Raw genomic sequence first — 41,357 nt, 5'->3', positions numbered from 1 at the left:
CCGTCAAGCGTCCCCGCACTGGTCACCGTCCCCGCCGACGAGTTCAGCGTGTTGAAACCCAGAGTCGCGCCAGCGCCCACCTGGATCGCACTGCCCGAACTCGAACTGTTCGTCAGCGTTTCAATCCCGTTCAGCGTGCCGCCGTTGATTTCGAGCCGGCCTGTGCCGGTGTTGATCAGGCTGTCGCCGCCGATGGCCACCGTGTCGGCCGCGCCGCCGTTGGCCTGGATCAGGCCGGCGTTGCGGATCACCTCGCTGCTGAAATCGCCATCGGTGTTGGCGTCGAGCGTTGCCGAGCCGGAGAAGGCCAAGGTGCCGTTGTTCAGGATGTTGCCGACGGACTGGACGGTCGCGCCGTCGCCAATGTCGAGCGCACCGTCATTGGTCAGGTCGCCGTCGCTGAGCAAGCCGTTGAGCGTGTTTTCAAGTGTCGAGCCCGCGGACACGTTGACCGTGCCGCCGCTGCCGATGGCGACGGTGTCCGCAGACAGAGCGCGCCCGGTCACACCATCGCCCACCGTCAGGGAGCCCGCGTTGATTGTGACCGCGCCATCGACGGTCAGATCGCCGGCCACCACCTGCGTGTCCGCCGTGGCGGCGGTCTGCTGGGTGTAGCTGCCGCTGCCGTCGGTGCCGTCCCCGATGGTCCCCGAGAGCGACTGCTGAGCGGTGGATTCGTTGACCACGTCGCCGACGATCGTGCCGCCGCCCATGTCGACGACGCCCGCGCCGGTGGTGTTCAGTGCCGTCACGCCGGTGACATCCAGCGTCTGGCCGTTGAGGTTGATCGCGCCCTGGTTCTCGAAGGCTGTGTCCGCACCGCCCGCCGCGACGGTCAGCACGTCGTCGTTGCTGGCGTCGAGGTCGTTCATGTTGATCGTGCCGGTGGCCGAGTTGGTGACCGTCAGCGCGTCGTCGTCGTTGGCGTCCGCCGTCAGGAAGCCCGACCCGTTGAACTCGAGTATGCCGTTGTTCGTCACAGCGCCGTTGTCGACCACGCCCGCGTTGTCTCCGAACGTGTCGGTGGAGCCAACGCCGTTCACGTAGGTGTTGCCCATACCGAAGAAGGTCACGCCGTCGCCGAAGGTCGTGTTGCCGTTGGAGGTCAGCGAGGAGGCGGTCAGGTCGTCGTCGAGAACCAGCGCCGCGCCGCTGTCCACGGTCACGCCGAAGAAGGTGCCCGCGCCGTCTCCGACCACGGTTGCGGCGTCGATGGTTGCCGCGCCGCTGCTGACGGACACGTCGTAGTCCAGCAGCGTGCCCGCGAAGGTCGTCAGGTTCAGCGCGCCGCCTGTGTTCACGTCGAGCGCGTCGATGTCAAAGGTGAACCCGCCGCCTCCGGTGACCGCTACATCGTTTTCCACGAAGCCCGATCCCAGCACCAGCGTGGAAGCGGAGACCGCCACGTTCCCCGCGCCGGAACTGGTGATCGCCGCCGTGCCGGTGTCGGTGAAGCTGCCGCCGATGGTCAGGGTGCCTTCAGTCGTGCCGGTGGTCGCCGGGTTGTCCTGCACGACGATGGCGATGTCGGCGCCGTTGTCGAACTCTGCCGTGCCACCGGCAAGCGTCACGTCGCCGTTGAAGGTGGTGCCTGCCGAAACCACGGCCACACCACCGGTGTTCACGGTGGTGTTGCCGGTTATGTCGCCACTGTCGAAATTCATGACGCCCGCGCTGTTGACCGTCAGGTCGCCCACGAGATCGCCCACGAGGTTCATCGTGTCGGTGCCGACCCCGTCGCTCACGGTAACGCCGCGGGCTCCGCGGACGGTCAGGGTCGTGCCGCCCTGTATGTTGAGAACGCCGCCGTAGACATCGGCATATCCGTCGATCGTGCTGTCGCCCGTGACATTGACGACCCCGGCGGTTCCGGGACGCATTTCGAGCGCGCGCGTGTTGACGATGTCCCCGGCAAGGTTGATCGTGCCGCCCTCGCTCCAGAGGTTGGCGTTGAGTTCGCCGTTCAGGTCCACCTGGCTGATCGTCATGACGCGAAGGCGCGAAGTCGTCAGGGTGGGCGTGTCGCCGCCGCTGCTGCCGTTGATCGTAAAGATCCCCGAATTGACCTGGATTTCACCGCTGACCGAGAAATCGCCGGTCACGGTTGTGTTCGTGCCGCCCGAGTTCTGCCCGAAAGTGCCGAGGATCTGGCCTCCATCCGCAAGGGTGATGCCCGTGGTGCTGGCGGTGAACACCGATCCGTTGACGGTGCCGTTGATCGTCCCCGTCGATGTGCCGCTGTAGACGACCGGCCCGGTTCCGCCGCGCACGTTCAGCGTGTCGTTGATCGTCAGGTCGCCGCCGGTCACCAGGACCTCGTCCGCCGAAGCTTCGGAGTTGACCGTCGTGGACCCGCCGCTGACCGTCAGCCTGCCGGACACGTTGCCGCCCATCTCGCTCGTGGAGGAGGCGGTGGTGACGTCGCCATTCACAGTGCCCTCGATGGAGAGGGCCGACCCCGCACCTGCGTTGACGCTGACGTTCACTCCGCTCGTGCCGATTGTGCCGCCGTCCTGCAGGTCGAGCAGGGCGGACCCTTCCACATCGAGCGTGCCGGCCGCATCGTACTGCAGCGCGCCGCCGCTCACGATCTCCAGCTCGGTGCCGGCGGGACCGTCCAGCGTGACATCGTTGACCGTCACCGTGCTGGCGACCGTCATGGTGCCGCTGTTGACGACAAGGTTGGACGCGCTCGAGAAGTTGGCGCCGTCGATGAGCACGTTGCCGCCGTTCTGCACGACATCGTTGAAGAACGTGCCGCCTCTCAGGGACACAGTCTGGGTGACCGCACCATTCACGACGATGTCGCCCGTGGTCACGACGTCTCCGCTCCCGCCAGCGAGCATCAGGTTTCCTGCGCCTTCGATCGTCGCGCCGTCAACAAGCCTTGCGTAGATTATCGCACTGTCAAAGGCGTTGGTGACGGACAGCGTGCCCGTCACATCCAGCTGGTCATCCGAAGTCGCCGCGTCGATGACGTAACTGCTTGCATCGAAGGTAATGTCGCCGGTGGTGACAGGAGCGCCCTGGCTGATCGTGACGTTGCGGATGAATGCGGTCCCATCGAAGGTGACGTCGTCGCCGTCAACAAAGAAATCGGGTATGGAACCGGTCGTGGTGTTGATCCAGTTTTCGTCACCGACTTCGTCCCAGAAATTGGACTCGGCGCCTGTCCAGATCAAATCGTCGGCGTTCGCCTGTCCGCCGATCAACAGCGTTGCGCCCGAGGCCAGCACGAACACAAGTTCGGTCGCGCGTCCCAGGCGGCAGCGATGTCTCAGAGAACGCTGACGAATTCCGACCTGATGACGGGAGTGCAGGAGGTCCACGAGTGCGGTGGGGCGAAAGGCAAAGGACATTGCGTACTCCAAAGGGGCAAAAGGAATCTAAATATTGAGGCGGCAGCCTGATCGGCCACGACACTTTAGGGCGGGTCCCCCTGGGTCAAGGGAAAAGGACCCGGTTCTCCTGATGCGCCCGCGACCCTTGCGAAAAGGTCGCGGTCGTCGTTCCGGGAACTCGTTGGTCTTGGTCCGGGCTCCTGTTGGACGCGGTAGGGAATCGTCCGTCGCCTTGGAGTGCGGGTTGAGGAACGGTGCCGCGTCCGCGAAATCGATGAACCTTCTGCATGCCAGGGTAAGGACCGTGCCTCCGCGCTGGCTACACCCTTCGGTTGTTCATGGGGGTGTGTGGCCTGTGGTTTGCTGATGGGGATGTGTCCCTCGTCTGTCTCTTGCCGACGCTCTTGTCCGGAGGCGCCCGCGCGCTGCCTTCGGGTAGATCTTCACGGGGGCGGGTGAAGGATGGGACGCGGAGGCGGGATGGCAAAATGCAGCCGGGCCGGTGTTGAAGTTCATCAATATCTTGGGTTCAAAATGCCATTTCATCCAAATTGGATAAAAGCCGGCGGTTATTTTTGGCGCGCTCATTTCTCTTATTCCAAACGGCCGGCGCGACAGGTGAAAACAACCAGTGGGAGAAATTAACCTTTAAATTTATTTTTTTAGGTGCTGTGGATGTGAGTCTCGCATAGGTTGTTTGCCGATTTTCCTGATCTGAACTCCTGACAGGCTCAAAGGGTGTCTATTTGATGTCTGTTTTATTTCATGCAGGGCGGGCGCAGATTTGTTTCTGTGGGGCAATGCGGCGCAAAGTGTGCGATTCACCCTTGGCTCTCCTGTGACAGGGGAGTTGTATAATTTTCAGTTGGTTGAGTGAAGTCGTATCGACATGCGACACAATTTTGGTTGGGAGAATTTTTTTCAGATTTTCCCGCATAGATTACATTAACGGATATTTCACGGAAGGCTGGGCGTGCCAATCCGTGCCGATTTTGCGATCTTCGATTGCCAGTTTTCTTTATGAACGGTTTGGAAAGATATTCATAAAAATCATACACTTGTAGAATTACGCCCGTTACTTTTACGCTGGGGTGTTGTCGCGCCATTCTCGTTAACCTTGCGGCAGCCTTACCTCCTGAGAACAAAGGTTTTTTTGAAGTCGTTATCGATTTATTCGGATCGTTGTTGTCGTCGTGCTGTATTGGACCTTATGGAAAAAAACGTTGCTTCATAAATCTCATTGGTTAATCAATTGTTTCCAGCACGCGAATCCGCGTGCGCCGAAAAACGGGGGTTTCGGCCTTCCATTGAGTAAATCGAGTGCTCCGGTCAGCCGCCGGAGGGATCGCCATTTCTGGCGAGGTGTTTCGCTGTGTCAAAATTTGGCGAAATGAATTTTTGGGGAGTATGTATGAACTGCCTTCCCCTGCAAGTGACTTGTCGATGCGCCGCTGACCCTGCTTCTATGTATTCGGTCTTTCTTCGGGGCGGTTCGTTTTGCCCCTGACCAAGATGGGAAGTCGCGCGTCCTGTGTCTCGTTAAACCATCGGCACTTCAGGGGCCATACTCCCCATCAGACTGACAGAACGCCGATCGGTCGTTGGTCCATCTCCTCCTCGCTCGCAGATTCCTTTGCTCTCAGTTGTGTTACGGTCCGACTACAGGCCGCTCAGTGCATTGGGTTGATACCGCTCTCTCTTCGTCAATACAGCCCAGGCAATACGTGCCATCTTGTTGGCCATTGCGACCGCCGCGACGTTGACATGCGCTCGCTCCTTCAAGCGGTCGGCCCATGCCGCTATCGGCGACGTCCTGTCGCGCACGAGATGCAGCACGGTTCGGGCCCCGTGAATGAAGAGTTTCCTCAAGTATCGATTGCCGTGCTTCGAGATACCGATCAGCTTGGCCTTGCCACCTGTCGTGATCTGTCGCGGCACCAGGCCGAGCCATGCGGCGAGATCACGTCCTTTGCCGAAACTGCTGCCGGTACCGACCGCAGCCACGAGCGCCGTCGCAATCGTCGGGCCGACGCCGGGGATCTCCATCAGCCTCTGCATATCGGCATCCGTTTTGGCCAATACTCTGATCTCGGCATCGATGGCCGAGATCCGGCCATTGATCACGCTTAGCTCTGACGCCATGTCCGACAGAAGCGTAAGCATCCGACGTGAAAGATCGTCGGTGCCCACTGCGGTCAATCTGATCAGTTCCTTTTGGAAGACATGGCGTCCCGTTCCAATCCGAATGCCGCGTTCCATCAGGAAGCCGCGGCCCTGATTTATCAGCCGTGTCCTGTCGCTCACCAGTCGTTCCCGCGCCCGGTGCAGAGCCTGAAGGTCGAGCTGTTCCTCTGTTTTGATTGCTACGAATGCCATCGTCGGGCGCGTCGCAGCCTCTGCAATTGCTTCCGCATCACGGTCATCGTTCTTGTGAACCTTGACGTACGGCCGGACATAGAGCGGCGACATCAGCCGAGGCTCATGTCCGTTCTGAAGACAAAACCGCCCGATGTGATGCGCCCCGCCGCAGGCTTCCATGGCAACGATGCAGGGCGGAAGCTTATCAAGAAAGTCCAGCAGCCGATGCCGCTGGAGACGTTTACGAAACACGATTGCTCCTGCCTCATCCAGCCCGGCAAGACTGCAAACGGTCTTGCCCAGATCAATGCCCAGAACCTTGATGTCCATCAGATGCTCCTCTCTCCACCTATGCCCGCCACAATAACAGCGGGTTGGTGGGAAGGCAGTTCATCCCATTAAACCATGCCTGCGACCATTGAACTGATCAACGCCACCAGCGGCACCACGACCTACGCGACATTGCAGGAAGCCGTGGACGCGGCGGCGAGCGGGGATACCATTGAAATCACTGGCGGCGGCGTATTGACCGAGCAGGTGATCATCGAAGGCAAGGACCTGACCATCAACGGCAACGGCGTCACCATCGAAATGCCGTCCCCGCCAACACTTACACTGCTCGCGGACACCCACGGCGGATCCCGTGACCGGGCCGCGGTCATCACCGTGATCGACGGAGATGTGGACATCACGGGCGTGACGGTCGACGGCGCTGGTCTGGGCAACGACATGCCCGGAACCGCTTCCACCTCGGCCACCCGGGCGCCGGATTACGAGGGCATCCTCTACGTCAATGCCGAAGGCACCATGGACGGAGTCACCGTGACGGGCGTCCGCGATGCCTATGTCGGCGGCCAGGTCAGCGGCAACCAGCGCGGTGTCGCGGTGGTCGTGCTCAACACCGACGGCACGCCGCGGAGCGTGACCTTCCAGAACGGCACGGTCGAGGACTTCCAGAAGAACGGCTTCGTCGGCGACGGGGAAGGGCTGACCTTCTCGGTGCTGGACTCCACGGTCACGGGCGGCGGGTTCCTTGTCGGCAGTGGCGCGCAGGCGCAGAACGGCATTCAGGTCAGCGGCGGCGCGGTGGGCATCATCGACGGCAACACGGTCGAAGAGATCGGTTACACGCGCGGCGACTGGTCGACTTCGGGCGTGCTGGCCTACGCGGCCGGCGACGGCACTGTGATCACCAACAACACCTTCACCGGCGCGACGTCGGGTGGGTCGCAAATGGCGACGACGCATATCCCGATCTACGTCTACGGCGAGACCGACAACGCCGTGGTGACGGGAAACAACTTCGATCACACCGTGTTCGGCGTTGTCTTCTCGAACAACACCGACGATCCGACCGTTTCGGGCAACACCTGGACAAACCAGTACGAATCCGTGACCGAGACGACGAACAACGCCGTCTGGACCGCGTCGCAGTACGAGATCTACGCCGAGGCCAACGACTCGGCTCTGAACGTCACGCTGGCGGACGGCGACGACTACGTGGTCGGCACCGACTTCGCCGACACCGTCGACCTGGGCGGCGGCAACGACTATGCCGAGGGCGGCCTCGGCGCTGACACTTTGTCTGGCGGTCAGGGTCTGGACACGCTTCTCGGCGGTGACGGCGACGACGTTCTGGACGGGGAAGAGAACCCGGACAGCATCGAAGGCGGTGCGGGTGACGATCACCTGATCGGGGGTGGCAACACCGACGTGCTGAACGGCGGGGCGGACAACGACCTGATCGAGGGCGGCATCGGCGCCGACAGCATCGACGGCGGCACCGGCAACGACACGATCATCGCGCAGGGCTACGATTCCATCGACGGCGGTGCGGGCACCGACGTGCTGGAGATCAGCGAGTTCGCCGGCATGGACGCGGCGGCGCTGGCGCCCCTGATGGCGGCCCCGGACGTGTCCGGGCTGCAGGGAGTGATGGCGGCGCAGGGCATCACGCTGACCTCGGCCTCCGTCACCGGCGGCGTGCTCAGCTACGAGGCCTTCCTGACTTCCGATCCCACGGGCACCCAGTCGGTGACCGGCGTCGAGGTGCTGAAGGTCGCGGGCAGCGGCGGCGACACTTTCCTGGTCTTCGAGGGCATGTCGATCGCGGCGGCCATCGCGGCGGCGGACGAGGGCGACACCATCCTGCTGGGCGCGGGGACCTTCTCGCTGACCGGGGAGCTGACCATCTCCAAGGGCATCACGCTGGCGGGCGCCGGGGAAGGGGTGACCATCCTCGACCGCGACGGCTCGGGCTACGGCATCCATGTCACCACCGATGACGTCACGCTGTCGGACTTCACGCTGGACGCGTCCGGCCTGACGACGCCGGGCGGCTACGGGATCAAGGTCTCGCCGGGCGGGTCGGCGACCTCGCTCAGCGGCTTCACCGCGCAAGACGTGACCGTCTTCGGCGCCGCGCGCAGCGAGATCGACCTGAACGGCGTGGACGATTCCAGCCTGATCCGGGTCACTGCGGACGGCGGCTCCGGCGGGTCGGCGGGGGTCGGCATCGCGATGTCGGACAGCACCGGCATCCTGCTCGAGGACATCACCACGCTGAACAACAACTGGGGTTCGGTGGGGCTCTACTCCGCGGGCCGCAGCTACGAAGCGGGCACCAGCGGGATCACCTTCGCGGGGTCTTACAGCTCGAACGAGGTCATCGGGATCTACGCCGATGAGGAGGTCGACAGCGGCAGCGGGCAGCGCACCGTCGTCGAGGACATCGATTTTTCGGGGATCTACAGCGAGGTCTTCAAGGTCCAGAACCCCGACTGGCGCAACGGCGGGGATGGCCGGGGCGAGGACTTCACCTTCTTCTTCGGCAGCCTCGAGGACGCCGAGGCCTTCGCCTTCTCACTCACGGACAACAACGGCACCGACGTCTCGGGCTCTTCGGTGATCTCCATGGCCGGCACGGCGTCGGACGTGGACGCCGAGGGCGGCGACACTTGGTACGTCTATGACGGCATGTCGATCCAGGCGATCATCGATCTGGCCAGCGCGGGCGACACGATCGTCGTCAACGCCGGCACCTACGAGGAGAACCTGACGCTCGGCAAGCAGCTCACCCTCGTCGGTCCGCAGGCGGGCGTCGGCGGTACCGACGGGGCGCGCGGCGCCGAGGCCGTGATCGCGGGCAGCGTCTCGTTCAACGGCGGCTCGGACGGCTCGACGCTCGACGGCTTCCGGGTCGAGGACGGCGCGCTGACCGGGTCGAGCCTGGTCTACGTGGGCGTCGACGGCATCACCGTCACCAACTCGGTCCTGGACGGCGACTACCCGACCGACAGCGGCACGCGCGGCATCCTGACCGCGGGCACCGCCGACGACCTCACGGTCAGCGACAACCTCATCACCGAGGTGCGTTCGGGCATCTACTTCAATGTCGGCACCGGAGCCGTCGTCACCGGCAACAGCTTCGTGGCGAACGGCAACGGCATCAACGCCGACGGCCCGCAGATGACCGACATCTCCGGCAACATCTTCGACGGCTCGGCCGGGGCGCAGATCGCGCTCGGGGCGACCGAAGACCCCTCCGACTTCGGCGGGTTCATCGGCGCGAACACCTTCCTGCCGGAAGGCACGGGTGTCTCCATCTACCCGCTCTCCTCGCTGCCGGACGGCGCCGAGGTGCTCGGGACGGAGAACGCCGACAGTTTCCGCGGCGACATCGTCGCGAACTGGGTGAACCCGAACGAACAGTACTTCGACGGGCGGGGCGGCAACGACTCCATCCGCACCGGGGCGGGTGACGACACCGCGCTCGGCGGCGAGGGCAACGACTACATCGACGGCGGTGCGGGCAACGACAGCCTGTCCGGCGGCGAGGGCGACGACACCATCGTGGTGGGCGCGGGCACCGACGTCATGGACGGCGGCGCGGGCACCGACCTGGTGGATGCCTCCGCCCAGACCGGGGCGGTCAGCATCGACCTCGCGGCGAACCAGCTGTCCTTCATCGTGCCGGGCACCGGGCTTGCGGCGGGCACAGGCGCGGGCCTGAACGGCCTGACCGGGTTCGAGAACATGGCGGGCGGTTCTGCGGCGGACCAGCTTCTGGGCGACGGCGGCGACAACGTGATCTTCGTCAGCGCCGGCGACGACCAGATCGACGGCCGTGCCGGAACCGACACCTATGACCTCTCGGCCGACGACGGCGGCGTGACCGTGGATCTCGCGGCGGGCACCTCCGCCAAGAGCATCGGCGGCAACGACTCCATCGCGGGCATCGAGAACGTGATCACCGGGGACGGTGACGACGATGTCACCGGCGACGCCTCGGCCAACCTGCTGGAGACCGGTGACGGTGCCGATACCGTCGACGGCGGCGAAGGCAGCGACAGCATCGACGGCGGCATGGGCGACGACGAACTCACCGGCGGGGCCGGGGACGACAGCATCACCGGCGGCGCGGGCACCGATACGGCGGTGATCGGCGACGACTTCGCGGGGGCCACCTTTGCGCAGGACGGCACCAGCGTCACGGTGGTCAGCGCCGACGGCACCGATGTGCTGACCGGGGTCGAACTGCTGGAGTTCGACGACGTGACCGTGGGCGCCATCCTCGGCGACGACGGCAACGCGACGGACGAGGACACGGCGGTCACGGGCAACGTGCTGGCCAACGACTTCGACCTCGACTTCGAGGGGCTGACGGTGATCGAGGGCAACGGCCAGGCGCTTTCGGGCGGCACGCTGACCTTCACCACGGCAAACGGCGCTTCTGTGACGCTGAACGACGACGGCAGCTACAGCTATGACCCAAGCGGCGCCTTCGACGCGCTGAACGAAGGCGAGGCCGGGACCGACAGCTTCACCTACACGGTGGAGGAGGACGACGGCACCACGGCGACCGCCACTGTGACAATCGACCTGACGGGCGTGAACGATGCGCCGGTCATGGTCGACGGCAATGGTGCAGCGGACGAGGACGGCGCGGCCATCGTGGTCGATCTCTCGGCGCTCGGCTCCGACGCCGATGCCGAGAACGACGGCAGCGACCTGACCTACACCATCACCACGGCGCCGGGCGCGGGCGAAGGATCGGCGGAGATCACGGGCAGCAGCCTGACCTACGATCCGGGCAGCGACTTCCAGGGGCTCGCCGCGGGCGAGGAAGCCTTCGTCACCATCGGCGTGACCGCGACGGATGCGCAGACCGCCACCTCGAACGAGGGGACGATCACCATCACCGTCACTGGCACGAACGACGACCCGACGCTGACGGCGGGGGCCTTCTCGGTCTCCGAGGACAGCGGCGCGACCAGCTTCGACCTGAGCGGGCTGGCCGATGACATCGACAGCGACAACGACGGCGCCGATCTGACGTACTCCGTCGTCAGCGGGCCGGGCGTGATCGTCAACGGCACGGAACTGAGCTTCGACACCGCGGGCGGCTACGAGTACCTCGACGACGGCGAGACCGAAGAGGTCACGATCCGCGTGCAGGTCGAGGATGCCCATGGCGCCACGGCGGAGGCCGACATGGTGGTAACCGTCACCGGCGTCAACGATGCGCCGGAGAGCGGCCCGACCACCGCAGACGTGGTGGAGGCCAACGGTGCCACCGCGACGGTCGATGCGGCGACGCTGCTGTCGGAGGCAACGGATGTCGACGGCGACACGCTGAGCGTGGTCGCGGCCTCCGTGACGCAGGACACGGGTTCCAGCGACCGCGACCTGGGCGGGGCCTTCACCGTGGGGGCGGACGGGGCGATCAGCTTTGACCTCGACCTCTTCGACGACCTCGACGAGAACGACGTCGAGACCCTGACCTTCACCTACGACATCACCGACGGTGACGAGACGGTCTCCACCTCGGTCGTGGTCACGGTCACCGGCACCAACGACGACCCGGTGGTGACGGCGCAGACGGAGAACGACACGCCCGACATCGGCGAGGACGCGGGCCTCACCACGGTGGTCGACCTTGCGACGATCACCACGGACGTGGACGGCAACGACCTGCCGGCGGACCTGACCTACACGCTCGACCCGGGCTATACGGGCGGCGGGGTGTTCTCGCTCGACGGCACGGTGCTGGAGTTCGACCCGAACGGCGACTTCGACGCGCTCGACGTGGATGACGAGGGCTTCGTCACCATCGCGGTGACGGCGACCGACGCGCAGGGTGGCAGCCATACGGCCAACATCTCCTTGCGGGTGACGGGCGAGAACGACGCGCCCGAGTTCACCGGCATCGGCGACGCCAGCCCGCCGATCGTCCCCGAGGACGGCCCGGGCTTCCTGATCGTCGACCTTGCCGACATCACCACCGATGCGGACGGCGACGACCTGCCGGCGGACCTGACCTACTCCTTCGATGCGGGCTACGCCGGAGGCGGCACGTTCTCCCTCGTCGGGACCGAACTGTGGTTCGATCCGGACGGCGACTTCGAGTACCTCGATGACCCGTTCGACCGCGAGGAGGTGACCATCGGCGTGACCGTCGAGGACGCGCAGGGCGGCAGCAACTCGGTCGACATCACCTTCGAGGTGGCGGGCGCCGAGGACGATCCGGTGCTTGCCGGGATCGTGGGCATCGCGGCCTCGGTGTCGGAGGACGCCTCCGGTGCGACCACCGTGGCCGACCTTGCGGCACTGGCCACGGACGCGGATGCCGACGCGGTGCTCAGCTTCTCGCTGGGCAGCTACGCCGGACCGGGCAGCTTCGCCCTCGACGGGACCGACCTGACCTTCGATCCGGCGGGCGGGTTCGAGTACCTGGCCGACGGCGAGACCGCGCAGGCCAGCATCGAGGTCACCGTGACCGACGCGGAAGGCAACTCCGATACCGCCACCTATACGGTAGAGATCACCGGTGCCGACGATCCCGTCCTGGTCTCCGGCCCGGTGTCGGAGAGCGTCTCGGAGGACGACGGCACTGTCACCATCGACGCGGCGGCGCTGCTGGCCAACGCCTCCACCGCGGACACGTCGGACGAACTGTCGATCCAGAACCTGGTGCGGACCGACGGTGGCCGGGCGATCCCGGGCATCACCATCAGCGACACGGGCGGCATCAGCTTCGATGCCGGTGCGTTCAACGATCTGGCCGATGGCGAGAGCGAGGTGCTGACCTTCACCTACGACGTGTCCGACGGTGTCGGCGCGCCGGTGTCGAGCTCCGTGTCGGTCACGGTGAACGGGGCCAACGACGCGCCGGCGATCTTCGATCTCGGCTCGTTCATCAACTCCGACAACAACTGGACGACCACCGCCTCCGAGACCTCGATCACCGAGGACACGGCGACCGGCTACAGCGGCAACGCCATCGTGGTGTTCGAGGACGTGGACACCACCGACACCGCCTCCGTCTCGGTCAGCTTCTCGCTGAGCGGCGATGCGGCGGAACTGGCCACGCCGACGCAGCTCATGCTGCTGGAATCGGCGCTGCAGCCGACCGGCGCCACGAGCGGCCTGCACTCTGGGGGGCTGTTGAACGTGCCCTTCAGTTTCGGCCTGTCGAACGCGGTGCTGGGCTTCCTCAGCGCGGGTGACACGGCGGTCGGCACGTGGACGGTGACGGTGAGCGACGGGCTGGCCACGGACAGCTACGACTTCGTCGTCGACCTGATCGGTGCCAACGATCCGGTCACCGCGGTGGATGACGCCGTGACGGTGGACGAGGACGAGTCGATCGACCTGACGGCGCTGGTGCTCGGCAACGACACCGACCTCGATCCGGCCGACGTGCTCTCCGTCTCGGCGATCAACACCACCGGCACGGCGGGCACCGTCTCGCTGGTCGGCGGGGTTCTCACCTACGACGCGAATGGCGCCTTCGACTACCTCGAGGCCGGCGAGACCGCGACCGACACCTTCACCTACACGGTGTCGGACGGCAACGGCGGCACCGACACGGCAACGGTCACCGTCACCGTCGACGGCAAGACGTCGACCATCAACGGGACAGAGGGCGCCGACAGCCTCACCGGCACCGAGGGCAACGACATCATGAACGGCCTCGCCGGGGATGATACGCTGCTCGGCGGGTCCGGTGACGACACCATGGACGGCGGAGACGGCAAGGACCTGATGCGCGGTCAGAACGGCAACGACCAGATCAACGGGGGCGACCAGACCGACATCATCTACGGCGGCAACCAGGACGATGTGCTTTATGGCAACGGCGGCGACGACTTCGTCTTCGGCCAGGCGGGCAACGACTCCATGTGGGGCGGTGACGGCCACGATGTCCTGAACGGCATCAACGGCGACGACGAGATGTTCGGCGAGGCCGGGAACGACAGCCTGTACGGTGGCGGCGGCGACGACATGCTCAACGGCGGCGACGGCGACGACACCCTCGATGGCCAGTGGCGGAACGACGTGCTGACCGGTGGCGCAGGGGCGGATTGCTTCAAGTTCACCACCGCGGGTGACATGGACACCATCACCGACTTCGAGGATGGCATCGATGTTCTGGACTTCTCCGCCGACGGGTTGGGCTTCGCCGACTTCACCGTGGCGGAATACGGCGGCGGTGCAGGCACGGTGCTGACCGGGGGTGGCTACACCGTCTTCCTCGAAGGCGTAGACACCATCGATATCGATACCGGCGACTTCGTCTGACGGGGAACCCCGGTCTGAAAATGAAGCCGCCCCCTGCATTGTGCGGGGGGCGGTTTTTCCTGGTAGGAGGGGTTCGTGTCGCCGCGGAGGATGCGCGTGTAACGCGCCGACCCGAATGGGTTTTCCCGGGGTGCGCGCGGCGCGTGCGGCTCAGCCGAGGAAGCGCATGCCGCGGTCCAGGCCCTCGAGCGTCATCGGTACCATGCGATCCTCGAAGATCTCGCGGATCATGTGGATGCTTCGCGTGTATTGCCAATGGCTTGGCGGCACCGGGTTGATCCAGAGGTGGTTCGGCCACTGGTCGCGGGCGCGGCGCAGCCAGACGTGCCCGGCCTCCTGATTCCAGTGCTCGTTGGCGCCTCCGGCATGCGAGATCTCGTAGGGGGACATGCTGGCATCGCCCACGAAAATGCATTTGTAATCAGGGCCGTAGGTGTTCAGCACGTCCCAGGTGGCGGTCTGCGCGTCCCAGCGGCGGCGGTTGTCGCGCCAGACGCCGTCATAAAGGCAGTTGTGGAAGTAGTAGTGTTCGAGGTGCTTGAATTCTGCCCGGGCGGCGGAGAACAGCTCTTCCACGACCTTGATGTGGGGGTCCATGCTGCCGCCAACGTCCAGAAACAAAAGGACTTTCACCGCGTTGTGCCGTTCCGGCCGGGTCTTCACGTCGAGGTAGCCATTGTGGGCCGTGGCGCGGATGGTGCCGTCTAGGTCGAGCTCTTCGTGGGCGCCCTCGCGGACCCAGCGGCGCAGGCGTTTCAGTGCCACCTTGATGTTGCGCGTGCCCAGCTCGACCCCGTCGTCGAGGTTGCGGAATTCCCTTTTGTCCCAGACCTTTACGGCGCGCTGGTGACGCGATTCCCTTTGCCCGATCCGGACGCCTTCGGGGTTGTAGCCATAGGCGCCGAAGGGCGAGGTGCCGGCGGTGCCGACCCATTTGGAACCGCCCTGGTGCCGGCCCTTCTGCTCTTCGAGGCGCTTCTTCAGCGTCTCCATCAGCTTGTCGAAACCGCCCATGGCCTCGATCTCGGCCTTCTGTTCCTCGGTCAGGTGCTTCTCGGCCAGCTTGGTCAGCCAGTCGTCGGGGAGGTCCACGGCCTGCAGCACCTGTTCGACGCCGATCTCTTCCAAGCCCTTGAAAGCATGGGAGAACGCGCGGTCGAAACGGTCGAGGTGCCGCTCGTCCTTCACCATGGCGGTGCGGGCGAGATAGTAGAACGCCTCCACGTCATAGGTGGCGAGACCGGCGGACATGCCTTCGAGGAAGGTCAGGTACTCGCGGAGGCTGACCGGCACACCGGCCTTGCGCAGGGCTTCGTAGAAGGGAACGAACATGGGGGATTTGTAGGCCCGCGCCGCAGGCGGAACAAGGACCGTTAACGCAAGCGCGGTTAACGGTGCGCGCGGCAGGGTTAACGCCGCGGACGATCCGCCCATCTGGTGGGCGCAGTGGCCCGGTCCACAAGTGCGGAAGCGGATCGCAACGAAGGTTGACGCGCTGGAAGGGGTGAACCGGCCGGTTCGACCCCTCGTAACGGCCGGTTGGTAACCTTTGCGCCCGGTGGCGCCGTGACGTTGCGTCGGAAAGGGTTAACGGAGCAGGCCGGGCTACGGGCCGGGACGTCTCAGGGGCGGTCCCTCAGGGGGCGATCCCTCAGGCGGCGAGCTTCTCGATCACGATAGTCAGGATCAGGCCCAGGAGCGCGAAGGCGATGGCATAGATCGTCGCGTACTGCACGACGTCGAGCTTGTTGCCCTTGAGGCGGGCCGCGTTCAGCCCGCCGATGATTGCGCCGGCCAGTGCCGCGATGAGGACGATCATAGTGAGCCGGGTCTCCGTCGTGCCGGGTTCAGGGAGCCGACCTCGCGCAGTTTCGCACGCACTGCCCAATCAGCGCCGAACCCGTACCGTGCCCAGCCCAGGGAGTCCAGCCGGACGGCTCGGGCCTCTGTCGGGCGGCCGGCGAGGTCCAGCGCCTCCGCGCGCAGCATCATGAGCGTCGCGAGCAGGGCGGCGTTTTCATGACGTGCGGCGGTGTCGAGATGCGGCGTCAGAAGGTAGAGCGCATCGTCGGTGCGGCCGGAACTGATCGCATAGGCGGCAAGCTGCGAGGCGACGTAGGCGCGGTGCAGGGCGGTGTCGGGACGGTTGCCGAAGTAGCGCTGCGCCAGCACGAAGTGGTCCTGCGCCGTGGCCGGATCGATGGACTGCAGCAGCCGGCCCATGGCGTAGTGCGAGAAGGCGCGGCGGTGGTCGGTCCAGCCCATGGCGGTGGCGACCTTCAGTGCCTCGGAGGCGGCGTTGCGGCGCTGCGCGGGGTTGGCGCCGGGCCCGAGCGCGGTCTGCACCGCTTCGATCCAGACGCGGGGCGTTTTCGACAGGCGCTGCGGCGCGCCGTTCTGGCCGCGCGGGTTGATGCGGGCGAAGATCGCGGGCAGGCGGTCGGCGACGTCGTTCCGGCTCATCCCGGTGCGCAGCGACGGGTCGTAGTAGGCGCGCAGGATCGTCATGTCGTAGCCGGTCAGGACGGTGTGCACGTTGTCGTCGTTGAACACGCTGTCGGGCAGGCGGTAGAGGTCGTTGAGCGGGCCGAGCGCCTGGGCCAGTTCCTCGTGCAGGCAGTCGCGGATTTCCTGCGGCGCGCTGTCGGCGGGGATGAAGATGGCGAGGCGGTCGCGCGATTTCAGCTGCGACCAGCTTGTCTGGCGGGTATTGCGCGCGCCCTTGTATTCCGCCAGCGACGAGACGTTCGGCACCACGAAGCAGGCGGCGGAGGGCAGGGCCTTGCGGATGTCATCGCGCGTCACGGCCTGGATGGTGATATTGGCGTTGGCCGCGCCGACCTGCGAGACGTTGATCCCGGCCTCGGTCCGCAGGCGGTGCAGCAGGCGGCTGAGATCGGGGCCGAGCGAGACCGGCGCCTGGCCGGTGACACGCACGGTGATCGGCCCTTCGAAGCGGGTGAAGGTGGTCAGCGGGCGGCCGGATTCCAGTGCGAACGACAGGTCGAGGAAGTCGCGGGCGAGGTCGGTGTTCGACGCCGCGGGGACCGAGGGGCGCGGCACCGAGAAGCTTTTCATCGGCGGCAGCGAGGCGCTGGATTCGACGGCGGATGCGGCACGCGAGGCGGTGTCGTTCGAGGCGACAGGCATGCAGGCGCCCAGCAACAGGTACAGCGGGAGCAGGTAACGACGTGCTTTGCGCATTACGGCCTCTGGTACTTGATGAACGGGGTGACGACGCCGATCCGGTCATAAAGGACGCGGGCGGTTTCGTTGAACTCCTGAGTCAACCAGTAGACGGAGGGCGCCCCGTAGCTGTCGGCGGCGGCATAGACCGCCTCGATCAGCGCGCGGCCGACACCCTTGCCGCGCATCTCCGGCACGGCGTAGAGGTCCTGCAGGTAGCAGACGTCCTCTATCTTCCAGCCGTGTCGGTGGAACAGGTAGTGCGTCAGGCCCACGAGGCGGCCGTCGTGTTCGGCGACCAGCGCGCGGAAGTCGCGCGGGTCGTCGCCGAGGAGGCGCGCAAAGGTGGAGGCGTAGACCTGCTCGGTCACGGTGCTCTCGTAGAAGGCGAGGTACGCCGTCCAGAGTTCACGCCAAGCCGGTTCATCCTCCGCACGCAATGCGCGCACGGTCAGAGCCGTATCGTGGGACACTATGTAAGCCTGCCTGCTTTTTGGTTGCTCGGATTGTTGAACCATCCGAGGTTTTTCTGTCCTCTTGGTGAATACTATAGGGCAAAACCGGGATTTGTGCCCAGACGATTAACAAAGTGGTAATGAAATTTTCCCGTTCGCGGGATTTTTTGAATTATGTTTATTCGTTTCAAATGGTTGCACTGTGCAGTTGGGCAACAGGGATTTCGTCAACCATTGTTAATGGGGGGTAAACAGAGGGGCGGACAATGGCGGTATTGAGGCGCCGCCGGATACGCGCCGCAGTTCGTTCCGGGTGGTTCCGGGGGCGTCCGGGTCTTGCGGCGGGCGGGCTCAGGCCAGCCAGGCCAGCGAGATCAGCGAGAGCGTGGAGGTCCAGACGATGACCGGCGCGATGGCATCGGTGCGCACGCCATGGAGGAGTGCCAGCGAAAAGGCCATGGCGCCGGAGGGTCCGGCGGCGGTCAGGGTGAAGAGGTCGTGCCAGGTCTCGGGCGGCTCCAGCAGGGACAGCGTGGCCCAGACCAGCGCCGGGAAGGCGATGAGCTTCAGCCCCGCGCTGGTCGCGATCACCGGCGAGACGCGCAGCGAGTGCCCCGAGAGGATCACGCCGAGCGCAAAGAGCGTCAGCGGCGCCGCGGCCTGACCGGCGAAGTGCATGGCGGTCAGCAGCGGTTCGGGCAGGGGGATCGCGGCGAGGTTCAGCACGAGGCCCAGCAGGATCGCCATCAGCACCGGGTTCATCGCCAGCCGCTGCCATGCGGGCGGCGCGCCGGGCGCCCGGCCCGCGATCAGGTCGGCGGTGACGATGAAGAACGAGAAGGACACCGCGCTGTCCCAGGCCACGATGGCGGTGACGGGCAGGGCGGCGGCCTCGCCGTAGATCAGGAAGGAGATCGGCCAGATATAAAGGAGCGTGTTCACGAAGATCGTCGCCATCGCGAGCAGCCAGCTTTCCAGCGGTTCGCGGCGGAAGACGCGGCGCATCACGAGGTAGGCGGCGGTGAACAGCCCGACCTGGCAGAGGGCATAGACCCCCAGCACGTCGGCGCGGAAGGCGGACCAGTCCAGACCGGCGATCAGCGGCATGATCAGCGGCGGCTGCATGACCATGAAGGCGATGCGGTTGGCGGTCGTGGCCTCCGCCTTCGACACGAAGGAGATCCGCCCGAGGAGGAACCCCAGCGCCAGCATCGCGAAGACCGGCAGGATGTCATGTGTCAGGACGTGCAGCATGACGGCTGACAGAGCATGGACCGCCGGGGGCTGCAAGTGCGCGCGACGGACGGGATGGAACGCAAGCCCGGCGCCCGTGTTGGGCGGGCAAGGCACCAGATGACACCGGGCAATGACGGAGGCGGGATGTGGACATGGATCCTTGACAACGCGGCGGCGCTGTCGGTGGCGCTCAACGCCGCCATGCTGCTGGTCTGGCTGGCCTACCTGCAGCTTTTCCTGACCAGCATCCGGCGGTCGAACCGGGCGGTGATCCACATCGACATGGCCGCGGGCCAGAACGAGGACGCGCGCTGCATCGTCACCAACATGGGGGCGGACACGGTCTATATCCTCGGCGTGAAGGTCGACCTCGACTGCGACGGCGACGCCCGCGAGGCGCTGGTGACGGACGTGCTGGAAGAGGACGGCCCGCTGGGCGGCGACTTCCGCGAACGCACCAACCAGGGGCCGCTGGCGGGGGGCGAGGCCATGGACATCGGCAGCTTTCACAACATCGTCGACCGGGCCGCGATGCGCATGGGCGAGGACATCAGCCTGACCACCTGCCATTCGGTCGAGATCACCGTGGTGGTGGCCGCGCAGCAGGCGCACCGGCTTCTGGGCGGGCACAAGCGCTACGACATCACGCGCGAGAACGGCGCGCTGCGCTTCCGGTCAGAGGACATCCTGACGCGCCAGATCACCTCTGGCCGCAGACGCCGCCAGCTGGCGCGCGACATCGCCTGCTGAGGTCGGGCCTTGTGCAGGCTTTGGGGCCTTCGGGCGCCCGCCCTTGCCCTTGAGATCCGGATTTTTCCGGGTCGGGCGGTTGAACCCCGGGCCGTGGCATGTTTGGACGCGCGCGACAGTCATTCGGGTGCGCACAGCCCCGGATCCCGAGCCGCGCCTTTCGGCGCCCGACAGGAAGACGCCCCCGAAAGGAGACGCCATGACCGACCTCAGCCTGCGCCGCAACACCGGGCGCGATCTTGCACCGCTTGCGGGACTGCTCGCCGATCCCGGCGACCTCGCGCTGGTCAACCCCAGCGCCCGCCACCCCTTCGATGCCGATGAATGGCATCAGAAGTGGCTGCAGGAGCTCGACGACGAAAGCTTCTACCTCGTGGACGGGCAGGGGCGCGAAGTGGGCTTCTTCGCGCTCCGCGTCGGGGTCGGCCCGGAGGTGCGCCACCTGACCTATGTCTTCGTGGCCGAGGAGATGCGCGGCGGCACCGGCCACCTGATGGCGCGCTGGATCGAGGACGCCGCCCGCGACCTGGGCGCGCTGACCATCACGCTCAAGTGCGAGCTGGACAACCCGGCGGCGCTGCGCGTCTACGAGGCGGCGGGCTTCGAGGAGCTTTCGCGCCGGGGCGGCATGGCGACGATGCGCAAGGACCTGGACTGAAGGACGGCGCGCCCCCCGGATGGGGCGCAGCCTGTCGGCGGAGGGCTTACCTGTCGCGCCGGGCCATGAAGGCCAGGCGTTCGAAGAGGTGGACGTCCTGTTCGTTCTTCAGGAGCGCGCCGTGCAGCTTCGGCAGGGCGGAGGCGCTGTCGCGTTTCAGGTCCTCGGGGGAGAGGTCCTCGGCCAGAAGCAGTTTCAGCCAGTCGAGCACCTCGGAGGTGGAGGGCTTCTTCTTCAGGCCGGGCTGGTCGCGGAGTTCGAAGAACTGCGTCAGCGCCACGGTCAGGAGTTGGTCCTTGATGTCGGGGAAGTGCACGCGGACGATGGCGCGCAGGGTCTCGGGATCGGGGAAGCGGATGTAGTGGAAGAAGCAGCGGCGCAGGAAGGCGTCGGGCAGCTCCTTCTCGTTGTTCGAGGTGATGATGACGATGGGCCGGGTTTCGGCGCGGATCGTCTCTCCGGTCTCGTAAACGTGGAATTCCATCCGGTCGAGTTCCTGCAGCAGGTCGTTCGGGAACTCGATGTCGGCCTTGTCGATCTCGTCGATCAGCAGGACGGTCTTTTCCTTGGCAGAGAAGGCCTGCCAGAGCTTGCCCTTCTTGATGTAGTTGGCCACGTCGTGCACCCGCTCGTCGCCGAGCTGGCTGTCGCGCAGGCGGCTGACGGCGTCGTATTCGTAAAGCCCCTGCTGGGCGCGGGTGGTGGACTTGATGTTCCACTCGATCATCGGGAGGTTCAGCGCCTCGGCCACCTGGCGGGCCAGCTCGGTCTTGCCGGTGCCCGGCTCGCCCTTCACCAGCAGCGGACGTTCGAGGGTGATGGCAGCGTTCACGGCCATGGTGAGGTCGTCTGTGGCGACGTAGGCGTCGGTGCCGTCAAAGCGCATGGGGGTCCTCCGGATCGGTCGCAGAAGGGGTACAGGCGGTATCGGGCGGGTGCAAGCGATGCGCTGGCCACGCGGGCGGGCGGCGGCGCAACTGCCCGATCCCTGCGCGTATCGCGGGCGGCTGCGGGTGGCCGGGCCTTGCCGCAGGTGCAGCGCGGCGGGGCATTCCCGGGTTTGGCGGCGGCGGTCCAAGGGCCGGAAGCGGCGCTGTGAACGGGCTGTGGTCCTGCCGGTCGGGGCGCGGCGGAGAGGGGTTTGCCGAGTCTCCGGAGGGTGCTGATTAAGGGGTTTCGGATGCATGTTCCGGAGGCGCGGATCCGCGCCGCGTCAAGTCAAATCCTGTGGATAACCTTGCGTCACGGGGAGTCGTTCGGGACCGGCTGCGCAGACATCGGGCACGGTCACTTTTCGTTGCACAAGAGGCGCCAAAACCCGGTTCCGGACCCGCTATTGTGTAGTGACAAGGCGCGTTGTTTTGTTTAAGTGCTGCCCGCAGGGGTGCCAGATATCTTAGGAATTTCAAAATGACAGATATTGGCGTTGATGAGGGAGCGGAAATGAAACCTGAAACCTTTCTACCCGAGGACTATCGTCCCGCCGAAGATGAACCTTTCATGAACGAGCGGCAGACGGAGTACTTCCGCCGCAAGCTTCTGAACTGGAAAGCCGAGCTTCTTGCCGACAGCCGCGACACCATCGAGGCACTGCAGGAAGGGACGCGCAACATTCCCGATGTCACCGACCGCGCGAGCGAGGAAACCGACCGCGCGATCGAACTGCGGACCCGGGATCGTCAGCGCAAGCTGGTCAACAAGATCGACGCGGCACTGCGGCGGATCGACGAGGGCGAGTACGGCTACTGCGAAGTGACCGGTGAGCCGATCTCGCTCAAGCGGCTGGACGCGCGTCCGATCGCGACGATGAGCCTCGAGGCGCAGGAACGGCACGAGCGGCGCGAGAAGGTGCATCGCGACGACTGAGCCCCTTCGGGTGGGGCAGCGCCGGTCCTTGCCGGGCCGGCACCGAATGACGGTCCGCGGGGGGCGGTGAACGCCGGCCCCTGTCCGGCCGGGCCTCCGCCAGGCGGATGGGTCCGGAGCGCGGAACGGACCGTGACCTGAATGAGTGCGCCGGGGCCTGTCCCCGGCGCTTTTCTTTGAACGGACGGAAGGACAATCGCTGTGGGGGCTTCGGGCAAGCGGTCGGTGGTTGTGGTCGGCGGAGGCATCGGCGGTCTGGCCGCGGCGTTGTGCCTTTCGGCACGGGGCGCCGAGGTGACCGTGCTGGAGCAGGCGGAGGCGATCCGCGAGGTCGGTGCCGGTATCCAGGTCAGCCCCAACGGTCTGCGCGTGCTGGAGGCGCTGGGGCTGGGCGCGGCCTTCCGCGAGATCAGCGTGCGGGGGCAGGCGGTCAGCCTGCGCGACTATCGCGAGGGCCGCGAGGTCACGCGGCTGGACCTCATGCGGCTGGGCGATGCGCAGTCCTACCGTTTCGTGCACCGCGCCGACCTGATCGAGCTGCTGGCGCGGGCCACGCGCGAACGGGGCGTGGCGATCCGGCTCTTGCAGAAGGTCCGCAAGGTGGTGCCTGGTCCGATGGCGCGCGTGGTGATGTGCAACGGCGACGAGGTGACGGCGCCGCTGGTGGTGGCGGCGGACGGGCTGCATTCGGTCGCGCGGCCGGCGCTCAACGGCGCGGCGGAGCCGTTCTTTACCGGGCAGGTGGCGTGGCGCGCCGTGGTGCCGAACGTGGTCGATCACCCGGCAGAGGCGCGGGTCCACATGGGTCCGGGGCGGCACATGGTCAGCTATCCGCTGCGCGGCGGGGCGATGGTGAACCTCGTGGCGGTCGAGGAGCGCAGCGGCTGGGTCGAGGAGGGCTGGAGCCACACCGACGACCCCGCGAACCTGCGCCGGGCCTTTGCCGGCTTCGGGGGCATGGTGCCCGCGCTGCTGGATGGGGTCGCGACGCCCGGCCTCTGGGGGTTGTTCCGGCATCCGGTGGCGCGGCGCTGGCATGCGGAGGGCGTGGCGCTGGTGGGCGACGCGGCGCATCCGACGCTGCCGTTCCTTGCGCAGGGCGCGAACATGGCGCTGGAGGATGCCTGGGCGCTGGCCGCGGCGGCTGTGCGCGAGGGCGGGCCGCGGCTCGACCTTTACCAGGAGTGGCGGCGGGACCGGGTGAGCCGGGTGATCGCGGCGGCCAATGGCAACGCGTGGAAGTACCACCTGAGCAACCCGCTGGTGCGCGGCGTGGCGCATCTGGGTCTGGGGGTTGCCGGTCGGCTGGCGCCCGCGCGGATGCTGAACCAGTTCGACTGGCTCTACGGTTACGACGTGACCGCGCTGTCCTGAGAGAGGACACCCGGGCCGTCCCGGCGGGCCTGCCGCGAAAAATCCGGGTCCCCATGACTGGAAATTCCCGCCCGTCCGACCGACGTTTGTCCTGTGGCCGTCGTGCGACAGGCGGATTAAGGTCCCGACAGGGAAGAAGGGGGTCTGAATGGAACGCATCGACGGAATTCCGGAGCAGGCGCTGGCGTGGCACCGCGCGGGCAAGGGCGCGGTCCTTGCCACGGTCGTGGAGACATGGGGCTCTGCCCCGCGGCGCGTGGGGTCGCAACTGGCGATCTCGGGCGAGGGGCTGATCGAGGGATCGGTCTCGGGCGGCTGCGTCGAGGGCGCGGTCATCGTGGAGGCTCTGGAGGCACTTGAGGACGGCGACGCCCGCGAGCTGGAGTTCGGCGTCTCGGACGGCGACGCCTTTGCCGTGGGGCTGGCCTGCGGCGGCACGATCCGCGTGCTGGTCGAGCCGGTGGGCAAGGTGATGCCCGAAGGGCTGCTGACAGAGCTTTGCGCCGCGCGCGCGGCCCGCGAGCCGGTGGCCTACGTGGTCGACCTGGAAACCGGGCGGCGCGAGGTGGTGCGCGAGGGCTACGAGACGCGGTTCCGCATGGACCGCTCGGGCTTCGAGGAGGACGGCCGCACCTTCGTGGCGATCCACAACCCGCCCTTGCGGCTGATCGTGGTGGGCGCGGTGCATATCGCGCAGGCGCTGGTGCCGATGGCGCGGATCGCGGGCTACGATCCGATCATCATCGACCCGCGCGAGACCTTCGGGTCGGAGGCGCGCTTTCCCGGCGAACGCATCCTGAACGACTGGCCGGACGAGGCGGTGGAGGCGCTTGGCCTAGACGGGCGCACGGCGCTGGTGTTGCTGACCCACGATCCGAAGCTGGACGATCCGGCGCTGGAGAAGGCGCTGGCGTCGAAATGTTTCTACATCGGCGCGCTGGGGTCGACGCGGACCCACGGCAAGCGGATCACCCGGCTGGAGGCGCAGGGCTTTTCCGAGGAGCAGATCGCCCGCATCCACGGGCCCATAGGTCTGGACATCGGCGCGGCGGGACCGGCGGAGATCGCCGTCTCGGTCATCGCCGAGATGACGCGGGTCCTGAGGAAGGGCGCATGAGGTTCGGGCCGCTGTCGCTGGACGAGGCGGAGGGGGCGGTGCTTGCCAACTCCCAGCCTGCCGGGGGACGGCGGCTGAAGAAGGGCACCGTGCTGGGCGCGGAGGACATCGCGGCGCTGAAGGCCGAGGGGTTCTCGGAGGTGCTGGCGGCGCGGCTCGACCCGGACGACATGTCGGAGGACGCGGCGGCGGAGCGGCTGGCACAGGCGCTGGTGCCCGATCCGAAGCGCGCGGGCCTGCGCCTTGGCCGGGCGGCCACGGGCCGGGTGAACATCCACGCGGAGGCGCCGGGTGTCGTCGAGGTGCTGGCCGACCGCATCCACGCGCTGAACGCCGTCGATCCGATGATCACCGTGGCGACGGTGCCGGAGTGGCAGCGGGTCGGACCGCGGAGCATGGTGGCGACGGTCAAGATCATATCCTACGCGGTGCCTGCCGCGGCACTGGAGGCCGCCTGCCACGCGGGCCAGGGCGCGCTGCGGTTGCGGCGGGTGGTGCATGACACCGCCAAGCTGATCCAGACCGCCGTGACCGCGGACGAGAGCGGCGACAAGGGGCAGGCTGTGACGGCAGAGCGGCTGGACCGTCTGGGCGTACGGCTGGGCGAGAAGCAGGTGGTGCCGCACCGGATCGACGCCCTTGCAGAGGCGATCCGCGCCACGGATGCGGCGGCGGTGCTGATCCTGACCGGCTCTGCCACGTCCGACGCGCGGGACGTGGCACCGGAGGCGCTGCGCGCCGCCGGGGGCGAGGTCACGCATTTCGGGATGCCGGTCGATCCGGGGAACCTGCTGTTCTACGGGCGGCTTGGCGAACGGCCGGTGATCGGCCTGCCGGGCTGCGCCCGCTCGCCCGCGCTGAACGGTGCGGACTGGGTGCTGGAGCGCCTCTTGTGCGGTGTCGAACTGCGCCCCGGCGACGTGGCCCGGATGGGCGTCGGCGGCCTGCTGAAGGAGATCCCGGTGAGGGGCCGTCTGCGCGAGGCGTGAGGGGCGGGCTGTGCCGTGGCTTCCCGGCCGGGTCGGCTGGCGCGTTCGGCGTTTGCGTCTTTGAGAATGTAACCGGGCGCCGCCTGTCCTCTGGCGGCGCCCGGTGCGTTTCTGGCGTTACTCTGCCGGGGTTTCGGCCTTGTCGCGGTGGAAGTCCTCCAGCGCGGGGCGGGTGCCGATGGTGATGTGGTCGATGTCCTCCTGTGCGAGGCCGCGCACCAGCGAGGGGATCATCATGCTGACCAGTATGAAGATCGGCAGGCCGACCACGGTGATCACCTGTTGCAGCGCCGAGAGCCCGGCTTCGCCCGCGAGAATGATGAGCATCGCGGCCACAAGTCCCTCGGCCACACCCCAGAACACGCGCTGGTGCACGGGGCCGGGCGTGGGCGAGCCGGTGCAGAGCATGTCCACCACCAGCGAGGCGGAGTCCGAGGAGGTGGCGAAGAAGATCGCCACGATCACCACGGCGAAGCCCTGGACGAAGGCGGTCAGCGGGAAGTGCTCGAGGAAGGCGAACATCGCGAGCGGTACGCTGTCGGCCACCGCCGCAGAGATCTGGCCTGCCTGGTCGCCCAGGGACGCGCGTGCTGCCGCGCCGATGCCGTCGAACTCCATCGCCTGCCAGCCGAAGATCGCGAACCAGATCAGGGTGAAGAGCGAGGGCGCCATGAGCACGCCGAAGACGAATTCGCGGATCGTCCGCCCGCGCGAAATGCGCGCCACGAAGAGGCCGATGAAGGGCGACCATGTGACGGTCCAGGCCCAGTAGAACACCGTCCAGCCGCCCTGCCAGCCCCAGTCCCCGTTGTCGGGGTTGGTGTCTGCCAGCATGTCGTTCCAGAAGGCGAGGCGCGGCAGGTTGGAAAGGTAGAGGCCTGCCGTCTCGACGATGCCACGCAGCAGGAACAGCGTGGAGCCGAAGGCCAGCACGAAGAACATCAGCGCCACGGCCATGCCGATGTTGAGGTTCGACAGGAGTTTCACCCCCTTGTCGAGGCCCACGACGATGGAGGTGACGGCCACAGCGGTCAGCACGGCGAGGATCAGCACCTGCACGGTCGCGCCGTCCCCGGTGCCGTAGAGCGCGTTCAGACCGGCGGCGATCTGGCTGGAGCCCAGACCCAGCGAGACCGCCACGCCGAAGAGCGTGCCGAGGATCGCGGTGATGTCGATGGCCTTGCCTATTGGGCCGTGGATGCCCTCGCGCAGGAGCGGGTAGAAGACGGAGCTGACGCGGACGGGCAGCTCGTAGCGGTTGATGAAATAGGCGAAGGCGAGGCCGGGCAGGGTGAAGATCGCCCAGGTGTGCAGGCCGAGGTGGTAGATCGCTATGGAGATGGCGTCCTGCGCGGCGTCCTGGCTGTAGGGTTCGACCCCCGGCAGGGGTGGAGTGGCGAAATGCGATATCGGTTCGGCCACGCCCCAGAACATCAGCACCGTGCCGATGCCCCCGGCAAAGAGCATCGTGAACCAGCTGAGGTTGGAATACTCGGGGCGGGAGCCCTTGCGGCCAAGGCGGATGTGGCCATGGCGGGACGCGGCGACCCAGATCAGGAAGCCCAGCCAGACGTTGACGCCGAGGATGAAGAACCATCCGAGGTTGGTGACGATCCAGGCGCGGCCCGCGGCGAAGGCCTCTTCGATGGGATCGGGAAAGATCACCAGCGCCAGAACGAAGAAAAGTGTGAAAGCGGCGGAAATGAAGAAAATCGTAGGATCTGTTTTCAGTCGCAGTTTCTCTGCCAAAGCATGCAAGACATGTCCCCCTTTTGCGGCTTGCTACCTTAGGGCAACGACGGTTTTGGCGGGAATGTTCCGAAAAAATTGCCTACCCGGGGTTGTAAGGCCGGATCGGCGCGGCTGCGCGGGCAATTCATGCCCTGACTGTGCGGGACTGTTCGCCGGGGGCATAGTGGTGTCCCTAAACGCAAAAGGCCCGCCGTATGGGCGGGCCGTGAGCGTCTTTGCGGGGTCGCTTATTTCGCCGGAGCGGGGCCGATCATCATGACCATCTGGCGGCCTTCCATCTTCGGCATGTTCTCGACCTTGCCGATTTCCTTGACGTCCTCTGCCACGCGTTCCAGCAGTTCCCGACCAAGGTTCTGGTGAGCCATCTCGCGGCCACGGAAGCGCAGGGTGACCTTCACCTTGTCGCCTTTTTCCAGGAATTTCACGACGTTGCGCATCTTGACTTCGTAGTCGTGGATGTCGGTGCCGGGACGGAACTTGACCTCCTTGACCTCGATGATCTTCTGCTTCTTGCGCGCCTCGGATTCACGCTTCTGCTGTTCGTACTTGAACTTGCCGAAGTCCATGATCTTGCAGACGGGCGGCGTGGCGTTCGGGGAGATCTCGACAAGATCCAGTCCGGCGCGCTCTGCCATTTCCATGGCGCGCTGCGGCGTGACGACTCCGACGTTTTCGCCCTCCGCCCCGATGAGGCGGATTTCAGGGGCCCGGATGCGGTCGTTGATACGAGGTCCGGTGTCGCGCGTAGGGGGCGCATTGTGCGGTCGACGGGCTATTGGAATGCTCCTTTTGGATTTTCGCGTCAGGGCGGGAAGGTAAACCTGAGCGGGCAGCCTTTCAAGCGGCAAATAAGGGCCAAAGCGCGGTTTCCACACCGATTTCGCTTGCGGATGCTGCATCGCGGCGGCACTTCTGGGATGGGCGCCCAGCGGCGTCCGGCACGCGAGATGGATGAAGAGGGGGGCATTGCCATGGGAAAACAGGTCATTGCGGTCGTGGCCGCGATCGCCGCCGTCGGGGCTTACGTCTGGGCCACCGGACGGCCGGGAGACGAAGTGCAGGCAACAGCCGAGGCTGTCACCGAGAGCGCCGAAGCGGCGGCTGACACGGCGTCGCAGACGGCAGAGGCCGCGGGCGACGCGGTGGCGGAGGCCGCGGATGATGCGGCGGAGACCACCGAAGAGGTCGTGACGGAGGCCGAACAGGCCGCCGACGCCGCAGCCGGGGACGCCGCAGCGGCGGTCGAGGCCATGGGCACGGTGGCGGAAGAGGCCCTTGCAGCGGCCGAGGAAGCGGCCGGCGACGCGGTGATCGCGGCGCAGGACGCGGCAGACGAGGCCGGCGAGGCAGCGAAGGCCGTGGTCGGCGCGGCGGCCCTTGCGGCGGCCGGTGCCGCGGCGGCTGCGGCCAACGCGGCGGACGAAGCGGCGGAAGCTGCGGAGAGTGCCGCGGAAACCGCGGTCGAGGCAGCCCAGCAGGCCGCCGAGTCGGCAGCGGATGCCGCGACCGAAGGCGCCGAGGCAGCCGCCAGCGAGGCCATCGACGCCGCCGAAGTGGCAGCGGACGCGGCCCAGACGGCGGCAAGCTCGGCCGAGGCTGCGGCTGATGCGGCGGCAGAGGCTTCGGACGCGGCGCAGGACATGGCGGCCGAGGCCGGCACGGACGCCGCCGAAACGGCAGCGGAAGCGGCCGAGCAGGCTGCCCAGACCGCGCAGCAGGCGGCGGACGCGGCAGCGGATGCGGCGGCAGAGGTCGCCCAGGACAGCACCGAAGCCGCGGGCGAAGCGACCGATGCGGCGGTGGAGACCGCGCAGCAGGTGGCGGAAGAAGCGGAGACGGCGGCCGAGATCGCGGAATCCTCGGCGCAGGACGCACTGACCGCCGCCGACGATGCGGTGGAACTGACCGACGAGGCGCGCCAGACGGCGGACACCGCCGGTGCGGCAGCGGACGAGGCGACGGATGTCGCGGCCGAAGCCACCCAGCAGGCGGCAGCGGCGGCGGAGGAGACCTCCGAAGACGTGGCCGAGACCGCGACGGAAACCGCCGAGGCGGCTGCCGATGCGGCGACCGAGGCGGCAGAGGAAGCCAGCACCGCCGCCGACAACGCGATGGCCACCGCAGAGGCCGCGACCGAGGACGCGATGATCGCGGCAGAGGAAGCGGGCGAAGACGCAGCGGCGGTCACCGAAGAGACGGCGAGCGACGCGATGGCCGTGGTCAAGGACGCGACCGATGCCGCGGCGGATGCCGCAGCCGAAGCCGGTGCGGCCGCGACCGATGCGGCGGAAGCCGCGGGCGAGGCAGTGGCCGCCGCAACGGCGGCTGCCGAAGGCTCCGGCGGGTCCGTGGCCGAGGAGACCGCCGATGCGGCCTCCGGCACGGAGACCGGGACCGAAACCGAGGGCACCGGCGAGGCGACCATCGAGGAACTGCTGACGGTGGAAGGTTTCGACTACGACAAGGTCGTGGCCTACATCGAGACCGCCGAGGTGACCGGGCTGGCCAAGCGCACCGCGACCCGCGTCATCGAAGAAGCCAAGGACGCCGATCCGGAGGTCCTGGAACCGCTGCTGGAACGTGTTAGGGCGCTTCTGGGCCTCTGAGCCCGCTCAGGTCGGCAAAGACAGCCATGGCGCCGTGCGGGAGACCCCGCGCGGCGCCTTTCTTTTGCGGGTGCCGGCGATCGGACGCGGGTGCGGGGCCCGGGAACGCGAAACGCTGCGCAGGGGGCTGCGCGGCGTTGCTAGGTCAGGGAGAAAGGGGGGACCTTCAGTCGAGGAAGGCCTTTTCGACCACGTATTGCTTCGGGTCGGAGTTGGCGCCCTCTTCCAAGCCGTATTCTTCAAGCATGGCCTTCAGTTCGAGGTTGAAGGCGAGGTTGCCGCAGATCATCGCGCGGTCGGTTTCCGGGTTGATCGGCTCCACCCCGAGGTCGCGGAAGGCCTCGCCCGAGCGCATCAGGTCGGTGATCCGGCCCATCTTGGGCGACTCTTCGCGGGTCGTGGTCGGGTAGTACTTGATCTTCTTCCAGAAGCCCTCGCCGATGACCTCGTTGAGGAGTTCGTCGGTCTTCAGCCCCTCGATCAGCTCGGCGCCATAGTGCAGTTCGGCGGCTTCGCGGCAGGTGTGGGTGATGATGACCTCGTCGTAGTCCTCGTAGGTCTGCGGTTCGCGCAGGAGCGAGGCGAAGGGCGCAAAGCCGGTGCCGGTCGCGAAGAACCACAGCCGCTTGCCGGGCAGGAGCGCGTCATGCACCAGCGTGCCCACGGGCTTGGGCCGCAGGATGATCTCGTCGCCCGGCTTGATGTGCTGGAGCTTCGAGGTCAGCGGGCCGTCGGGCACCTTGATCGAGTAGAACTCCAACTCTTCGTCCCAGGACGGCGAGGCGATGGAATAGGCCCGCAGCAGCGGTTTTTCCTTACCGGACTTCGGGTCGGTCTGCATCAGGCCGATCATCACGAATTCGCCGGAGCGGAAGCGCAGGGAGGCCGGACGCGTGCAGCGGAAGGAGAACAACCGATCGGTCCAGTGCCGGACCTCCGTCACGGTCTGCGCGTCGGGAACGGCCTTCTTGGCGGGGGCGGTGGCGGCTGTTGCTTCGGTCACGGGTGTCATCTCGGTCATGGTGTTTCCTTCCGGTCTCGGTAAACCGGCCTCTCATATCTAGCTTTGATCTGGGTCAGGTGAAAGGCGATGTTGCCCCGCCTGCGACGACACGGCGGATGTCGGGGGACGATCCGCTGCGCGCGGTTCAGGCGCCGCGCAGCCGCGACTGGTAGTCGTGCGCGGTCCAGTCGGCGCGGAACAGCCACTGGTCCTCGGGCTGGCGGGCGGCGAGGGTGTCGTCGATCTCCACCTCGTCGAAGCCGCATCGGCGGGCCATGGCGTACTGGTCGGCCAGCACGTGGCCCTGCGCGCGGAGCCTGCCGGTGTAGCCCTTGAGGCGCAGGAGCCGCGCAAGGGAGAAGCCGCGGCCGTCGGCGCTGGAGGGGAAGGCGATGCGGATGGGCTGCGTGGTCGCCGCATCGAGCGTCGCCGGATCGGTGTCGGAGGCGAGGTCGAGGAAGTCGGTCTGGTCGTCGGCGTGGAAGCCGTCGTCGCGCACGATGATCGTCATCAGTCGGGTCCTTTGTCGGGGCGCGCGCGGGCGGTTGGGGGCCGCGGCGCATGTGTCTGGGCGGGCAGGGTGGCCTGGAAGCCCACCCTACGGGCTGTTGCGCTATCCGGCCCTGACGGCCTTGCCGTCGGCGCCGAAGTGGATGCCGCATTCGTCCTTGTTCTGACCGCGCCAGCGGCCCGCGCGCGGGTCCTCGCCGGGGGCGACCTTGGAGGTGCAGGGCGCGCAGCCGATGGACGGGTAGCCCTGCGCCACCAGCGGATGCCGGGGCAGGCGGTTCTCGTCCATGTAGGCGCGCACGTCCTCGCTGCTCCAGTGGGCGAGCGGGTTGACCTTGATCCGGCCGGTCGATTCCTCGAGTTCGAAGAAGTCGAGCGCGGCGCGGGTCGAGGACTGGTAGCGCTTGCGCCCGGTGATCCAGCCGTCGAAGCCGTCGAGCGCCTGTTCCAGCGGCAGCGTCTTGCGCAGGGCGCAGCAGCGGTCCGGGTCGGAGAGGTTGAGCGCGGTGTAGGGGTCCTGTTTCGCGATCTCGGTCTCGTCCGTGCGCAGCACGCGGACGTCCTGCAGGTGCAGCCGCTCGGCCACCTCCTGCTGGTAGGCCAGCGTTTCCGCGAACAGGAGCCGGGTGTCGATGAACAGCACCGGCGTCTTGCGGTTGACCATCGCCACGAGGTGCAGGAGCGCCACGCTTTCGGCCCCGAAGGAGGAGACCATGGCGATCTTCCCGGCCTCCGGGTCCCGCAGCGCGCCTTCGAGCACCGAGGTCGCCGAATGGTGGCGATAGCGCGCGTTCAGCGTGGCGACGCGGGCGCGTTTCTCCGCGAGGTCGTCGCGCGCGGCCGCATCGGTGCCTCCGGCGGGGGTATTTTCACCAAGGAGAAGCATGTGTCTCATGCGGCTTTCGACCGTTTCGCTGTCTGTTCGCCGTAGAGCGCCGTCTTGAACGGCGCCATGCCGAGGCGGCGGTAGGCGGCGAGGAAGGTTTCGTCCCTGTCCTCGCGGTGTTCGAGATAGGCGCCGACAAGGCGTTCAATGGCCGGGACGATCTCTTCGGCGGAGAAGCCGGGGCCGGTGCGTTCGCCGAGCGCCAGGGTCTCCGTGTGATCGCCGCCAAGGGTGATCTGATAGTTCTCCACTCCGGCGCGGTCCAGCCCGAGAATGCCGATGTGACCTACGTGGTGGTGACCGCAGGCGTTGATGCAGCCGGAGATCTTGATCTTCAGCTCGCCGATCTCGTGCTCCAGCTTCAGCTCGTCGAAGCGGGTCGCGATCTGCTGGGCGATGGGGATCGAGCGGGCGGTGGCCAGCGCGCAGTAGTCCATGCCGGGGCAGGCGATGATGTCGGAGACCAGCCCGATGTTCGCCGTGGCAAGGCCGTGCGCCTTCAACCGCGCGTGGATCGCGGGCAGGTCGGCCTTGTGGACATGCGGCAGGACGACGTTCTGCTCGTGCGAGATGCGCAGCTCGTCATGGCCGAAGTCGCGGGCGATGTCGGCCATCACGCGCATCTGTTCCGCCGTGGCGTCGCCGGGGGTCTCGCCATGCGCCTTCAGGCTGATCTGCGCGATGGCATAGCCTTCGGCGCGGTGCGGATGCAGGTTGGTGTCGGCCCAGGCGCGGAAGACCGGGTCCTTCGCGTAGTGGTCGTCGAAGGCCGAAACCGGGCGTTTCGCGAACGAAGGCGCGGCAAACTGGGCCTTTATCGTCTCGAAAAGGGCCTGGTCGACGCCGGTGAAGGTCGGGCGGATGAGGGCATAGACCTCCTCCACCCGCGCGCGGATGTCGTCGATTCCGTGTTCGTGCACGGTGATCTTGATGCGCGACTTGTACTTGTTGTCGCGGCGGCCCAGCAGGTTCCAGACGGAGACAATGGCCTCCAGATAGGGCAGAAGATCGGCCATGGGCACGTGTTCCGCGATGGTCTTGCCGATCATCGGGGTGCGGCCCATGCCGCCGCCCACCACGACCTCTGCGCCCGCGACGCCGTCCTTTTCGTGCAGCCGAAGCCCGATATCGTGCGCCTTGATCACGGCGCGGTCGTTCGCGCTGCCGGTCACGGCGATCTTGAACTTGCGCGGCATGGCCTGGAATTCCGGGTGGTCGGTGGACCACTGGCGGATCAGCTCGGCCACCGGGCGCGGGTCCATCACCTCGTCGGCAGCGGCGCCGGCGAAGTGGTCCGCGGTCACGTTGCGGATGGTGTTGCCCGAGGTCTGGATGGCGTGCATCTGCACCTCGGCCAGCGCGTCGAGCATGTCGGGAATGTCGCGCAGTTCCGGCCAGTTGTACTGGATGTTCTGGCGCGTGGTGAAGTGGCCGTAGCCCTTGTCATACTGCTCGGCCAGGTCGGCGAGGCGGTCCATCTGCCGGCTGGAGAGCGTGCCGTAGGGGATCGCCACCCGCAGCATGTAGGCGTGCAGTTGCAGGTAGAGGCCGTTCATCAGGCGGAACGGCTTGAACTCGTCCTCGGTCAGCGAGCCGTCGATGCGGCGCTCGACCTGCTGGCGGAACTGGCGGTTGCGCTCGGTGACGAAGGCGTGGTCGAAATCGGAATAGCTGTACATCGTGTCGTCCTTTCGGGGCTGCGGATTTCCGTGGAAAACCGGGCCCTTGTAGAAATCGGCGTCAGAGGTCGGCCTGCTTGCCGTGCGCGTAGTTGGAGGGTCCGGTGCGGCGGAACTCCTCGCGGAAGTGGGTGGGCTCCGGGCCGTCTTCGCCCTCGGCCACGTCGGCGAGGTAGACGCCGACGATCTCGGACTGGCGGACGGACGCCTCCACCAGCCGGAGCTGGGCGTGTGCTTCGTCGGTCAGGACCTCCGCCTCGGAGAGGCGCGGCGACCAGTCGTCGTTGGCGGTGAGGTAGACCACCTCGCCCGAGAGCAGCGCATTGGCGGTGACGACCTTGGGGGTGAATTCGCGGGGCATCAGGAGACCTCCTGCTGGCGGGATGGGACGGCCGTCAGGCCGGAAGACTGAAGGGTGGGCAGGGCGTCGCGCGGGGCGAGCCCGTAGAGGATCAGGGCGGGGCCGTCGGGACAGTCGTCCAGATCGGCGGAGAGCGTGGCGAGAGCCGAGGCGATCACCGCCTGGTCCCCGCGCGAGGCATTGGCGACCACGGTCACCGGCGTGTCGGCGGCGGCGCCGTGCATCAGCAGGCGGCCCTGCAGGAAGCGGGCGGCGCGCTTGCCCATGTAGATCGCGGCGACCTGGTCGGGGGCGGCCAGCGTGCGCCAGTCGTGGTCGGCAAAGCCTTCGGTGTCATGCGCGGTCATCAGCCGGACGGAGGCGTTGCGGCCGCGCTTTGTCAGGCTCTGGCCGATGGCGGCGACGGCGGCGGAGGCCGCGGTGATGCCCGGCACGATCTCGTAGCCGATGCCATGCGCGGCCAGCGTGTCGATTTCCTCGTCGAGGCGGGCGAAGAGGGTGGGATCGCCGCCCTTCAGCCGCACGATCTGCGCGCCGGTCGCGGCGTGTTCCACGAGCAGGGCGTTGATCGTTTCCTGCGGGGTCGAGGGGCCGAAGCCGGTCTTGCCGACCTCGATCATCGTGGCCTCGCGGCGGGCGAGTTCGAGGATGGGCTGCGGGGCGAGCCGGTCGTAGAGCACCACGTCGGCCTCGTCGAGCAGGCGGCGCGCCTTCAGCGTCAGGAGGTCCGGGTCGCCGGGACCGGAGCCCACGAAGGAGACGAAGCCCGCGCGGGCCGGACGGTCGAGATGCGCGTCGAGGAGGTCGTTCAGGGCCTCCTGGGTCGCGTCCTCGCCCTGCGCGTAGGCGCGGGGGCCCGCGGCGAAGAACCAGTCGCGCCAGAAGTCGCGGCGCGCGCGGCCGTGGGGGAGCGCCTCTGCCATCTTGCGGAAACCGCTGGCGATGCGCGCGAGCGGGCCGGTGGCGGTGGGGAGGTGTTCCTCCAGATGGGCCTTGATGGCGCGGGCGAGCACGGGGGCGGTGCCTTCGGTCCCGATGGCGACGGTCACGGGGTCGCGGTCGACGATCGCGGGGGTGATGAAAGCGCTATCGTCAAGGTTGTCGACGATGTTAACAAGGACGCCAGCGGCGCGCGCGAGGGTTGCGGTGCGGGCGTCGGTTTCGGCGTCTTCGTCGGCGGCATAGGCGAGGGCGGCACCGTCGAGGTCGCCGTCGCTGAGCGGGCGGCGGTGCAGGGTGAGGCGGCCTTCGGCGGCCCAACCCTCGATCTCGGGCGCGGGGAGGGAGGAGAAGACATGCAGCGCGGCCTCGGTCTTCATCAGCAGGCGCAGCTTGGCAAGTGCGGCGTCGCCGCCGCCGGAGAGGACGACGCGCGTGTCGCGCAGCGCGAGGAAGATCGGGAAGTGACGCATGACGGACCTCTTTTGACTCCGTCTCAATATAGGAAATTATCCTGCGGCGGGGCTATGCCCTTGTCTGAATAAGGAAGTTTGTTCTACCTTCTGAGACTGAAAGGAGCCGTGTTTCGGATTTCGCGGCAAAAAGGGAAAACGATGAAGATCGACGATACAGACCGGAAAATCCTTGTGCAGTTGCAGCGTGACGCGAGCCAGTCGCTGGACGAGATTGCCAAGGCGGTGGGGTCCTCGAAGACCCCGGTCTGGAACCGGATTCGCAAGATGAAGGAGGCCGGGGTGATCGGCGCGCAGACCGTGCTGCTGGATGCCGATGCGCTGGGGTTCGAGGCGTGTTTCTTCGTGCTGATCCGCACGTCGGAGCACGAGGCGGAGTGGCAGCGGCGGTTCCTCAAGGCCCTGCAGGAGCGCCCGGAGGTGCAGGAGGCGCACCGCCTGGCGGGCGACATCGACTACATCCTGAAGGTGAGGGTGAAGAACGCGCGGGCCTATGACGCCTTCTACCAGGCGTTGATCTCGGAGGTGAAGGTGCACAACGTAACGGCGCTTTTGTCGATGGAGGAGATCAAGGCGACGGTGGCGCTGCCCCTGTAGGCGTGACCCGATTGTGTGCTGCGCACGCAGGTTCAGCGCGCTGCGCGCGCCTGGCGGTTCCTGCGCGCTGCGCGCGCTTGGCAGTCCTTGCGCGCTCCGCGCGCGGGTGCCTTCGGCGGAGTATTTTCAAAGCGGAGAAACATGGGGTCGGTCCCATGGCCCGGCGTGTCGTGGGCGGTGGCGGGGGGCTACCAGGCGGCGCGGAGCGCCTCCAGCCCGTGAAAATGGTAGAGGTTGGCGTAGCGCGGCGGTTCCGCGAGGCGGAGGCCGGGCAGGCGCTGCATGAGGATCGGCAGGGCGATCGACATTTCCAGCCGGGCGAGCGGGGCGCCGACGCAGAAGTGCAGCCCGCCGCCGAAGCCGGTGTGGGTTGCAGGCGCGCGTGTCGGATCGAAGGTCGCAGGGGCGGGCCACGTCGCCGGGTCGCGGTTCGCCGCCGCGAGCAGCAGCGCCACGCTGTCGCCGCGCCGGAAGGTATGGCCGAAGACCTCGACCTCTTCGTAGGCCATCCGGGTGAACATGTGCAGCGGCGGGTCGAAGCGGAGGATTTCCTCGACAGTGCGGTCGGCGGTCTCCGGCGCGATCGGGACGTTCTGTTCGAGGAGGGCCTTGATGCCGTTGCCGAGGCTGTGGACCGTCGCCTCGTGGCCCGCGTTCAGGAGCAGGATCACCGTGGCGGTCAGTTCCCCGGTCGAGAGGCGGCTGCCTTCGGCCTCCGCCTCAACCAGCCGTGTCAGCAGGTCGTCCTCGGGGTGCCTGCGGCGGTGGGCCACGAGGTCGGCGAGGAAAGCCTGGAAGTCGGAGGCGGCGCGGGCGGCGGCGTCCTCCACCGCGCGGTCGCGGCGGGCCTGGTACATGGCGACCATGGCGTTCGACCAGTCGAGAAGCTGCGGCGCGTGCGATTCGGGCACGCCCAGAAGGCGGCAGATGACGATCACCGGCAGGGGCTGGCAGAAGGCCGGCAGGAGGTCGGCGCCGCCTGCGGGCAGGGCGTCGATCAGTTCGTGGGTGAGGGAGGCTATGTCGTCGCGCATCGCCGCGATCCGGCCGGAGGTGAAGGCACGCAGCACCAGCCCGCGCAGGCGGGTGTGGCGGGGCGGCTCGAGCTCCAGCATGGAGTGCGCCTCGATCGCGTAGAAGGGGGCGAGGTGTTCGGGGATCGGCGGCGCGAGATCGGCGGGGACCTCGCGTCCGAACCGGCGGTCCTTCAGCAGCGCCTGCACAGCGCGGTGCGAGACGGCGCAGGGCATGCCGTAGTCCTCCCACCATGCAAGGTCGCCGCCGTTGCGCAGGCGGTCGTAGAACGGGTAGGGGTTCTGGACGAAGTCGGGGTCGGTGGGGGATTGTGAGAGGCGCAGCATGCGCGGACAATCGTCCGGCGCGGCACGCTTGGCAAGAGGCGGCTGAAGGGGAACGGATGACGAGGCGGCATCACCGGATCTGGACGGTTCTGGCCTTCCTTGCGGGGGTGACCGGGCTGTCCTACGGCGTGTGGTCCTATGCCTACGGGCAGGCGCTGGAGCAGGTGCGTGCGCGCGGCGAGGCGGACCTTGCGCTGGCGGCGGACCGGCTGGTGACGGGGCTCTTGCGCTACAGGGCGGCGGCGGTGCTGCTGGCCGATCACCCGGTGCTGGAGGCCCTGCACGACGAAGGCGTGAGCGGTGGCGCGGCGGCGCGGCGGGCCATGGTCTTCCTGCAGCGCAGCGCCGACCGGACGGGCGCGGCGCTGGCCTTCTACGCCGACGCGGAGGGGCGGGTTCTGGCCGCGACGCAGGGCGATGTGCCCCGCGATTTTGCCCGGGCAGACTGGTTCCGCCGCGCGCTGGACGGGGCGCTGGGGGCGGGCGCGCGGGTGGCGCGGGACGAATCGCAGCGGCTTTTCGTGCATGCGGCGCCGTCGTTCGGGGCGGACGGACGGGTGCAGGGTGTGCTGGTCATGGTGGTCGACCTCGAAGGGATCGAGGGCGAATGGCGGGGATCGCGGCCTTCCGTCTTCTTTACCGACAGTGCGGGCGACATCCTGGTGACCAACCGTTCGGAACTGCTGTTCTGGCAACTGGCGCCGGAGGCGGTGATCCGTCCGGACGGCGGCGTGGCGGAGGTCACGCGGCGCTTTGTCGGAGGGTACGAGATCTGGCGCCAGGCGCTGTCGCCCTACGTGCCGGAACGCGGGCTGCACCTGGTCCAGCCCTTGCCGGTGGTGGGGCTGACGGGCGAGGCGCTGGTCGACGTGGGCCCGGCGCGCAGGCTTGCAGCCTTGCAGGTGGCGGTGGTGGCGATCCTCTGCCTTGGCTTCGGGGCGGTGCTGTTCCTGCTGGCGGAGCGGCGGCGCGTGCTGACGGAGGCCAACACCGCGCTGGAGGTCCGGGTGCGGGCGCGCACGCTGGAACTGGAGGAGGCCAACACCGCCCTGCGTCACGAGGTGCGCGAGCGGCAGGAGGCGGAGGCGGCTTTGCGGCGGGCGCAGGCGGACCTCGTTCAGGCGGGGAAGCTGTCGGCGCTGGGGCAGATGTCGGCCGGGATCAGCCACGAACTGAACCAGCCGCTGATGGCGATCCGGCAGTTTGCGGAGAATGGCGGCGCGTTCCTCGACAAGGGGCAACCGGAGCGGGCGGCGGAGAACCTGTCGCGGATCGCCGCGCTGGCGGGGCGGGCGGCGCGGATCATCCGCAACCTGCGCGCCTTTGCCCGCAACGAGAGCGAGCCGATGGGCCGTGTCGACCTCTGCGCGGTGATCGACGAGGCGGTGGAGCTGACCGAGACACGGCTGGAGGCGGAAGGCGTCGAGGTGGCCTGGGACCGTCCGGGCGGGGCGCTTTATGCCATCGGCGGCGAGGTGCGGCTGGGGCAGGTCTTCGTCAACCTGATCAACAACGCCGCCGACGCCATGGCCGGGCAGGCGGTGAAGCGGATCGCGATCCGGGTGGAGGCGGGCGAGCGGCTGGTGGTCCGGGTGCGCGACACCGGGCCGGGCATCGCCGATCCGGAGAAGGTGTTCGAGCCGTTCTACTCCACCAAGGAGGTGGGCGGCGGCATGGGGCTTGGCCTGTCGATTTCCTACGGTCTGGTGCAGAGCTTCGGCGGCAATATCCGCGGCCGGAACATCGCCGGGGGCGGGGCGGAGTTCGAGGTGGAACTGGACCGCTGGCAGGCAGAGGCGGCGGCGTGACGGGGTCCGGCGCTCCTGCGCCTGCGGCGCATGTCGCCCCGCCCGCCGTCCCGCGAGGGCGGGCTCGGGCCGTGGGCCGGGCGATGAGACGGGGGACGGCATGATCTGCAAGGTGCTTCTGGTCGACGACGATCTGGCCGTGCGCGAGGCGCTGGGGCAGACGCTGGAGCTGAACGATTTCGAACCGGTGACGGCAGGGTCCTTCGTGGAGGCCAAGGACCTGATCGGGCCGTCCTTTGCGGGCGTGGTCGTGTCGGACATCCGGATGCCGGGGCGCGACGGGTTCCACCTGCTGGATTACGCGCAGGGCCGCGATCCGGAGCTGCCGGTGATCCTGCTGACCGGCGAGGGCGACATTCCCATGGCGGTCAGGGCGATGTCGCAGGGCGCCTTCGGGTTCCTCGAGAAGCCCTGCAGCCCGGCGGAACTGGCGGGATTGGTGCGACGGGCGCTGAAGACGCGGGAGATGGTGCTCGACAACCGGCGGATGAAGGCGCAGCTCGAGGCCGGGGATCCCGCTGCACGGATGATCTTTGGCCTGTCGGAGCCCGTGACGCGACTGCGGGAACAGGTGCGCACCGCGGCGCGCGCCGGGACGGAGGCGCTGGTGCGCGGGGCGCCGGGGTCGGGCATCTCGAAGGTGGCGGAGGTGGTGCACCTGAGCTCTGTCCAGTCGAAGGGGCCGTTCGTGAAGCGCGCGGCCGCGGGGCTCGACCGCGCCGGGTTCGAGGCGGCCTGGGAGGCGGCGCAGGGCGGCGCGCTGTTCCTAGACGAGATCGGGGTGCTGCCCGAGGACACCCAGCTTGCGCTGACCGATGCGCTGGAGCGGGGCGGGGCGCGGCTGATCGCGGGCACCACGCAGGACCTGAAGCATATGGTGGCGGAGGGGCGGCTGTCGGCCGACCTGTATTACCGGCTGGACGTGGCGCAGGTGCGCATCCCGTCGCTTGCGGAGCGCCCCGAGGACATTCCGGTGCTGTTCCGGCATTACGTGGCGCAGGCCGCCGAGCAGGCGGGCATCCAGCCGCCCGAGATCACGCCGGAGCACGAGGCGGGCCTGATGGCGCAGGACTGGCCGGGCAACGCGCGGTCGCTGATGTCGGCGGCCATGCGGTTCGTGCTGGGGATGCCGGAGGAACTGTCGAAGACCAGCGAGATGGGGCTGGCGGAGCAGATGGCGCAGGTCGAGCGGTCGCTTCTGGTGGCGGCCCTCGGGCGGCACAACGGCGTGGCGGCGGAGGCCGCGAAGGCGCTGAAGCTGCCGCGCAAGACGATGTACGACAAGCTGGCGAAATACGGGCTGAAACCGGAGGCCTTCCGGCGGGAGGGGTGACGGGCCTTGGTTGGCTTTCAGGTATTTTTGCCAAGATGAAGGGTGGGGGCGTGCGCCGTCCCTTGCGTGGCGTTTGGGGGACCGAGGTTTCCGGGTGCGGTTCGAATCGGGGGAAGCGGGCGCGAATCGGGGGCGG

The 41,357-nt window shown here is 67.3% G+C and carries 28 protein-coding genes; 11 read left to right on the top strand and 17 right to left on the bottom strand.

The features are described 5' to 3' along the window. Both ACU0DV_RS07030 and ACU0DV_RS07025 read right to left on the bottom strand, forming a co-directional pair. Positions 1-3,359: beta strand repeat-containing protein (locus ACU0DV_RS07030; protein WP_446269779.1), on the bottom strand; the 3,359-nt coding region annotated here is incomplete at its 3' end. A gap of 1,641 nt (positions 3,360-5,000) precedes the next feature. Further along, positions 5,001-6,029: an IS110 family transposase gene (locus tag ACU0DV_RS07025; RefSeq protein WP_446241794.1), complete on the bottom strand. Its 1,029-nt coding sequence runs from the start codon at positions 6,027-6,029 to the stop codon at positions 5,001-5,003. Positions 6,030-6,104: 75 nt separating this feature from the next. Here ACU0DV_RS07025 and ACU0DV_RS07020 point away from each other — a divergent pair, with 75 nt between their 5' ends. Then, entirely contained in the window at positions 6,105-14,282 is an 8,178-nt protein-coding gene (locus ACU0DV_RS07020; RefSeq protein WP_446241795.1) for a tandem-95 repeat protein, read from the top strand. Positions 14,283-14,432: 150 nt separating this feature from the next. Here the strand turns inward: ACU0DV_RS07020 and ACU0DV_RS07015 are convergent, their stop codons facing one another. From ACU0DV_RS07015 to ACU0DV_RS06995, 5 genes are all read right to left on the bottom strand, one after another. Beyond that, the gene (locus ACU0DV_RS07015) at positions 14,433-15,614 is read right to left on the bottom strand and encodes a vWA domain-containing protein (RefSeq protein WP_100930312.1); all 1,182 of its coding nucleotides are present in this window, start codon (positions 15,612-15,614) and stop codon (positions 14,433-14,435) included. 319 nt (positions 15,615-15,933) lie between these two features. Further along, positions 15,934-16,101 carry an apolipoprotein acyltransferase gene (locus ACU0DV_RS07010; protein WP_100930313.1) on the bottom strand — a complete coding sequence of 56 codons (168 nt, stop codon included), beginning with the start codon at positions 16,099-16,101 and terminating at the stop codon, positions 15,934-15,936. Next, on the bottom strand, positions 16,098-17,486 hold the full coding sequence (locus ACU0DV_RS07005) for a DUF2927 domain-containing protein (protein ID WP_446241796.1): 1,389 nt from the start codon (positions 17,484-17,486) through the stop codon (positions 16,098-16,100). Before ACU0DV_RS07005 ends, ACU0DV_RS07010 begins: the two co-directional genes overlap by 4 nt. After that, positions 17,486-17,941, bottom strand: a complete 456-nt coding sequence (locus tag ACU0DV_RS07000) for a GNAT family N-acetyltransferase (protein ID WP_100930315.1) — start codon at positions 17,939-17,941, stop codon at positions 17,486-17,488. The genes ACU0DV_RS07005 and ACU0DV_RS07000 overlap by 1 nt, the downstream gene beginning before the upstream one ends. Positions 17,942-18,274: 333 nt before the next feature. Further along, positions 18,275-19,177 carry an AEC family transporter gene (locus ACU0DV_RS06995; RefSeq protein ID WP_446241797.1) on the bottom strand — a complete coding sequence of 301 codons (903 nt, stop codon included), beginning with the start codon at positions 19,175-19,177 and terminating at the stop codon, positions 18,275-18,277. A gap of 126 nt (positions 19,178-19,303) precedes the next feature. Between ACU0DV_RS06995 and ACU0DV_RS06990 the strand changes: the two genes are divergently transcribed. Together ACU0DV_RS06990 and ACU0DV_RS06985 are read left to right on the top strand one after the other, a co-directional pair. Beyond that, positions 19,304-19,909 carry a hypothetical protein gene (locus ACU0DV_RS06990; protein WP_370312485.1) on the top strand — a complete coding sequence of 202 codons (606 nt, stop codon included), beginning with the start codon at positions 19,304-19,306 and terminating at the stop codon, positions 19,907-19,909. Between the two features lie 199 nt (positions 19,910-20,108). Then, positions 20,109-20,567: a GNAT family N-acetyltransferase gene (locus ACU0DV_RS06985; RefSeq protein ID WP_100930318.1), complete on the top strand. Its 459-nt coding sequence runs from the start codon at positions 20,109-20,111 to the stop codon at positions 20,565-20,567. 46 nt (positions 20,568-20,613) lie between these two features. Here the strand turns inward: ACU0DV_RS06985 and ACU0DV_RS06980 are convergent, their stop codons facing one another. After that, positions 20,614-21,453: an AAA family ATPase gene (locus tag ACU0DV_RS06980; protein WP_283980252.1), complete on the bottom strand. Its 840-nt coding sequence runs from the start codon at positions 21,451-21,453 to the stop codon at positions 20,614-20,616. A 557-nt stretch (positions 21,454-22,010) separates the two neighbouring features. On the opposite strand from ACU0DV_RS06980, the gene dksA reads away from it, so the two are divergent. The 4 genes from dksA to ACU0DV_RS06960 all read left to right on the top strand — a co-directional run bounded on the left by dksA (position 22,011) and on the right by ACU0DV_RS06960 (position 25,913). Further along, positions 22,011-22,433: an RNA polymerase-binding protein DksA gene (gene dksA, locus ACU0DV_RS06975; RefSeq protein WP_100930320.1), complete on the top strand. Its 423-nt coding sequence runs from the start codon at positions 22,011-22,013 to the stop codon at positions 22,431-22,433. 201 nt (positions 22,434-22,634) lie between these two features. Then, a complete protein-coding gene (locus ACU0DV_RS06970; RefSeq protein WP_446241798.1) occupies positions 22,635-23,807 on the top strand; it encodes an FAD-dependent monooxygenase in 1,173 nt (390 codons plus the stop codon). 148 nt (positions 23,808-23,955) lie between these two features. Further along, positions 23,956-24,924, top strand: a complete 969-nt coding sequence (locus ACU0DV_RS06965; protein ID WP_283980250.1) for an XdhC family protein — start codon at positions 23,956-23,958, stop codon at positions 24,922-24,924. Further along, positions 24,921-25,913: a molybdopterin-binding protein gene (locus ACU0DV_RS06960; RefSeq protein WP_100930322.1), complete on the top strand. Its 993-nt coding sequence runs from the start codon at positions 24,921-24,923 to the stop codon at positions 25,911-25,913. Before ACU0DV_RS06965 ends, ACU0DV_RS06960 begins: the two co-directional genes overlap by 4 nt. 117 nt (positions 25,914-26,030) lie before the next feature. Here ACU0DV_RS06960 and ACU0DV_RS06955 read toward each other — a convergent pair whose 3' ends face one another. After that, positions 26,031-27,671, bottom strand: coding sequence for a BCCT family transporter (locus ACU0DV_RS06955; RefSeq protein ID WP_100930323.1), 1,641 nt, complete (start codon positions 27,669-27,671; stop codon positions 26,031-26,033). A gap of 221 nt (positions 27,672-27,892) precedes the next feature. Beyond that, entirely contained in the window at positions 27,893-28,564 is a 672-nt protein-coding gene (infC, locus tag ACU0DV_RS06950; RefSeq protein ID WP_446241799.1) for a translation initiation factor IF-3, read from the bottom strand. A 72-nt stretch (positions 28,565-28,636) separates the two neighbouring features. Between infC and ACU0DV_RS06945 the strand changes: the two genes are divergently transcribed. After that, a complete protein-coding gene (locus tag ACU0DV_RS06945; RefSeq protein ID WP_446241800.1) occupies positions 28,637-30,271 on the top strand; it encodes a hypothetical protein in 1,635 nt (544 codons plus the stop codon). A gap of 166 nt (positions 30,272-30,437) precedes the next feature. On the opposite strand, the gene ACU0DV_RS06940 is transcribed toward ACU0DV_RS06945, so the two are convergent. From ACU0DV_RS06940 to cysG, 6 genes are all read right to left on the bottom strand, one after another. Further along, positions 30,438-31,292 carry a ferredoxin--NADP reductase gene (locus tag ACU0DV_RS06940; RefSeq protein WP_283980246.1) on the bottom strand — a complete coding sequence of 285 codons (855 nt, stop codon included), beginning with the start codon at positions 31,290-31,292 and terminating at the stop codon, positions 30,438-30,440. Between the two features lie 127 nt (positions 31,293-31,419). Beyond that, positions 31,420-31,785, bottom strand: coding sequence for a DUF934 domain-containing protein (locus tag ACU0DV_RS06935; RefSeq protein ID WP_100930326.1), 366 nt, complete (start codon positions 31,783-31,785; stop codon positions 31,420-31,422). A gap of 102 nt (positions 31,786-31,887) precedes the next feature. After that, entirely contained in the window at positions 31,888-32,670 is a 783-nt protein-coding gene (locus tag ACU0DV_RS06930) for a phosphoadenylyl-sulfate reductase (protein ID WP_446241863.1), read from the bottom strand. Positions 32,671-32,675: 5 nt separating this feature from the next. Then, positions 32,676-34,349 (bottom strand): nitrite/sulfite reductase, encoded by a 1,674-nt coding sequence (locus tag ACU0DV_RS06925; RefSeq protein ID WP_283980244.1) that lies wholly within the window; start codon positions 34,347-34,349, stop codon positions 32,676-32,678. 61 nt (positions 34,350-34,410) lie between these two features. Then, positions 34,411-34,710: a DUF2849 domain-containing protein gene (locus ACU0DV_RS06920; protein ID WP_100930329.1), complete on the bottom strand. Its 300-nt coding sequence runs from the start codon at positions 34,708-34,710 to the stop codon at positions 34,411-34,413. Beyond that, a complete protein-coding gene (cysG, locus tag ACU0DV_RS06915) occupies positions 34,710-36,122 on the bottom strand; it encodes a siroheme synthase CysG (RefSeq protein WP_370312491.1) in 1,413 nt (470 codons plus the stop codon). The genes ACU0DV_RS06920 and cysG overlap by 1 nt, the downstream gene beginning before the upstream one ends. A 141-nt stretch (positions 36,123-36,263) precedes the next feature. On the opposite strand from cysG, the gene ACU0DV_RS06910 reads away from it, so the two are divergent. Next, positions 36,264-36,719, top strand: a complete 456-nt coding sequence (locus tag ACU0DV_RS06910; protein ID WP_100930331.1) for an Lrp/AsnC family transcriptional regulator — start codon at positions 36,264-36,266, stop codon at positions 36,717-36,719. A 188-nt stretch (positions 36,720-36,907) separates the two neighbouring features. Here ACU0DV_RS06910 and ACU0DV_RS06905 read toward each other — a convergent pair whose 3' ends face one another. After that, positions 36,908-38,080 carry a cytochrome P450 gene (locus ACU0DV_RS06905; protein ID WP_446241801.1) on the bottom strand — a complete coding sequence of 391 codons (1,173 nt, stop codon included), beginning with the start codon at positions 38,078-38,080 and terminating at the stop codon, positions 36,908-36,910. Positions 38,081-38,136: 56 nt separating this feature from the next. On the opposite strand from ACU0DV_RS06905, the gene ACU0DV_RS06900 reads away from it, so the two are divergent. Beyond that, a complete protein-coding gene (locus tag ACU0DV_RS06900; protein WP_446241802.1) occupies positions 38,137-39,888 on the top strand; it encodes a sensor histidine kinase in 1,752 nt (583 codons plus the stop codon). Positions 39,889-39,988: 100 nt separating this feature from the next. Then, complete coding sequence (locus tag ACU0DV_RS06895) at positions 39,989-41,221, top strand: sigma-54-dependent transcriptional regulator (RefSeq protein WP_283980240.1); 1,233 nt, start codon at positions 39,989-39,991, stop codon at positions 41,219-41,221. The last annotated feature ends 136 nt before the right edge of the window (positions 41,222-41,357 follow it).

The sequence above is a fragment of the Sagittula sp. genome, assembly GCF_052825245.1.
This window is presented reverse-complemented; position numbering and strand designations above follow the sequence as displayed.

Excerpts from the sequence above, each read along its gene's own strand:
- ACU0DV_RS07025 (WP_446241794.1), bottom strand. The coding sequence starts at position 6,029 with ATGGACATCAAGGTTCTGGGCATTGATCTGGGCAAGACCGTTTGCAGT.
- ACU0DV_RS07020 (WP_446241795.1), top strand. The coding sequence starts at position 6,105 with ATGCCTGCGACCATTGAACTGATCAACGCCACCAGCGGCACCACGACC.
- ACU0DV_RS07015 (WP_100930312.1), bottom strand. The coding sequence starts at position 15,614 with ATGTTCGTTCCCTTCTACGAAGCCCTGCGCAAGGCCGGTGTGCCGGTC.
- ACU0DV_RS07010 (WP_100930313.1), bottom strand. The coding sequence starts at position 16,101 with ATGATCGTCCTCATCGCGGCACTGGCCGGCGCAATCATCGGCGGGCTG.
- ACU0DV_RS07005 (WP_446241796.1), bottom strand. The coding sequence starts at position 17,486 with ATGCGCAAAGCACGTCGTTACCTGCTCCCGCTGTACCTGTTGCTGGGC.
- ACU0DV_RS06995 (WP_446241797.1), bottom strand. The coding sequence starts at position 19,177 with ATGCTGCACGTCCTGACACATGACATCCTGCCGGTCTTCGCGATGCTG.
- ACU0DV_RS06990 (WP_370312485.1), top strand. The coding sequence starts at position 19,304 with ATGTGGACATGGATCCTTGACAACGCGGCGGCGCTGTCGGTGGCGCTC.
- ACU0DV_RS06985 (WP_100930318.1), top strand. The coding sequence starts at position 20,109 with ATGACCGACCTCAGCCTGCGCCGCAACACCGGGCGCGATCTTGCACCG.
- ACU0DV_RS06980 (WP_283980252.1), bottom strand. The coding sequence starts at position 21,453 with ATGCGCTTTGACGGCACCGACGCCTACGTCGCCACAGACGACCTCACC.
- dksA (WP_100930320.1), top strand. The coding sequence starts at position 22,011 with ATGAAACCTGAAACCTTTCTACCCGAGGACTATCGTCCCGCCGAAGAT.
- ACU0DV_RS06965 (WP_283980250.1), top strand. The coding sequence starts at position 23,956 with ATGGAACGCATCGACGGAATTCCGGAGCAGGCGCTGGCGTGGCACCGC.
- ACU0DV_RS06960 (WP_100930322.1), top strand. The coding sequence starts at position 24,921 with ATGAGGTTCGGGCCGCTGTCGCTGGACGAGGCGGAGGGGGCGGTGCTT.
- infC (WP_446241799.1), bottom strand. The coding sequence starts at position 28,564 with ATGCAGCATCCGCAAGCGAAATCGGTGTGGAAACCGCGCTTTGGCCCT.
- ACU0DV_RS06945 (WP_446241800.1), top strand. The coding sequence starts at position 28,637 with ATGGGAAAACAGGTCATTGCGGTCGTGGCCGCGATCGCCGCCGTCGGG.
- ACU0DV_RS06940 (WP_283980246.1), bottom strand. The coding sequence starts at position 31,292 with ATGACCGAGATGACACCCGTGACCGAAGCAACAGCCGCCACCGCCCCC.
- ACU0DV_RS06935 (WP_100930326.1), bottom strand. The coding sequence starts at position 31,785 with ATGACGATCATCGTGCGCGACGACGGCTTCCACGCCGACGACCAGACC.
- ACU0DV_RS06930 (WP_446241863.1), bottom strand. The coding sequence starts at position 32,670 with ATGCTTCTCCTTGGTGAAAATACCCCCGCCGGAGGCACCGATGCGGCC.
- ACU0DV_RS06925 (WP_283980244.1), bottom strand. The coding sequence starts at position 34,349 with ATGTACAGCTATTCCGATTTCGACCACGCCTTCGTCACCGAGCGCAAC.
- ACU0DV_RS06920 (WP_100930329.1), bottom strand. The coding sequence starts at position 34,710 with ATGCCCCGCGAATTCACCCCCAAGGTCGTCACCGCCAATGCGCTGCTC.
- cysG (WP_370312491.1), bottom strand. The coding sequence starts at position 36,122 with ATGCGTCACTTCCCGATCTTCCTCGCGCTGCGCGACACGCGCGTCGTC.
- ACU0DV_RS06910 (WP_100930331.1), top strand. The coding sequence starts at position 36,264 with ATGAAGATCGACGATACAGACCGGAAAATCCTTGTGCAGTTGCAGCGT.
- ACU0DV_RS06905 (WP_446241801.1), bottom strand. The coding sequence starts at position 38,080 with ATGCTGCGCCTCTCACAATCCCCCACCGACCCCGACTTCGTCCAGAAC.
- ACU0DV_RS06900 (WP_446241802.1), top strand. The coding sequence starts at position 38,137 with ATGACGAGGCGGCATCACCGGATCTGGACGGTTCTGGCCTTCCTTGCG.
- ACU0DV_RS06895 (WP_283980240.1), top strand. The coding sequence starts at position 39,989 with ATGATCTGCAAGGTGCTTCTGGTCGACGACGATCTGGCCGTGCGCGAG.